45 protein-coding genes and 1 tRNA gene (1 of these 46 running past the window's edge) are annotated in these 57,671 nt (G+C 41.6%); 29 read left to right on the forward strand and 17 right to left on the reverse strand.

From position 1 onward, the window contains the following. The 3 genes from HKX40_RS08960 to HKX40_RS08970 form a co-directional block, all read left to right on the forward strand. Positions 1-487 (forward strand): YadA-like family protein (locus HKX40_RS08960; RefSeq protein WP_171589238.1); only part of this gene is annotated, 487 nt, incomplete at its 5' end. 376 nt (positions 488-863) lie between these two features. Then, positions 864-2,426 (forward strand): ATP-binding protein, encoded by a 1,563-nt coding sequence (locus HKX40_RS08965; RefSeq protein ID WP_171589239.1) that lies wholly within the window; start codon positions 864-866, stop codon positions 2,424-2,426. Positions 2,427-2,565: 139 nt separating this feature from the next. After that, the gene (locus tag HKX40_RS08970) at positions 2,566-3,843 is read left to right on the forward strand and encodes an NnrS family protein (RefSeq protein ID WP_171589240.1); all 1,278 of its coding nucleotides are present in this window, start codon (positions 2,566-2,568) and stop codon (positions 3,841-3,843) included. 6 nt (positions 3,844-3,849) lie between these two features. On the opposite strand, the gene HKX40_RS08975 is transcribed toward HKX40_RS08970, so the two are convergent. Continuing rightward, positions 3,850-4,716, reverse strand: coding sequence for a squalene/phytoene synthase family protein (locus HKX40_RS08975; RefSeq protein WP_171589241.1), 867 nt, complete (start codon positions 4,714-4,716; stop codon positions 3,850-3,852). 265 nt (positions 4,717-4,981) lie between these two features. On the opposite strand from HKX40_RS08975, the gene HKX40_RS08980 reads away from it, so the two are divergent. Beyond that, entirely contained in the window at positions 4,982-6,268 is a 1,287-nt protein-coding gene (locus HKX40_RS08980) for a dicarboxylate/amino acid:cation symporter (RefSeq protein WP_171589242.1), read from the forward strand. Positions 6,269-6,618: 350 nt separating this feature from the next. Here the strand turns inward: HKX40_RS08980 and folK are convergent, their stop codons facing one another. The 4 genes from folK to hda are packed head-to-tail and all read right to left on the reverse strand — an operon-like array spanning position 6,619 to position 10,112. Next, entirely contained in the window at positions 6,619-7,203 is a 585-nt protein-coding gene (gene folK, locus HKX40_RS08985) for a 2-amino-4-hydroxy-6-hydroxymethyldihydropteridine diphosphokinase (RefSeq protein WP_171589243.1), read from the reverse strand. A gap of 24 nt (positions 7,204-7,227) precedes the next feature. After that, complete coding sequence (pcnB, locus tag HKX40_RS08990; protein ID WP_171589244.1) at positions 7,228-8,751, reverse strand: polynucleotide adenylyltransferase PcnB; 1,524 nt, start codon at positions 8,749-8,751, stop codon at positions 7,228-7,230. Positions 8,752-8,754: 3 nt separating this feature from the next. Continuing rightward, a complete protein-coding gene (locus HKX40_RS08995) occupies positions 8,755-9,429 on the reverse strand; it encodes an HAD family hydrolase (protein ID WP_171589245.1) in 675 nt (224 codons plus the stop codon). Continuing rightward, a complete protein-coding gene (gene hda, locus HKX40_RS09000) occupies positions 9,426-10,112 on the reverse strand; it encodes a DnaA regulatory inactivator Hda (protein WP_171589246.1) in 687 nt (228 codons plus the stop codon). Before hda ends, HKX40_RS08995 begins: the two co-directional genes overlap by 4 nt. 213 nt (positions 10,113-10,325) lie before the next feature. Between hda and purM the strand changes: the two genes are divergently transcribed. Together purM and HKX40_RS09010 are read left to right on the forward strand one after the other, a co-directional pair. After that, on the forward strand, positions 10,326-11,372 hold the full coding sequence (gene purM, locus HKX40_RS09005) for a phosphoribosylformylglycinamidine cyclo-ligase (RefSeq protein WP_171589247.1): 1,047 nt from the start codon (positions 10,326-10,328) through the stop codon (positions 11,370-11,372). Positions 11,373-11,431: 59 nt separating this feature from the next. Then, positions 11,432-13,003, forward strand: a complete 1,572-nt coding sequence (locus tag HKX40_RS09010) for an ATP-binding protein (protein WP_171589248.1) — start codon at positions 11,432-11,434, stop codon at positions 13,001-13,003. 106 nt (positions 13,004-13,109) lie between these two features. Here the strand turns inward: HKX40_RS09010 and HKX40_RS09015 are convergent, their stop codons facing one another. After that, positions 13,110-13,544, reverse strand: coding sequence for a hypothetical protein (locus tag HKX40_RS09015; RefSeq protein ID WP_171589249.1), 435 nt, complete (start codon positions 13,542-13,544; stop codon positions 13,110-13,112). 398 nt (positions 13,545-13,942) lie between these two features. Between HKX40_RS09015 and HKX40_RS09020 the strand changes: the two genes are divergently transcribed. Further along, positions 13,943-15,157 (forward strand): porin, encoded by a 1,215-nt coding sequence (locus HKX40_RS09020; protein WP_171589250.1) that lies wholly within the window; start codon positions 13,943-13,945, stop codon positions 15,155-15,157. A 283-nt stretch (positions 15,158-15,440) separates the two neighbouring features. Here HKX40_RS09020 and HKX40_RS09025 read toward each other — a convergent pair whose 3' ends face one another. Further along, positions 15,441-17,015 (reverse strand): ATP-binding protein, encoded by a 1,575-nt coding sequence (locus tag HKX40_RS09025; protein WP_171589251.1) that lies wholly within the window; start codon positions 17,013-17,015, stop codon positions 15,441-15,443. Between the two features lie 441 nt (positions 17,016-17,456). Here HKX40_RS09025 and cysK point away from each other — a divergent pair, with 441 nt between their 5' ends. The 5 genes from cysK to greB all read left to right on the forward strand — a co-directional run bounded on the left by cysK (position 17,457) and on the right by greB (position 24,937). Continuing rightward, on the forward strand, positions 17,457-18,440 hold the full coding sequence (gene cysK, locus HKX40_RS09030) for a cysteine synthase A (RefSeq protein WP_171589252.1): 984 nt from the start codon (positions 17,457-17,459) through the stop codon (positions 18,438-18,440). A 460-nt stretch (positions 18,441-18,900) separates the two neighbouring features. After that, entirely contained in the window at positions 18,901-22,017 is a 3,117-nt protein-coding gene (locus HKX40_RS09035) for a DNA internalization-related competence protein ComEC/Rec2 (RefSeq protein WP_281360256.1), read from the forward strand. A gap of 269 nt (positions 22,018-22,286) precedes the next feature. Continuing rightward, positions 22,287-23,207 carry an alpha/beta fold hydrolase gene (locus HKX40_RS09040; RefSeq protein WP_171589254.1) on the forward strand — a complete coding sequence of 307 codons (921 nt, stop codon included), beginning with the start codon at positions 22,287-22,289 and terminating at the stop codon, positions 23,205-23,207. 224 nt (positions 23,208-23,431) lie between these two features. Beyond that, positions 23,432-24,280: a 3',5'-nucleoside bisphosphate phosphatase gene (locus HKX40_RS09045; RefSeq protein ID WP_171589255.1), complete on the forward strand. Its 849-nt coding sequence runs from the start codon at positions 23,432-23,434 to the stop codon at positions 24,278-24,280. Positions 24,281-24,385: 105 nt separating this feature from the next. Next, positions 24,386-24,937, forward strand: coding sequence for a transcription elongation factor GreB (greB, locus tag HKX40_RS09050; RefSeq protein ID WP_171589256.1), 552 nt, complete (start codon positions 24,386-24,388; stop codon positions 24,935-24,937). Positions 24,938-25,086: 149 nt separating this feature from the next. Here greB and HKX40_RS09055 read toward each other — a convergent pair whose 3' ends face one another. From HKX40_RS09055 to ugpQ, 4 genes are all read right to left on the reverse strand, one after another. Continuing rightward, a complete protein-coding gene (locus HKX40_RS09055) occupies positions 25,087-26,448 on the reverse strand; it encodes a PFL family protein (protein ID WP_171589257.1) in 1,362 nt (453 codons plus the stop codon). 11 nt (positions 26,449-26,459) lie between these two features. Continuing rightward, positions 26,460-26,732, reverse strand: coding sequence for an ACT domain-containing protein (locus HKX40_RS09060; RefSeq protein ID WP_171589258.1), 273 nt, complete (start codon positions 26,730-26,732; stop codon positions 26,460-26,462). A gap of 396 nt (positions 26,733-27,128) precedes the next feature. Next, on the reverse strand, positions 27,129-27,986 hold the full coding sequence (locus HKX40_RS09065; protein WP_171589259.1) for a 23S rRNA (adenine(2030)-N(6))-methyltransferase RlmJ: 858 nt from the start codon (positions 27,984-27,986) through the stop codon (positions 27,129-27,131). A gap of 94 nt (positions 27,987-28,080) precedes the next feature. Next, complete coding sequence (gene ugpQ, locus HKX40_RS09070; RefSeq protein ID WP_171589260.1) at positions 28,081-28,824, reverse strand: glycerophosphodiester phosphodiesterase; 744 nt, start codon at positions 28,822-28,824, stop codon at positions 28,081-28,083. Positions 28,825-29,191: 367 nt separating this feature from the next. Between ugpQ and HKX40_RS09075 the strand changes: the two genes are divergently transcribed. From HKX40_RS09075 to HKX40_RS09105, 7 genes are all read left to right on the forward strand, one after another. Next, positions 29,192-31,111 carry a SurA N-terminal domain-containing protein gene (locus HKX40_RS09075; RefSeq protein WP_171589261.1) on the forward strand — a complete coding sequence of 640 codons (1,920 nt, stop codon included), beginning with the start codon at positions 29,192-29,194 and terminating at the stop codon, positions 31,109-31,111. A 34-nt stretch (positions 31,112-31,145) separates the two neighbouring features. Further along, positions 31,146-32,084 carry a 2-hydroxyacid dehydrogenase gene (locus HKX40_RS09080; RefSeq protein ID WP_171589262.1) on the forward strand — a complete coding sequence of 313 codons (939 nt, stop codon included), beginning with the start codon at positions 31,146-31,148 and terminating at the stop codon, positions 32,082-32,084. A 363-nt stretch (positions 32,085-32,447) separates the two neighbouring features. Continuing rightward, positions 32,448-33,338: a 3-hydroxyisobutyrate dehydrogenase gene (gene mmsB, locus HKX40_RS09085; protein WP_171589263.1), complete on the forward strand. Its 891-nt coding sequence runs from the start codon at positions 32,448-32,450 to the stop codon at positions 33,336-33,338. Between the two features lie 58 nt (positions 33,339-33,396). Beyond that, positions 33,397-34,548 (forward strand): acyl-CoA dehydrogenase family protein, encoded by a 1,152-nt coding sequence (locus tag HKX40_RS09090; RefSeq protein WP_171589264.1) that lies wholly within the window; start codon positions 33,397-33,399, stop codon positions 34,546-34,548. A 395-nt stretch (positions 34,549-34,943) separates the two neighbouring features. Next, positions 34,944-36,251 carry a magnesium and cobalt transport protein CorA gene (locus tag HKX40_RS09095; RefSeq protein ID WP_343043065.1) on the forward strand — a complete coding sequence of 436 codons (1,308 nt, stop codon included), beginning with the start codon at positions 34,944-34,946 and terminating at the stop codon, positions 36,249-36,251. Positions 36,252-36,268: 17 nt separating this feature from the next. Then, entirely contained in the window at positions 36,269-36,754 is a 486-nt protein-coding gene (locus HKX40_RS09100) for a YajQ family cyclic di-GMP-binding protein (protein WP_171589265.1), read from the forward strand. Between the two features lie 114 nt (positions 36,755-36,868). Next, positions 36,869-36,962: transfer RNA gene (locus HKX40_RS09105), tRNA-Ser, on the forward strand. 102 nt (positions 36,963-37,064) lie between these two features. Here the strand turns inward: HKX40_RS09105 and HKX40_RS09110 are convergent. Together HKX40_RS09110 and HKX40_RS09115 are read right to left on the reverse strand one after the other, a co-directional pair. Next, positions 37,065-38,201 carry an iron-containing alcohol dehydrogenase gene (locus HKX40_RS09110; RefSeq protein ID WP_171589266.1) on the reverse strand — a complete coding sequence of 379 codons (1,137 nt, stop codon included), beginning with the start codon at positions 38,199-38,201 and terminating at the stop codon, positions 37,065-37,067. A 270-nt stretch (positions 38,202-38,471) separates the two neighbouring features. After that, positions 38,472-39,737, reverse strand: coding sequence for an aspartate kinase (locus HKX40_RS09115; RefSeq protein WP_171589267.1), 1,266 nt, complete (start codon positions 39,735-39,737; stop codon positions 38,472-38,474). 662 nt (positions 39,738-40,399) lie between these two features. On the opposite strand from HKX40_RS09115, the gene HKX40_RS09120 reads away from it, so the two are divergent. Together HKX40_RS09120 and HKX40_RS09125 are read left to right on the forward strand one after the other, a co-directional pair. Beyond that, positions 40,400-40,681: a UxaA family hydrolase gene (locus HKX40_RS09120; protein WP_171589268.1), complete on the forward strand. Its 282-nt coding sequence runs from the start codon at positions 40,400-40,402 to the stop codon at positions 40,679-40,681. A gap of 16 nt (positions 40,682-40,697) precedes the next feature. Next, positions 40,698-41,870 (forward strand): UxaA family hydrolase, encoded by a 1,173-nt coding sequence (locus tag HKX40_RS09125; RefSeq protein ID WP_171589269.1) that lies wholly within the window; start codon positions 40,698-40,700, stop codon positions 41,868-41,870. Positions 41,871-42,077: 207 nt separating this feature from the next. On the opposite strand, the gene dctA is transcribed toward HKX40_RS09125, so the two are convergent. Then, positions 42,078-43,337, reverse strand: a complete 1,260-nt coding sequence (dctA, locus tag HKX40_RS09130; RefSeq protein WP_171589270.1) for a C4-dicarboxylate transporter DctA — start codon at positions 43,335-43,337, stop codon at positions 42,078-42,080. A gap of 347 nt (positions 43,338-43,684) precedes the next feature. On the opposite strand from dctA, the gene HKX40_RS09135 reads away from it, so the two are divergent. The 6 genes from HKX40_RS09135 (at position 43,685) to HKX40_RS09160 (ending at position 52,174) form a co-directional block, all read left to right on the forward strand. After that, positions 43,685-44,413 (forward strand): GntR family transcriptional regulator, encoded by a 729-nt coding sequence (locus tag HKX40_RS09135; protein ID WP_171589271.1) that lies wholly within the window; start codon positions 43,685-43,687, stop codon positions 44,411-44,413. Between the two features lie 111 nt (positions 44,414-44,524). Next, positions 44,525-46,495, forward strand: a complete 1,971-nt coding sequence (gene parE, locus HKX40_RS09140; RefSeq protein WP_343043066.1) for a DNA topoisomerase IV subunit B — start codon at positions 44,525-44,527, stop codon at positions 46,493-46,495. Between the two features lie 14 nt (positions 46,496-46,509). Then, a complete protein-coding gene (gene parC / locus HKX40_RS09145) occupies positions 46,510-48,813 on the forward strand; it encodes a DNA topoisomerase IV subunit A (protein ID WP_171589272.1) in 2,304 nt (767 codons plus the stop codon). Between the two features lie 44 nt (positions 48,814-48,857). Further along, positions 48,858-49,892, forward strand: coding sequence for a CDP-6-deoxy-delta-3,4-glucoseen reductase (locus HKX40_RS09150; RefSeq protein WP_171589273.1), 1,035 nt, complete (start codon positions 48,858-48,860; stop codon positions 49,890-49,892). A gap of 93 nt (positions 49,893-49,985) precedes the next feature. Beyond that, positions 49,986-50,414, forward strand: coding sequence for a TrbG/VirB9 family P-type conjugative transfer protein (locus HKX40_RS09155; RefSeq protein ID WP_171589274.1), 429 nt, complete (start codon positions 49,986-49,988; stop codon positions 50,412-50,414). Between the two features lie 788 nt (positions 50,415-51,202). Then, positions 51,203-52,174: a helix-turn-helix domain-containing protein gene (locus HKX40_RS09160; RefSeq protein WP_171589275.1), complete on the forward strand. Its 972-nt coding sequence runs from the start codon at positions 51,203-51,205 to the stop codon at positions 52,172-52,174. A 17-nt stretch (positions 52,175-52,191) separates the two neighbouring features. On the opposite strand, the gene HKX40_RS09165 is transcribed toward HKX40_RS09160, so the two are convergent. The 3 genes from HKX40_RS09165 to HKX40_RS09175 are packed head-to-tail and all read right to left on the reverse strand — an operon-like array spanning position 52,192 to position 55,710. Beyond that, complete coding sequence (locus tag HKX40_RS09165; protein WP_171589276.1) at positions 52,192-54,333, reverse strand: TonB-dependent receptor; 2,142 nt, start codon at positions 54,331-54,333, stop codon at positions 52,192-52,194. A 43-nt stretch (positions 54,334-54,376) separates the two neighbouring features. Then, positions 54,377-54,685 (reverse strand): cupin domain-containing protein, encoded by a 309-nt coding sequence (locus tag HKX40_RS09170; RefSeq protein WP_171589277.1) that lies wholly within the window; start codon positions 54,683-54,685, stop codon positions 54,377-54,379. A gap of 38 nt (positions 54,686-54,723) precedes the next feature. Further along, a complete protein-coding gene (locus tag HKX40_RS09175; RefSeq protein WP_171589278.1) occupies positions 54,724-55,710 on the reverse strand; it encodes a siderophore ABC transporter substrate-binding protein in 987 nt (328 codons plus the stop codon). Between the two features lie 66 nt (positions 55,711-55,776). On the opposite strand from HKX40_RS09175, the gene HKX40_RS09180 reads away from it, so the two are divergent. Together HKX40_RS09180 and alaS are read left to right on the forward strand one after the other, a co-directional pair. Further along, complete coding sequence (locus HKX40_RS09180; RefSeq protein WP_171589279.1) at positions 55,777-56,085, forward strand: hypothetical protein; 309 nt, start codon at positions 55,777-55,779, stop codon at positions 56,083-56,085. Between the two features lie 154 nt (positions 56,086-56,239). Further along, a protein-coding gene (alaS, locus tag HKX40_RS09185; RefSeq protein WP_171589280.1) for an alanine--tRNA ligase crosses the window boundary here: on the forward strand, positions 56,240-57,671 show its 5' portion. Its footprint extends 1,184 nt past the window's final position; only the first 1,432 of its 2,616 coding nucleotides appear in the window; it begins with the start codon at positions 56,240-56,242; its stop codon lies beyond the right edge, outside the window.

Below are 57,671 nucleotides of genomic sequence, written 5' to 3' on the forward strand. Positions count from 1 at the left end.
TCTTGAAGTAGAGACTGTTAAAGCCACTAAGAATATTCAAGTGGGTAATGTGAATATCACCAATGAGGGTGATCCACAATACCACGGGGATATGAATAACGTGATGAACGTCAGTGGTATAGATGGTCAACCTACCGTGATTACTGGTGTAGCAGATGGTATTGGACCAAACGATGCGGTAAATATGAACCAACTTTCTAGACTTGCAGGACAAGTAGGAGAGGTAGACCGCAAAGTTGAGAAATACAAACGTAACGCAAATGCAGGCACCGCGACAGCGATTGCGATTGCTAGCTTGCCACAAGCGGCAGATGCAGGAGCGAATATGTTGTCACTTGCTGGTGGTTCTTATGACGGAGAGACAGCAACAGCGATTGGTTTCTCTCGCCGCTCAGACAACGGCAAATTCATTATCAAGGCAAATGGTTCATTCAATAGCCGAGGTAAAGTAGGCGTTGGTGTCGGTGTTGGTTTCCAATGGCGATAAATGGGGAAATATGGACACGAAACCGTCAACTACTGACGGTTTTGTGCCTTATTTTCCGGAGGAGCTCTGCGACGACGTGGGCAAACGTAACAAAGAGACTTGCAGAAGGTTCGACAGTCGCTCGAACAGTGCTTCAGTAGGGTTGCTTAGCAACCCTACTGAAGCAAACTCGCTTGGTGTCCGAACTTCTTACAGTCTCTTTGTTTGGTATTCATCGTCACAAAGAGCCTCTACGACGACGTAAATAAACATGGCACAGTCTTCTTAGGCTGTGTTTTTTTATACTTGCAAGGCATTTGTACGTAGTTTTTCGTATAGTTTTTGCTAAAGGGGGTATGGTAAAATGAAAACATGACTGGCGAGGAATGGTGAACGCATGACCAAGAAACTTTTACCCATCGGATTGACGAGCTTAGCTCAGATTCGTCGAGAGGATAGATATTATTATGTCGATAAAACACCTCTGATTATAGAGTTGTTGAATACGTCTAGTTACGTGTTTCTCTCACGTCCACGCCGTTTTGGTAAGAGTTTGACCATTGATACCATTGCCGAGTTGTTTTCAGGAAATAAGGCGTTATTTGAGGGGCTATATGCCGAGCAGCATTGGGACTGGGAGGATACCTATCCGGTGATTCGTCTGTCGTTTGCAGGGGAGTCGAAAAAATACGATACAGAACGCCTTGAGCAGTACATTGCAAACATTATTCATGAAAATGCCGAACGTTTAGATATTGTTTTTGATGAACGCATAGAGGGGACTGATGTTGCGTATTTATTCCGAGACTTAGTTCGCAAGTCTCAACAAAAATACGACAAACAAGTGGTCGTCTTAATTGATGAATACGACAAACCCATCATTGATAATCTCAACGATGCGGAGATTGCGTTAGAGATTAGGAATATTTTGCGTTCTTTGTATTCGCAGCTAAAGGACTTAGCACCGAGTATTCGTTTTGCGATGCTCACTGGGGTGTCTAAGTTTGGGCAGATGAGTTTGTTTTCAGGGTTGAATCATCTGAAAGATATTACCATTGATGCTCGATATTCGGCCTTGTGTGGGTATACACAAGCAGAATTAGAAGAGGTCTTTGCCCCTGAGCTGGTGGATGTGGATTTAGAGGAGTTGAAGCAATGGTATAACGGTTATAACTGGGCAGGTGAGTCTGTTTATAACCCGTTTGATATTCTGCTGTTTTTTGATAAAGGCAAGAAATATCAGTCCTACTGGATTAGTACAGGGGGTAATACTTCTTTCTTATACAACATTATTCAGCAGCAGCATTTTTCTCTATTGAGTATGAGGCGTGAGGTGAATAGCATTGGTTTGCTCTCATCCATGGATGTAGGAACTTTGTCGCCTATTCCTGTTATGTTCCAGACTGGCTATTTGACCATTGATCAAGAGATTCAGGAGACGATGGGTGTTCAGTATACGTTGAAGTTTCCGAATAAAGAGGTACGATTAGCGTTTAACCAAGGGTTATGGCAGTGGTATGCTTCTTTGGATATGATGGGGCTTTCTGAGCAGCAGTCGGATTTAATACGTGCTTTACGCCAAGGGGATGTAGAGGCCCTGCGGCAAGTGGTGAGTAGTGCGTTTGCAGGTTTACCACACGACTGGTACCGTAAGAATGAGATTGCTCGTTATGAAGGACATTGGGCCAGTAGCTTTTATATGTTCTTTGCCAGTTGCTGTGAGGAGGTCATCGCCGAAGAGGCGTCTAGCAAAGGACGTGCTGATCTGGTGGTGATAGAACGAGGCAATGTGTATATCTTTGAGTTCAAGATGGCACACACTGGTGATGCGGCTTCAGCCCTAGCACAGATTCAGGAGAAGCGTTATGCGGATAAATATCGAGCGAGTGCTAAGCGGATTATTGAGATAGGCGTGAGTTTTGATGCTCAGACCAAGGCACTGGAATTTGCGGTGGCTTAGTGCTGTGTCTGCGGTAGTATTGAGACCGTTTAGGGGAGTAACTCCTTTTTCTCAAAGGGTTATTATTCGTGGCTGCTCTATACTTGAGTAAAATACAAGGGTTTTATATTGTTGTTTTTTGCATGTTGAATGGTGCATTATGGCTCTTGTACAGATAGATATTCCTAAACCATCTGATCGTAATCCTTCTCGTTTCGATACGATTTTTGCCTTGGGTTTTCGTCCACTTTATCTCTTGAGTGCTATTTGGGCGGCGGTGGCCGTTGTGTTGTGGATTTTTACACCACAACTACTGACTGGAACATTGAATGGAGTGTGGTGGCATGCCCATGAAATGTTGTGGGGGTTTATTGCAACCGTAGCGGTAGGCTTTTTATTAACGGCTAGTGCGACATGGACGGGTAGAAATCCACTGAAGTCATGGGGTTTAGCCTGTCTTTGTGCGATTTGGCTCATCGCTCGCATTGCTTATTTATTACCCGCAGCAACGGCTTTTGTTGTCGGAGCTATTGCAGATGTGGTTTTCTTTGTTTATGGGGCTATTGCATTAGCTCGTGTGTTGTATAAGGTCAAAAGTAAGCAAAATTATCCTTTGGTTGTCGCTCTATTAGGTCTAGCTGCGTCTAATGCTGTTTATTTGTATATGGTAGCTATGGGGCAGGTAGTATATTTGCGTACAGGTTTTCATATCGGTATGCTAGTGATGACGTTTATTGCGCTATTAATTGGTCGTCGTGTTATTCCATTTTTTGCTCAACGTGGAGCTAATTTGGATATTCCTCGTAGCGAGAAATCAGGTAAATATCAGTTATGGTTGAGTGCATTAGCAGTAGTAAGTCTAGTAGCTGGCGTTCATGTGCTTACTTCGGTGTTATTGTTTGTACTAGCTGGGATTACCCTTTATCAGTTGTATAGTTGGCAGCCGTTAGGCGTGCGCAAGGTGCCATTATTATGGGTGCTTTATATTTCTTACGGTCTGTTAGGATTGGGGTTGTTGGCAGCGGCAGTGTATTTCTTGCCTCTTTCTCATGGTGTTTTACCACCAGCAACATTTGTCCATCTTATTGGAATGGGCGGTTTTTCCGTCATGATTATTGGTATGATGACGCGTACAGCGTTGGGACATACAGGGCGACCTCTGCGTGCAAGTAAATTAATGGTGATGGCGTATGTATTTGTAGTACTTGCTACAGTACTGCGGCTATTGGCAATTTTTGTACCTATGATATTGAGTGCTATAAATTCAAGTGATTTAGCTATTGGCAATAATGTGGTTTCCAGTAGCATAAATGCAGCTGGTGTTATTACTGGCTTGTGGCATGCCTCGGCTTGTTTTTGGGTGATAGCTTTCTTGGCCTATGTATACCAATATGCACCGTATTTAACCTCTCCTCGGGCTGATGGTCGACCTGGGTAGTAATCTCTACCGTCCCCATCCAAAAAATCGTCCCTGGCTAATCCAGACTTTGGTGGCTGTGAATAATTTACGCAAAGGGGGTAAGCTAATGCTATGGTCAAATACTTGCCAATCTTTTTGCGATAATGAGTGAAGCAGTTTGAGGCTAAGGTTGGCTTTGATAAGGCAGGGACGTAACGCTTTACGCTGTGAGGCATCAAGGTGCATAAAGGCTTCTTGAAAAAGTTGATGTGCAAAAGTCATCTGTGCCTGCATGCATTGTTTAAATTCAGGCGTGTGTTTGCCATTAAGAATATCTGCCGCCTTAAGGTTATGCTCTCGTAAAAAATCCATAGGCAGATAAATACGACCTTGTGCGGCATCTTGTCCTACTTGCCGTAGTAGGTGGGTGTATTGGATAGCCACGCCAAGATGTTGTGCAAAGCGTAAGGTAGACTCATGCGTTCCTGCTAATACTTGTGCAATTAAACAGGCAAATGCACCTGATTGCATGGTGCAGAATTTTTTCAAACTACTCCAATCCACATAACGGTTATGGTTTAAATCCATCTCCACGGACTCAATAATGTATTGAAAATACTGTTTGGCAAGCCCGTATTGCTGAATAGGTTCCACCAATGCTTGGCTGATAGGATGTTCTGGTTGGTGTGCAAAAAGACGATCAATTTCAGCTTTCCACCAAGCCAGTTTGATACGTGCAATAGAGCTATCGCTAGCGACATAAAGAATATCCGTTACTTCACGCAAAAAAGCATAAAGTGTTTGAATGACCTGCTTCTTATCTTCTGGGACAAATAAGTAAGCATAATGGGCAGAGGAGCCTTCTTTGTAGGTTTTCTCTTGGCGATATTGTTGTGAAGAAGCGTCTGTCATACGTATGTCACAGTGGTTGAACATTACACAAAGTTATGTAGCAAAGGTGCTTATTATACCTGTGAAGTGTTCTTATTGTGTGTATCTCCTTGTTTTGAGGTGGGGATAATGAGAGGGAAATATAGTAAATGGAATGAAAATAAATCTGTGATTTTGTGAGCAAGTTAAATAAAAAATAGAAGTGTTAAATATTTCAGACGATTTCGTATATAATCCCATTACTCTGGGAAAGGGTGTGTATTTTTAACTTTTGTAGGAATGGAATATGTCTGCCATTAAAAGTCTTTTTGCTGGCTACTTCAAAATCAATCTATTAGTCAAAATCCTAGTGGGTTTGATTTTGGGTGCGATTGCTGGCTTGCTCATGCAAAATAATAGCGATATGATCGCTTTCTTAACACCATTTGGTGATTTATTTATTCGTCTATTAAAAATGATTATGGTGCCAGTGATTGCTTGCACATTAATCGTTGGCGCAAGTACGATTTCTCCAGGACATCTAGGACGTATTGGCGGTAAGTTAATATTGTTCTATATGGTGACTTCTGTCTTTGCGATTATTATTGGTCTTGCAGTGGGTATGGTGTTCCAACCAGGTACGGGTTTGGATTTGGCTGCGGTAGAAGGTAAAGCACGTGCAGCTCAAGCACCTAGTGTGATTTCCATCTTATTGAATATCATTCCTACTAACCCAATGAACTCACTTTCTGAGGGTCAAGTATTGCCAATTATTTTCTTCTGCTTGATTTTCGGTATTGCCCTGGCATTTGGTCGTGATAGTGCGGACGAAGCGGTACGTAAATCATCTGATACGGTATATAACTTTATTGATGGTGTAAGTCATGCTATGTTTAAGGTTGTACATGGTGTGATGCAATATGCACCATTTGGTGTGTTTGCCTTGATTTTTATCGTATTCTCTAAAAATGGGGCAACGGCTTTCGGCCCATTGGCTAATGTGACAGTCAGTGTGTATGTGGGTTTGGTATTGCAAGTGGTGATTGTGTACTTTGGTGTATGCTTAATCATGCGTTTAAGTCCACTAAAATTCTTAGCCAAAGTGCGTAACCCAATGGTAACAGCTTTTGTTACGCGTTCATCAGGTGCTACATTGCCAGTATCGATTGATGCAGCAGAGAGAATGGGCGTACCTAAGTCTATTTATGGCTTTGGGTTACCTGTAGGTGCTACTATCAATATGGACGGTACAACGATTTACCTCGGTGTGTGCGCTATCTTTATTGCGAATGCCGTGGGTGTACCATTAGATTTTTCACAACAGCTTACTATCGTATTGACGGCGGTATTAGCGTCTATTGGTACAGCAGGTGTACCAGGTGCGGGTGCGATTATGTTGTTGATGGTTCTTGAATCCGTCGGTCTCAAAGTTGAAGCAGGAAGTGCCGTGGCTGCTGCATACGGTATGATTCTGGGTATTGATGCATTGCTTGATATGGGTCGTACTTCTATGAATGTCGTTGGCGATATGTCAGGTGTTGTTGCTATTGCCAAGAGCGAAGGCGAGCTTGATATGGAGCGCTGGAACTCATAACGCATTTGGTGCTTAATGCATTCGGTGCTTAATGCATTTGGTGCTTAACGCATTTGGTGATTAATGCATTCAGTGCTTAATGCATTTGATGCTTAACGCATTCGGTGCTTAATACGGCGTTTTGCATATAATGCATTTGTTTTTAACTTCATTAAATATTGCTTGTGATGCAATCAAGAGAGACTTCTATAGCAAAACAAAAGGTTTGCAGGAAGTCTCTCTTTTCTTTAGGGACACACACTTAAAACCTGTTCTTCTTAACCGTAAGCTATTTCCCCTATAGTAATTTCCAAAATTTCTAACCTTGAAGACTTCCTGCCCAGTTGCCTTGGCGGCTTGGATTAATTGGTTTAACTCTGTTTAACCTTGAAGACTTCCTGCCCGGTTGCCTTGGCAGCTTGGATTAATTGGTTTAACTCTGTTGGGGTGTAATAAGGTTTGCTTTGTGGTGTTGGGATTGAGGATACATTGTACCCTTTTGCGTGGAGGGGTTTTTCTGAGGGATTAGCCCTATCTGTGTGTGTCTGTTCTGCTAATAGGGCATATAACTCTTTTAGCGGCTCCAGTACAAAAGCGCGTTCGTGCATACGAGGGTGGGGCAGGGTGAGTACTGGGTCATCACTGGTATTATCATTAAATAACAATATATCTAAATCTAGTGTGCGAGGGGCATTGCGATAGGGGCGTTGACGACCATGTTTAAGCTCAATGGCTTGTAAAAGATGCAGTAATTCCATAGCCTCTAGCGAGGTTTCTAGGTAGGCAACCGCATTGATATAATCAGGTCCAGTACTATCAACTGGGGAGCTACGGTAGAAACTTGAACTCACTAACAGTCCGATAGCAGGGTGTTGCCGTAACTCCTCTATTGCAAGAGAGAGAAAATTTTGTGACTCTCCAAGATTGGAGCCTAGACCGATATACGCAATGTTCATTGTAAAAACAATCCTAATAGAGGCTTATTCTTGAGCAGCAGCCCATTGTTTTTTACTGGCACGACGGCGTGTGCGGTAGCGACGACGGGCAGGGCGTTTGTTTTCATCTTTGGTGATATTTGGACTATCTCCCTGAATTGGTATCGTAGCTGATACTTCTTCCAGCGACCCAGTACGCGTCTTGTCCGCATTCATAAGATTTTCTGCGACTCCCTCTGTCTTGCTGGTTTTGCGTTTAGCCGCTGTTCGCTGTGATTTAGATGCTTTGGACTGAGTTTTAGGAATCTCATTAATCATGGTGGCACGCTCGGCATCAGGAGCATTGGCCAAGTCCATCCACCATTGTGCTAATACACTATCAAATTCATGACAAGCCGCTCGAATCTGCAAGAAATCACAGGCTGCACGGAAATAGGGTTGCTGTATCATTCGCCAGATAAACTTGGGCTGGCGTTTATTAAAGCGGGGTTGCATCAGCCAAATTTCTCGCATTTCAGAACTGTGACGTTTCTGAAGCGCTAATTGTTGGACTTGTTCTTCTAGTACACGCCCTGTAGCCTCAACAAGGGCAGGTACTGGTAAAACACCCTGTGCCATAGCTTCTTTTTGATAGGCTTGTACCAAGGGCCACAACAAAGCCGCGTAGAGAAAACTGGCACTGATATGTTTGTTGGAGCGAATCCGATGATCGGTGCGTTCTAGAGTTAGTTCAATCAGTTGATGACTACCTTCTTGCTGTAAAACCAAGTCCAATAGCGGCAAAATACCTTGGTGCAATCCTTCGGCACGCAGTTGTCGCAGGCAGTTAAGAGCATGCCCACAAGTTAATAATTTAAACGTCTCATCAAAAAGACGCGAGGCAGGGACATTAGAAATCAGGTGTGCCAAAGATTTAATAGGCTTGAGGGTATGCGGTTCAATGCGTGCGTCTAATTTTGCTGCAAAGCGTATAGCCCGTAGCATCCGCACAGGATCCTCACGGTACCTTGTCTCAGGATCGCCGATAATGCGAACCAAGCGTTTGTGCAAGTCATCCACACCTTGGTGATAATCAATCACTTCTTGTTTAATAGGGTCGTAGTACAAGGCATTTAGAGTAAAGTCACGACGTGCAGCATCACTACAAATATCTCCAAACACATTATCATTGAGAATACGACCTTGGTCATCTGTGATTTGCTTGCCTGCAGCACGGAAAGTCGATGTCTCAATAATCTCAGAACCAAATACCACATGCACTAGACGAAAACGGCGGCCAATGATACGAGCACGACGAAAACAAGCACGAACCTGCTCGGGAGTGGCGTTGGTGGCGACATCAAAGTCTTTGGGTTCGTGACCCAGAATCAGGTCACGTACCGCACCTCCTACAATATAGGCTTGATAACCCTTTCCTTGGAGTACTTCACATACCTTGATGGCATTGCGTGAGACTAATCGAATATCAATTTGATGTTCTGCTGCTGTATAGACAGTCGGCGTGTTATCCGTGTGTTTTTTCCCAGAAAAAAGTCGAGCCATATATTGGCTAAAGGTTTTTACTAACATATTTTAGAATAAATCAATAATTTTCCAGTTGCGTTCTTGGGCAATTTGACGTAGAGCGTCTTGGGGATTGGTTGCTACAGGATGAGACACGATTTCTAACAAGGGTAAATCGTTAATCGAATCGCTATAGAAATGAACTTCAGCAAAATCTTCAAGGCGTTGCCCACGAGATGCTAACCACTCTTGAACGCGAGTGATTTTACCTTCTTTATAGCTTGGTACACCAGTTACACGACCTGTAAAGCGTCCGTTGATAAACTCTGGTGTCGTACCAATGACGTTTTCAAAGGCAAATGCACGTGCGATAGGAGCGATTACCCATGAGTTGGTTGCACTTACTAGGCAGCATAAATCTCCACGTGAAAGATGCTGATTTACCAACTCAATGGCTTGTGGTTGAATGCAAGGACGAATAACCTCTTGCATATATTGCTCATGGTACTTAGCTAAATCAAAAGGAGAATGCATAGTCAAAAAACTGAGCATAAAAGCTGCTGATTCTTCAATAGTCAATGTGCCAGCCGCATATTTGGCATATATCTCACTATTGCGACGTTGTACTTCTGCAGGGTCTCCAGCGAGTTGATGACGAGAAAGAAATTCAACCCATTCATGATCACTATCAAGAGGTAAAAGCGTGTGATCAAGGTCAAAGAGAGCGAGATTTTGTTTCGTCATTGGAAAAACTCCTGTGATTGAATAAGGTTTTTAAGCAAAGGAATCGTAATAGGACGCTGTTGTTTGAGCGAATAAGCATCAAGTGCTTCTAGCAAGGCAAACAAAGTACGTGCATCACGAGGGCAGTGAGAAAAAATCCATTGGATGACGTCTCGATTAAGACGTAGGCCTTTGGCCGCAGCGCGCTGCTCTAGAGCGTTTTTACAATCGTCATCGTTGAGCATATGTACCTCGTAGACTAATCCCCAACCAAGACGGTTACGTAAATCTTCACGCATTGTCAACTGCATAGGAGGTTTGTCAGCGGCACTAATGATAGAAAACGCGGTATCGGTGACTTTTCGTGCTTGCCACTCATTATAAAGGTTAAATAAAACATCTTGTTGACTTGCAGAAAAGTGTTGTACATCGTCCACACAAACGATACTGTTAGCGGTAAATTGGGGTAATTCGCTACTATCGGATGGAAATGATGTGGGTGTATAAAAATGCTCAGGAGAGTCAGCCATTGCTTGCAACAAATGAGTTTTCCCTGTACCAGCACCTCCCCAAAGAAAAATAGCTTCGCCTGCTTTGAGGTGAGAGAGGATAAATATCAACTCAGCATTCTCACCAACGACAAAATTCTCAATACTAGAGGCTGGTTTTAAAATTAAATCCGCTAAAAATAATTGTTCTTGCATACAGAAAACGACAATGAATTGGCTATTCAGCGTAAAATTATACTTTTCTCTCTTTATTTATTTCAGCGTAATGCTTTTTTAAGGAAAAAATAGTTCGTTGCTTTCCAAAGACTCATTTAAAACGACAGTAGAGTGGTTTGAAGTGGTCAGAGGGCAAGCTATACCACCATTAAAAAGCAGGACTCGCTATTTAGCTACTTTAGGCAGATATTCATGACGACTGACAAAAATTCTCTCACTTACCGTGATGCTGGTGTTGATATTGATGCAGGAGATGCCCTCGTTGAGCGTATTAAACCATTAGCCGCCAAGACAATGCGTGATGGTGTGATGGCGGGTATTGGTGGTTTTGGTGCTTTATTTGAAGTGCCCAAGAAATACCAAGAACCAGTGCTTGTTTCAGGTACTGATGGTGTAGGTACCAAGTTGCGCCTTGCTTTTGAGTGGAATCGGCATGATACTGTGGGTATTGACCTAGTTGCCATGAGTGTTAATGACATCCTTGTACAAGGGGCTGAACCATTATTTTTCCTTGACTATTTTGCCTGCGGTAAATTAAGTGTAGATACTGCCGCGGCAGTGGTAGGGGGTATTGCCAAGGGGTGTGAATTGTCTGGTTGTGCCTTGATTGGTGGTGAAACAGCGGAAATGCCTGGTATGTACCCAGAGGGTGAGTATGATTTAGCAGGATTTGCCGTGGGAGCTGTTGAAAAGTCCAAGATTATTAATGGTCAGTCTATCAAGGTGGGTGACAAAATTATCGGTTTGGCATCCAACGGAGCTCATTCCAATGGGTTTTCATTAATTCGTAAGATTATTGAACGTGCTGGCGCGAAGCCAACTGATGATTTTCATGGGCAGCCTCTTGGTGATGTGGTGATGGCACCAACTCGTCTTTATGTGAAACCAGTACTAGCGGCATTAGCCAAGCATGGGGAAGCGATTAAAGGTCTAGCACATATTACAGGAGGGGGGCTATTGGACAATGTACCTCGTATCCTACAAAAAGGTCTTACAGCACAAATTAAACAGTCTGCTTGGACCATGCCTTCATTATTCCAATGGTTACAAGAGCAGGGCAATGTAGAGCAAGCTGAGATGTACCGAGTGTTTAATTGTGGTATTGGCATGGTAATCGTGGTGGATGCAGCACAAGAAGCAGCAATTACAGCGACTTTACGTGAGCAAGGTGAGACTGTCTATGCCCTAGGTGAAATTGTTGCTCAGCAAGAGGGACAAGCACAGACTGTAGTGATTTAATACGTGGACACCGAAGACAAAAGTCATTCGAGCAAAACCTTAGCACGTGCAGAGAGCTTATGATGAGTAGCCCTAAAAAACTGCTTCCGATTGGTATTGAGACGTTTGAGAAAATCAGCTCAGGCAGGTATTACTACGTGGACAAAACACCTCTGCTAATAAAGCTACTCAACACCTCTGAATTCGTGTTTTTATCACGTCCTCGTCGCTTTGGTAAAAGCCTTACGATGGATACTATTGCACAGTTATTTGCGGGTCGCAAGGAATTATTTACCGGACTGTATGCAGAAGAAAACTGGAATTGGGAGGAGACCTATCCAGTGATTCATTTATCATTTGCTGGGCAGCCTGAAAAAGGCAATGTGCCCCAGCTTCGAGAAATGATAGGAGGATTTTTGGAGGAGAATGCGCGACGTTTCAATATTCCTATTGATGAGAAGGTTTGGGAAAAAGGGATAGGATATGCTTTTCGGGATCTTATCCAAAAAACTAATGAACAACACCAGAAACCGGTTGTCATCCTTATTGATGAATACGATAAACCCATTATTGACAATCTCTCCGATACACAGATTGCTGAAGAGATTCGTTCTATTCTCACATCGCTGTATTCTCAGCTTAAAGCCTGCTCAGGTTTGATTCGCTTTGCTATGCTCACGGGAGTGTCTAAGTTTGCGCAGATGAGTTTGTTTTCAGGGCTTAATAATCTGCGAGATATTTCTTTAGAGGCGGAATATTCTGCATTGTGTGGTTATACTCAGAAGGAATTGGAGCGTTTTTTTGCTCCTGAGTTGGTAGGAGTGGATTTGGAAGAAGTTAAACGGTGGTACAACGGTTATAACTGGCGAGGGGAGAGTGTTTACAATCCGTTTGACGTTTTGCTCTTTCTTGCTAGTTCAGAAAAAGAATTCCTTCCTCATTGGTTTAGTACAGGTGGCAATACGCACTTTCTTTTTGACTTAATGAAAGCGCAATCCTTTAATATGTTGGATATACAGCAGCCTATTGATCCCATCAGTCTCATGAACTCTAATGATATTGGGAATTTACCTGTGCAATCGGTATTGTTTCAATCAGGGTATTTGACTATTGATCAAGTCATTCGTGATGAGGATGGGGTGCAGTACCTTTTAAAATTCCCCAATGTTGAGGTGCGCCAGTCTTTTACGAAAGGGTTGTTGGACTATATGGTCAATACCGCCACTCAGCCTTATTTGACTGACCTTAAAACGGCACTCAATCAAGGGGATATTGAGAAAATGCAAATGGCGATTCGTAGTGCCTTTGCAGCCTTGCCATATCAATGGACGATGAATACACCCATACCCAATTACGAGGGGTATTGGGCAAGCTGTTTTTACATGTTCTTTGCCAGTCGTTGCGTGATGATGAAAGCCGAAGACACTAGTGCTCGGGGTCGTGCTGATTTAGTGGTGGTACAAAAAGGGAATGTTTATATCTTTGAGTTTAAAACATCCAACAACGGTGATGCACAAAGTGCCCTGGCTCAAATTCGAGAGAAACGCTATGCAGATGCTTATCGTGCCAATGCCCAGCGTATTTTTGAAATAGGGGTCAGTTTTAATACCGAGGCCAAAGAGGTTAAATTCGCTGTACAGAAAGTGTCATAGTTGGTACTTGCTTAGCCACTTAACAGCGTGACAGATGCGTATAGAATAGATAAGGGGAAAGCCAGCCACTCTGCAGAGTGGCTAGCGGTGGTATGAAATAGGTGATTTATCTGCGCTTAAAAAGTAGTGTATCTAGCACATAAGCACCTGCTATAGCTAATACCGAAATTGCTGCCCAATGTGTTTGCTCAAAATCACGTATTGCTAACAGAGTTGTCGCTGTTCCTAATACCGCACCAGCAACTGCACGCATGGCAATATAAGCCCAGTTTTCATCAGTAAAGGAGCGACTATGGCGAGGCTTAAAGCGTAGGTTGTCATGATCAAGGCAGCAAGAAGCAATAGACAATAATGCCCCGACAGCCCCAAAGAATAGCCCTGCAAAACTGACTGACCAAGTAATGAGTGCAACAAATAGACCAATAACGATAAGTGCAAGCACGAAAGTACCACTACTAAAGAGGGAGTCACCAGAAGCGTTTAATTCACTGGATGTGTTGGTTTCCACTGAGGGTTCATGAGTATTTTGATTGTCTTGCATCGCAATTCTCCAAAAATTAAACATGTTTGAAAGATACCATCTCATTATAAGGGGAAAAATCAGAAACCGCTCTAAAAAAACAGGCTAACCCATGAAAAATATTTGAGAATTTCTGTTCTTTCGCAGGAGACGAGGGCGGGTAAAAATCCCTTAAAATTGGTGGAGGGAATAGGGGGGGTAGGATTTTTTATGTTGTGAAAAAACATCAAAAAAGTTGCAGGAAAACCACAAAAAAGGCATAAAAACCACAAAAAAGGCAGATAAATCGTAATAAACCTAGCCATAAAGCCAAAAATTTGGTGCAATAACCATAACTTCCCTTTGTGGAAAATTTTCGAGAGCAGTGTTTATTCCTTAGGCATTGTTCAGATTAATCAAATCTTACGGAGATTTAACAAATGAAAAAGACATTATTAGTTGCTGCTTTAGCTGCTGGTTTTGCTGGTGTAGCTCACGCTGAGTCTTCTGTGACTCTATACGGTGTAGTTGACGCTGGTTATGGTTACAAAGCTGAAAAAATCACTAATGGCGACGTTACTATCAAGACTCGTACTCTTGGTGCTCAATCAGGTGTTCAAAACGGTTCACGTTGGGGCTTAAAAGGTTCTGAAGACTTAGGTAACGGCACTTCTGCTATCTTCCAATTAGAGTCTGGTTTTTCTGTAGGTGATGGTACTTCAAAACAAGGTGGCCGTTTATTCGGTCGTACAGCATTAGTTGGTTTAACTGGTGACTCTTGGGGTACTTTCACTATCGGTCGTCAAGCCAACGCTGGTGATGCATTCGTATCAGGTTTCGATCCATTCCAAACAGGTTGGAATCAAGCATCTTCTAACAACACTTTCGGTGATGTAGTGTTCCGTCGTTATGACAGTGTTATTAAGTACGTTTCTCCTGACTTCTCTGGTTTCCAATTTGGTGTAGGTCTTGTTCATAGCGATAAAAAGATAACTAAAAACGGTAATTATATTTACAAAGTAGATGAAAAGACTGGCAAGACACTATACGACCAACCATTAAGTGGAGGCAAGACTACTGGCGTAACTTTTGGTTTTGGTTATAACAATGGTCCTCTATCTTTTGGTGCTTCAGCTGATATCGCTAAAGTTAAGACTTATGGCTTGTTAGTACCTCAAAGCAAAACTATGACTTCTTGGGCTTTAGGTGCATCTTATGACTTTGACGTAGTGAAGGTATATGCTATGTATGGTCAACAGCACAATGGTCAATTTGGTGAAGATAGCGGTAGCTACTTTGATTCAGTATCTGATATGAAAGTTATCTTTGATAATGGCAAAGAAGCATACCTAGGTAATGTTATTCAAGGTGATGGTTTGCGTAACCAAGCTTGGTTAGTAGGTCTTTCTGCTCCTGTAGGCGAAGCTGGTAAAGTGTTATTCTCTTACCAAGGTGGCGTTCTTAAGAACAAAGATGTTGACAATTTAAAATTCAAAACTCACGCTTTCAGCTTGGGTTACCGTCATGCTTTATCTAAACGCACTTCTGTTTACGCTTTAGCTTCTTATGCTAAAGGTAAAGTTAAAGGCTTTACTAATGGTTCTGTCAAATACAAATCAACAGAAGTTGTTCTTGGTTTAACTCACAAGTTCTAATTGTTTCGCATGGCTTGACCATGCTTAGCAAAGTTTAGAATCATACCCCTCGGTTCGCCGAGGGGTATTTTTTTTTTTTTTTTTTTTTTTTTTTTTTTTTTTCACGGTGAACTGGTATACTAGGCATGACTCATTCCAACGGGCGAAAATCCCGCGTGTGGGGGGGCAGAGCTACACAGAATCGGAGGTGCAAGTATGGCAGAAGGATGGGAAGAGCATGTCCTTAACCCGAGAGGCCATACTGAGATTGCTTAAACGGGAAATATCTGTCGATGATAGATTGCTATACCGCACTAATCGCAAAATCAGCTTCTCTCGTTTCTTCATCGAAACTTACGCCGATTTCAAAAATCTGTTTTGCCCCAGCACGGTATTTCTCTGCATAATTACGCGCTTTAATTTGCGCTAAGGCTTGTTGTGCGTTGGCGACTTGCTTGACCTTAAACTCAAAGATATACACATTACCTTGCTCAATTGCCACTAAATCGGCACGTCCAGTGGAGGAAGCATCTTCCATGATAAAGTCAGTGCAGGCACCTGCAAAGAACATCCCGATAGCACTTTGCCAGTGACCTTCTGAATGAGCAATCGTATTGCGTCGATAGGCATCGCTAGGGATTCTGGCAAGCGCACTTTTAATAAGCTGCTGTAATTGCTCTATATCACCTTCACGTAAGTACTTACGTAAATCACTGAGTGCTTTTTTACTATCTAGCTTGAGGACTTCTTGTAGCCACTTGCTACTGAGGGACTGTCGTACTTCGTAGTTGGGAAATTTAAGGGCGTATTGGCGCGGTGCACTGGGGTCTTCAAAGACTTTATCAATCGTCAGGTAGCCTGTTTGAAAGAGGACGGGAATAGGGCGTATACCCCCCACATCCACAGAACCGAGTAAATCATTGGTTTCTGCGATACGAGCGATGTCTGTTAAAGAGAACTCATCACTGGTGAGTAGCTTCATTAAGAAAGAGGCATTGCCACCTGTGCCCATCCAGTAGTTATCAAAGACACAGCCGCCTTTGAAAAACAGCAAAATATCAAAAGGATTGTAAACGCTTTCACCGGTCCAGTTATAGCCGTTGTACCAGAACTTGACTTGCTCTAAGTCCACCCCTGGCAACTCGGGAGCAAAGACAGACTCTAATTCTTCTTGGGTATAGCCACATAGGGCAGAGTACTCGGCTCGCAAGGTAATGTCTTCTAAGTTATTTAATCCTGAGAATAAACTCATCTGCCCAAATTTAGAGACACCTGTCAGCATAGCAAAGCGAATGCTACCTGATAGATCCTTAATCTGAGAATAAAGCGATTTTAAAATGCCTCGAACTTCAGTGGCGATTTCTGAATTGTCTAAATTATCGATGATGGGTTTGTCGTATTCGTCAATGAGAACGACAACCTTTTGCTGGTATTTTTCGCATGTGATTTGTATTAGTTTTCGGAAAGCGTAGCCTACGCCTCTCTCCAATGCGCTTTCGTCAAGACATACTTCCAAGTATCTTCCGTTTTCTTCTAGTATTCCTTCTATATAAGAACGAAGTTGTTGCGGATTGCTGCTGCCAACCTCCCCCGCAAACGACAGGCGAATTACAGGATAGGTGGTTTCCCAATCCCAGTGATGCTCGGCATATAGGCCAGTGAATAGCTTCTTGTTCCCGGAAAACAACTCTGCCATGGTATCTAGGGTGAGACTTTTACCAAAGCGACGAGGGCGAGAGAGAAAGACAAAATCCGCATCATTGATGAGCTTAGTAATACAAGGTGTTTTGTCCACATAATAGTGATTACGATTGCGTATTTCAGCAAAGGTGGCTATACCTATGGGTAAGCGTTTTTTTTCGGTGTTCTGTGCGGCCATTATCGCTCCTTGGTGGTGTCGGATTTGTGAAATCCGACCTACATTGAGGGAAACAGTCTATTTTGGAGGATTGTCCATCATCAAAGTCGGCGGATTATGTCTCTGCCCACGAGGAAATCTCGCTGTGTATTTTTGCATGGTGAGAGGTCTTGCCTATTTTAACATGCACATTTCTTAGTTGCTTAGTGGGTGAATTTTTTATATCTAAAAGAAATATAGAAAAAATCAATTATTATTTTTATTTTTAAAGGAGTGCCGTTATACTATCAACCATGAAGAAATTACTATTGCTGATAGTAAGTTGTCACTGAGCAGTGATAGTGTTTTTATAAGTATATATGTCATTCTTGATTGGATATGGGGTGGCGTATAGTAGTGGATTTAGTGGTCACAGGAATAAGAAAAATCGCTGTGACACCAATATCAGTTAAAGGAAATATTATGTCTACATGGTTTGAAAACAATACGCAATCAATTGGTCGTACCCCCTTGGTGAAATTAAATCGCATTACGGCTGGTTTAGGGGCAACAGTGCTTGTTAAAGTAGAAGGTCGCAATCCTGCCTATTCTGTGAAAGACCGTATTGGTGTGGCAATGGTTGAAGATGCCGAGAAAAAGGGGCTTCTTGGTCCTGGCAAGGAGATTGTTGAGCCTACCAGTGGTAATACAGGTATTGCTCTTGCGTATGTAGCAGCTTCTAAAGGTATTCCTATCACTTTGACGATGCCAGAAACAATGAGCTTAGAGCGTCGTAAATTGCTTGTAGCATTTGGTGCTAAGTTGGTATTGACTGAGGGTGCCAAAGGTATGCCTGGTGCGATTGCCAAGGCAGAAGAGATTGCAGCTTCTGATCCTAATAAATATGTTTTGCTACAACAATTTAAAAACCCAGCGAACCCTGCTGTTCACGAGCGTACAACAGGTCCAGAAATTTGGGAAGCAACAGACGGCAAGGTGGATGTTGTTGTTGCTGGCGTAGGTACAGGTGGTACGATCACAGGAACTACACGTTATATCAAGAAAACTCAAGGCAAAGCTATTGAAGCAGTTGCTGTGGAGCCTAGCACTAGTCCTATTTTGACTCAAAAACTCAAAGGAGAAGAGCTAAAACCAGGACCTCACAAAATTCAAGGTATTGGTGCAGGTTTTGTTCCTGATGTACTTGACTTATCGTTAATTGATAAGGTAGAGCCTGTATCTAGCGAAGAAGCACTAGAATATGCTTTACGTCTATCTCGTGAAGAAGGTATTTTGTCCGGTATTTCAAGTGGTGCAGCTGTGGCGGCGGCTGTACGTCTAGCCAAACAACCAGAGTATGCCGGTAAAGTTATTGTAGCAATCCTTCCTGACTCTGGTGAGCGTTATTTAAGTTCTGTATTGTTTGAAGGATTGTTTGACGATAAGGGGCTACCTATCGCTAGATAATCTAACTTTAGCAGTAATATCGTACGAATTACACCATTCCCACGATGTTGTTGCTAGTACTTAGTTTGCCATGAATCACCTCCCAATTGCATAAGTATCTGATGTATTGGGAGGTGTTTTTAGTTTTAAGCAGAAATCAAATGGTTAGATATGTTAGAAAAATCCTTTAACTTTCTGGTGTTGCATATCTTTAAACACTCCAAATAGGAGTTTTTTGTCCACCCACCCTATAGCATCTGCCTTTTATTTTTTATAAGATTTTTGTTGAAGTGCTGAACGCAGATAATCTTTAGGAATGTAAAAGCACTCTTAAAGCCATTAGAAATTTGTCCCCAACAGCAGGGGAAAATGAACCAAAAATGGAGGTGCTTATATGTGGGGGATTTTTTGTATTGGGGGTTTACTGGGTTGTGCATGGGTACACCTACTGCATAAATTGCCTGCACCTGCTTGGGGATGGATGTTAGTAGTAGTGGGGAGTTTACTACTTATCATTTGGGGTGTATCTACAAAAGTTTCTTTACTATCATCTATAGATGCACAGGGAAAACCAAACCTATATAAACCACAATTTGGTCATAATAAAAACATACAACCAACATATAGTGACTATAAAAAATACAATAATAACAGTAGTTATTCTGGCAGTATCAACTTTCTGAGGAGTAATAATTATCCAGGCAGTATCAACTTTCTGGGGAGTAATAATTATCTAGGCAGTAGCAATTTTCTGAGGAGTAATAATTATCCAGACAGTAGCAACTTTCTGAGGAATAATAATTATCCAGGCAGTAGCAACTTTCTGGGGAGTAATAATTATCCAAGCAGTATCAACTTTCTGGGGAATAACAATAGATTTAATCAGATAATTCAGCATAACTATCTGAAATTCATCTTACTATTCCTCTCGGGACTTTGTTTAATGGCTGGGTATACTCTATATCAAGCCCACCAACGTCTGGCAGATACTTTAAGTCCTCAGCATGAGAATAAAGTGAGTCGATTAACCTTGCGGGTCAATGATATTGCTCGTTTTAGTCCAGGTTCAATAACTTTTGATGCAGAAGTTCTTTCTGCTCATGGTATTGCTTCCGGTATTCCTCGTTTTATTCGAGTGTACTGGTCGCAGACAAAGCAATTTCAGCTTTATCAAGAGATACAAGTCGCTTCAATGCCCAATGTCCGGCCTGGGCAGGTATGGGATATGTGGTTATTACTCAAACGCCCCAATACTCTGATGAACCCTGGCGGTTTTGATAATGAATCTTACCTGTTCCGTGAAAATATTCGTGCATTGGGGACGGTGAAAGGGCAACCCCAACTCCTGCAACAGGCACAGCATACCTTTCATACGCAGATACAAGCATGGCGGCATGATTTGCGTAAGGCAATGCAAGCTTATGTGGAGGGAAAGCGTTATGGTGCTGTACTGATTGCGCTCGTCATGGGGGATCAAGAGGGTATTTCTCAAGAGGATTGGCAACTTTTTAACCGCACGGGGATGTCACATCTAGTCTCTATTAGTGGCTCTCATATCACGGTGTTGTCTGCCCTAGCAACGGTCTTGTGCTTATGGGGGCTGCGGAGGATACGATACCGAGGTAATTTATTGGCTCATTATTGTGATATTACCTGGATAGCCGCTGGGGTTGGAGTGATAGTGGCGTTGTTATATTGTCTGTTAGCTGGTTGGGGAATCCCTGCTCAACGGACGTTCTTTATGTTGTTACTGACTTATTTGTTGCATGGCTCTAGTGTGCGATTATCCTTACCAACTATTTTTCTTATCATTGCGATTGTAGTGAGTATTTTTGATCCTTGGGCGTTGCTTAGTGCTGGATTTTATCTGTCCTTTGCTGCAGTTGCCGTGTTGCAACAATTAAGTGTGAGGTTTAGGGCGTTTTCTACAAAATCCTCTTTGCCTTTGCAAGGAAAAGTGCGGTTATCCCATAAGGGTGTCCGTTTTCTAAAAGAGTGGTTGCTCTTGCAAGGAATGGTTACGGTAGCAGCAGTGCCATTCTTGATGTATTTTTTTCACCAAGTTTCGCTGATTTCACCAGTTGTGAATGCTTATGCCATTTTTCTAATTGGGATGGTGGTTACGCCGCTTAGCTTGTGTATGGGTGGGTTAAGTGTATTGGTTGAAATTTTCCCCTCTTTAGTCGTGGTGGTGCAGTGGTTGGCTGATATAGCCCATAATGTGTTGCAATGGGTAATGCAAGTGAGTGCATGGTTATCTACATGGCGGTGGGCAAGTGTAGATACTAGTGATGTGCCAATTTGGGCGTTAGGGTTGTGTGGTATTGGGATTGTTTTATTGATAATGCCAAAAGGATTGCCTCTGCAGCGTTATGGGTTATTGTTTGTTGCACCTGCATTTTTATTGGTCGACAGGCCATTACAAGCCGGAGAGTGGCAGCTTTATGCCTTTGATATTGGGCAGGGGGGTTCGGTATTGGTAAAAACAGCAAATCATGCTTTATTATTTGATACCGGGGTGAGAGTATCACCAACCAATGAGTCAGGAAGTCGGGTGCTGCTGCCTGCTTTTCGTGCTTTAGGGGTAAAAACACTAGATACCTTGGTAGTGTCCCATGCTGATATTGACCATAGTGGTGGCTTGAAAACAGTGCTAGAAAATATACCTGTAGCTCGTATATACGCATCTTTTCAGGTGGATAAGTTTTTACAGCAACAATCAGCAGCTCCGCATCCACTCACTATTTTAGAGAGGGATGCACAACAAATAGGAATAGGGGGACAGCAACAGTCTAAGATAAGTCTATCTCAAGCATCTGAACTTCCACCTTTGTTAGTCAAATGGTTAGCAGAGGGAACTGAAGATGTATGTCAACAAGGGGTTTCCTTTGTTTTTGATGAGGTTCGCTTTCGTTTTTTAAATAGACATCCAGCCTTGTCAGCACCACAAATAAATTCGCTTAATTCATTACCCACGCCACAAGGCAAGGTATTAGCATTATCTACACCACAGGGCAAGGTATTAGCATTACCCACGCCACAGGGCAAAGTATTATCATTATCTACACCACAAGGCAAGGTATTATCTTTAGCGGGAGAAACATCAAGTTTTTCTACTATGTATCTGCAACGGCCCATGTCTCAAAGTAAAGCCACGTTACCTTTTGCGTTATCTTCCACAACAAGGCTACCTGTTCCTTTAAAATCTAGCAATCAACAAAGCTGTGTCTTGTCTATTGAGGGAAAATACCACCGAGCTTTATTGACGGGTGATATTACTAGAATGCAGGAACAGAGTTTAGTTGAAGATGGGGAGTTAACAATCCCCTATGAGGTAGTACAAGTACCGCATCATGGATCAAGCAGTTCTTCTAGTTTACTACTGGTTCAGTATACTCAGCCCCTGTTAGCTATTGCGCAAACAGGTTATCTGAATCGTTTTAAGCATCCTGTTCCGGAGATTCGACAGCGTTGGGAGGATAATGGGGCTGTTTTTCTCAATACAGCGGATACAGGGGCTGTACATGTGGTATCTCAAGCGATGGGAATCGCCTACTATCGTTGGCGTGAGCAACACAGACGGTATTGGCATAGGTAACAGGACGGTTATGGGGAGGTGACAAAGGTGTTTGCAATGCCAATATAGGGGAAATAGCAAGGGATTTTTAGTTCAAAATAAGGTACGAATATAGGGAAAATGGCAAGGGATTTCTGGTTCAAAATAAGGTACGAATATAGGGGAAATCACAAGAGATTCCTAGTTCAAAATAAGGTATGAATATAGGGGAAATCACAAGAGATTCCTAGTTCAAAATAAGGTATATTGGTCGGATTAAAAGTTACAAAATAGATAAAGGAGACACAGTCATGGCAGAGCCACGTTTGCGTTATGTGATTTGTACGAATCCTCAGGGTTTTCACCGTATGGCTTACTGGGAGTGGGGGGACCCTGAGAATGATAAAGTCTTATTATGTGTACATGGATTGACACGTAATGGACGAGATTTTGATGAAGTTGCTCGTGTGATGAGTATGACTCATCGGGTAATTTGCCCTGATGTGGTGGGGCGTGGAGCATCGGATAGGCATGATAATGCTAAATTTTATGCTGTTCCTTATTATGTTGCTGATATGATGACCCTCTTAGCACAGACCAATGCTCGTAGTATTGATTTTTTGGGGACTTCTATGGGGGGGATGATTGGTATTGTAATGGTAGGATTTAATGCTTTATTACGAGCTAAAGCAGCACAAAACCCTCATTTACCAGAGGATGCCTACCTACCTTTCCAAAAATTGATTCTCAATGATGTAGGTCCTCGCTTGGAGCGAGCGGATTTGAATAAAATTGCTGAAAATACGGCGAATCCAGTAAGTTTTGCTTCACTAGAAGAGGCATTGCCTGTTATGAAAGAGCGAGCTGCTTCTTTTGGCCCTATGTCAGAAGATAATTGGCAGGCATTTGTTCGGACGACATTACATTTGGTGGATGGCAAATGGGTGTCTAATTATGATGTGAAAATCGCTGAAGGGTTTGCAGAACTGGCTCAACCAGGCGCAGTGGAGAAATCTGAGGCAATCATGTGGGGTCTTTATCGTACCATTGATATTCCTACCTTGGTGATTCATGGAGCGGCATCAGAATTGTTATCCTCTAACGGTGTGGAGATGATGGTGCAGGCTAATCCGCTTACCGAGGTGGTAGATATACCTCTTGTAGGGCATGCTCCCTCTTTATTAGAGCCAGAACAGGTTAAAATAGTTAAAGACTTTCTGTTAAAAGTGTAAAGTAAACTGTGCAGCAAGGCAGCCAGCAGCATAAATTCACTGAAGTGAGCTAGCAGGTAGTATGGTTAGATGCTGTAGGAAGCCTCTTGTTTTTAGCAGAGGGGCAGAGGTCAATAGCAGCATAAACTCACTGAAGTGGCTAGCAGGCAGTATGGTTAGATGCTGTAGGAAGCCTCTTGTTTTTAGCAGAGGGGCAGAGGTCAATAGCAGCTAAGAGGTACAAGATGATTTATTCTACCGTGGATTTACATTGCCACTCTACCGCATCTGATGGGGTGTTTACACCGTCTGAGTTGGCACATCGTGCTTATGCACATGGCGTGAAATTATGGAGTTTGACCGACCATGATGAGGTGGCTGGTCAGGCAGAGGCTATGACTACAGCTCAATCACTGGGAGTTCAATATGTGACGGGCATTGAGATTTCTGTCACTTGGGCTGGGCGTACTCTGCATATGGTGGGGTTGAATTATGATTTGCACAATAAGTCTATGCTAGAGGGCTTACAGCGTATACGTGATGATCGTACAGAGCGAGCCCGTATTATGGCGGATAAACTTGAGAAGTTAGGAGTGAAAAATGCCTACGAGGGGGCTTTGGCATTTGTGGATAATCCAGAGTTAATCAGCCGTACTCATTTTGCACGCTATATGGTGGAGCAAGGGATTTGTAAAGAGGTTCAAGAAGTTTTTGATAAATATCTCGCAGATGGTAAACCTGGCTATGTCGCTGGTAAATGGGCAACCCTTGAAGAGGCTGTTGAGTGGGTAATCGGTGCTGGTGGTGTAGCAGTGATTGCCCATCCTGGACGTTATAAATATTCAGATATAGAATTTACTCAGCTTTTTAATCGTTTTAAGGCTCTCGGTGGTCAAGCGATTGAGGTTGTGACAGGCTCTCATCGCCCTGAACAATATGCTCAATATGCAGAAGTGGCTAAACACTATGGTTTTTTAGCTTCTTGTGGGTCTGATTTTCATGGTTTTGAAAAGGTACGGTTGGAGTTGGGACGTTTACCCCTGTTGCCTGCGGGATTAACTCCTGTATGGAAAGCATGGTACAGCGGGGACTAATGTGTCAAGTGCATATCAGTAGTTGTAATTGCTGGTATATAGGCATGGATAGAAAACGTTGTACAATAGATACTTTTCGTCATTTGATTATTAGCGAGAAAATTAATGAGTAAAGCGTTTACCAAAGAAACTGATCACGAAGAGGAAGACGAAGTACAGGAAGCCTCGTTGCCTAAAGGGCTTAAGAACTATATGACCTTGCAAGGGTATCAGACTCTACGTCAGGAGCTTGAGCATTTGGTCAAAGTGGAGCGTCCTGAAGTAGTTTCTGTGGTATCTTGGGCAGCTTCTAATGGCGATCGTTCTGAAAATGGAGACTATATCTATGGTAAGAAACGTTTGCGTGAAATTGACCGCCGTATGCGCTTTTTGACTAAACGGCTTGAGATGGCAGAGGTGATTGACCCCTCCAAACAGCCTAATAGAGACCAGATTTTCTTTGGGGCGACAGTATTATATGAAAACCAAGAGGGTGTAGAGACTGAGGTCACCATTGTAGGGATTGATGAGGCAGACCCACTTAACGGTAAAATTAGCTGGATTTCTCCTGTGGCTAAAGCGTTACTTAAAGCTCATGAGGGAGATAGTGTGAATCTTATAACCCCCTCTGGTCCCCAAGAACTTCTTATTCTTGAGGTGCGTTATCCAGAGAGGTAATGCCTTAACAATTTAAAGACGTTGTTTGCACCTAGTCAAGGGTTTTAAACAAGTAATTATTAAAGACGCTGTTTGCACCTAGCCAAGGTCTTTAAACAAGTACTTATTAAGGACGCTGTTTGCACCTAGCCAGGTTTTATAAACAAGTACTAATTTTTCAGTGCTTGTACTGGTGATGGGATTCGTCCTCCGCGGCTAATAAACACTTCGCACGAACCCTCTTTAACTGGCATAATCGGTGCATAGCCTAGCAAACCACCAAACTCTACAGATTCCCCAACATCCTTGCCTGGTACTGGAATAATACGTACCGCAGTGGTTTTGCTGTTAATCATACCAATAGCAGCCTCATCGGCAATAATGCCAGAAATTGTACTGGCTGAGGTATAACCTGGTACTGCAATCATATCTAGACCGACAGAGCAAACTGCTGTCATGGCTTCGAGCTTATCAAGTGTTAGAACTCCTTGTGAGGCGGCAGCAATCATCCCTTCATCTTCAGATACTGGGATAAACGCACCACTTAAACCTCCGACTGCACTACTTGCCATCATGCCACCTTTTTTCACTGCATCATTAAGCAATGCTAGCGCTGCCGTGGTACCATGTGTACCGCAGACACTCAATCCCATTTGCTCTAAAATACGTGCCACACTATCACCAACCGCAGGGGTAGGGGCAAGTGATAAGTCTAAAATACCAAAAGGAATGCCTAATTTTTTGCTGGCTTCTTGACCGATAAGCTCACCTACTCGTGTAATTTTAAAAGCGGTTTTCTTTACAATTTCAGCCACTTCAGTCAGAGAGCCTGCGGTATTTTTTTCAAGGGCTGCTTTAACAACGCCAGGACCTGAAACCCCCACATTAATCACCGCATCGCCCTCACCAGCTCCGTGAAACGCACCTGCCATAAAAGGATTATCCTCAACGGCATTACAGAAGACCACAATTTTGGCACAACCAAATCCCTCGGGGGTGATAAGTGAGGTTTGCTTAATTATTTCCCCTGCGAGTTTAACCGCATCCATATTGATGCCAGCCTTGGTCGTACCAATATTGATAGAGCTACATACAATATCCGTTTCTCTCATGGCTTCGGGGATAGAACGAATCAATACCTCATCCGCAGGACTCATACCCTTATGCACCAAGGCAGAAAAACCACCAATAAAAGAAATGCCAATATCCTTGGCTGCACGATCAAGTGTTTTGGCGATGGAGACGTAGGAAGAGGCTCCTGTAGCGGCAGCAATCTGTGCAATAGGAGTAACGGAGACACGTTGGTTAACAATAGGAATGCCGTACTTTACAGATAATTCATGGGCTGTCTTTACTAAGTCCTTACCAATACGGGTAATTTTTTGGTAAATCTTTTGATTAAGTACTTCAATATTGTCACTAATACAATCATGTAAGTCGATACCGATGGTGATTGTACGAACATCAAAATGTTGATCAGAAACCATGCGTAAGGTTTCTAAAATCTCATAAGACTGAAAACTATTGGTCATGTCACGTCCCTTTAAATGCGGTACATGGCATTAAAAATTTCAGTATGCTGGATGCGCAAGTCTACCCCGATTTTCTTGCCTTCTTCGGTAAAAAGGTTTGCTAATGTTTGATAATCAAGAGGGCACAATGAGGTATCCACCAAGAGAATCATTGTAAAATAGCCATCCATGATTTGCTGGCTAATATTGATGATATTAATTTGCTGTTCTTTTAAAAGCTTAGCTACATCATACACAATACCAATACGGTCTTTACCGATAACGGTTAATACGGACTGATCCATTAAAATTCCTTTAGTACAACAAAAGTTTTATTTTACAGCTGTCCACCACTTGTATCTTATACCTCAGGCATTTTACAATCAAATTATTGTTGAAATTGTGGGAGTGGAGTATGGAGATATTCTTGATTTTCTTAATTCCGATTTTATTCGTAATATGGTGTGTTTTAGCGTTGATACTTATGAAGATCCTTGATTTTTTGTTGCCAGAGTCATTGGGGTTTGTAAAATTCATCATTTTTTGGCCAATAGTATTGATGATACCACTCCCATTATTCGTATACACTGAGGATTTTTTAGAGTGGATACTAGCTGGATTTCCTCTTCCTTCATGGGCGTATTCCCTACTCTAGGCGTAATGTTTTAGCGTTGGCAGGCAGAACGAATGCTAATGGGATGTCAACGCTCTTGATGTGCTAATAAAAAACTAGCATGGTTATCTTCTGCTAAATGCTCTTGTAAATAAGGCATAATTTGTTGTAGAGCAGGGTATAGTGTATAAGGAGGGTTGATTACAAACATACCACTGCCATGTAAACCGTAACCGTCTTTGCTCGGTTTTTTGACCGTTAATGCGGCATGGACCCAGTCAATATTGGGTAGCTTCTCTAGCTGATGAATCATTTCGGCAACTTCCTTGCGTTGCACAAGTGGATACCAAATGAGATAACACCCAGTGTGAAAACGTTCTAGTGCCTCTTTCATTGCTTTGACTAGATGTCGATAATCAGTCTTATCCTCATAAGACGGGTCAATAAGTGTGATGGCTCTACGAGTAGGGGGAGGTAATTGCGATTTTAAATAATCAAAACCATTTTGTTTAAAAAGACTCACTTGGCGACGAATATCACGGTCTTGTTGCTCAATGTTTTCTTGCAAAATCTCAAACTCACTAGGGTGAAGTTCAAAAAGACGTAGTTTGTCTTTTTCTCGCATATACTCTAGGGCTATCCAAGGAGAACCAGGATAAAATTGTAATTCCTCACCGCCATTTAAGTCACGGATATAGTCGACATAATCTTGCAAATCTTTAGGGAGGTCTGCACAATCCCATAGTCGAGTAATCCCTGTTTCAAATTCTGCATTTTGACTCGCCCAGTCGTCCGCAAGGTCATAGATGCCTGCTCCCGCATGAGTATCAATCACCCAGTAGGGGTTAGGCTTGTGATTAAAATAATTCAGCACATGCAGTAAAACAGTGTGCTTAAGCACATCAGCATGGTTGCCTGCGTGAAAAGCGTGTCGATAACTAAACAAAATAACCTCAACAAGAAAATACGCCCATATTTTTGGGATATATGGACGTATATTATTTAACGCCTCTAGTAAATCTTACTAGTTAAGCTCATCATTATGCCATAGAGGCAGGTAGGCGTTCTAATTCATCTGTAAAGATGGCATCACAACCCCAAGCAAAGAGTTCCTTAGCTCTGCGATAATCATTGACTGTCCATGCACAAATGCGATAACCGTCTTTGTGAATAGCTTTAATAACTTTTTCCGTAAGAGTCTTTTGGTCTGGGTTTACCGCTACGCAGGCGAGTTTTTTGGCCACTTTTTTAGCGGTAGCATCATATTCATCGCATAAAAACGCACGAGGAAGTTCTGGTGCTGCTTTATAAGCTGCCTCTAGTGCCTCTGCGGAGAAAGAAGACAGTAATGGAGGAATTTCAGCCCCTTTAAACCAACGGGCTACCGCTTCTGCTACTAGTTTACCCGTGATTTTTTCACGGCCAGGGCAGGGCTTAATTTCGACATTGCAAATGATATTGTTTTCAATGGCAAAACGTACAATGCTTTCAAGTTTTGGTAAGGGTTCACCTGCATAGTAAGCTGAATGCCATTGTCCCATGTCTAGCTCAAGCAGTTCTGCATAAGTCATCTCTGCTGCAAGACCTTGACCATTAGATGTACGCTTAACATCATCATCATGCAATAAAATCAATACGTTATCTTTGGAGAGCTTGGCATCAAACTCTACCATATCAAACCCATAATCCAAGCCGCAACGCATTGCTGCAAGGGTGTTCTCAGGGGCAAAACGTCCACCACCACGGTGAGCAATCAAACGAGGATAAGGCCATTTCTTAGACATATTTCATCCTTTAAAAACATCTTATAAGCTAGGAGTCATAGCTATAATCTTAGCTATGAGCTACCCAGCTAGTTATCGCCATTGACATAGTAGAGTATGGCACATTCATCATTTGTGTAGAGCAAATGATAAGAAAACAGTTCAATAGGCAGTATTTTAAAATCAAGCAAGGCACTTGTGAAGAGGAAAGGCAAAATATTGTTGTGAATCTGTTAGAATAGATGCTTTATATTTACAGACTTTACAGACACAAAGCAGCGCTTAGGGATGTGAGTGTAGGGGTTTATTTTCACAGTGTGGTTACTTTGTGGCGATAAAACCTAGATAAAATCCTTCGCTGTGTTGGCAGGCTTTATAGAGAATCCATATGTTAGATTTTTTTCGTACCCATTCACGTTTAGTGATGATTTTATTGATAGTGTTGGTACTACCATCTTTTGTGTTCTTTGGTGTATATGATTACCAAAGTTTCACTAGTAATGATATTAAGTTAGTCACTATCAACGAACAGAAAATAACCCAGTCAGATTTCAATCGCTCATGGACTGAAAGGCTTAATGAGCTGCGTACCAATGAGGGCGTTAATTTTGACCTGACAAAAGCAGATACGCCAGCCACACGTGAAGCATGGTTGAATTCTTTAATTAATTCTGCAGTAACTCAAGAAATTGCTACTAAAGAGCGCTTTTCTGCATCTAATGCCATGGTGCGTTATGCATTGGCTCAGGATCCTCAGTTACAAGAAAATGGTCAGTTCTCTATGGAGGCTTATAATCGTTTCTTAACAGGGATTGGTGCGACTAGTCAGCAATACGAAGAGCATGTACGCGGTTATGAGGCCTTGCGACTAGTAGTATCCCCTGTTGCAGAGTCAGCCATTATGCCTAGTCCTACACTTAAGGCTCTCGGTGATGCGATGACTGAAGAGCGTAAAGTACGCATTCGTCCTTTCAAAAATGCTGACTATGCTAAAGATATTCATGTGTCTGATGAAGAACTTGGCAAGTGGTACGAGACTAATAGCGCCTCTTTTAAAGTTCCAGAATATGTTAACCTAGACTACGTTGTGCTTAACCAAGATGCGGCTATGGCACAAGTGAAAACACCTTCAGATGCAGATTTAGAGGCGTATTACAAAAATAATATTGCTCGCTTTAGCAAAGAAGAGCGTCGTCATGTTAAGCATATCCAAGTTGCTGATTTGGCGACTGCACAAGAAGTAGAAGCAAAAGCTAAACAAAATCCTTCTCAGTTTGATGCCTTGGCCAAAGAATATTCGCAGGATGCAGGTACCAAGAATACGGGTGGTGATTTGGGTATGCTGAAAAAAGGCGATATTCCTGACTTAGATGATGGTGTATTTGCACTAGCCCAGCCTGGAATCACAGACCCGGTGAAAATTGGGAATAACTACCATGTTTTCCAGATTGTGAGTATTGAAGCAGGGGGTAGCAAGTCTTTTGATGAAGTAAAAACACAGATTAGTGATGAAGTACGTATGCAACTTGCCTCTGAACGTTTTGCAGATATGGCAACTGAGTTGACTCATTTGGTGCAAGACCAACGTGATTCATTACAGCCTGTAGCAGATAAATTAGGTCTTAAGATTCAAACTGCAGACGGCATTACTCGTAGTGGTTTACTTACTAAAGCACAATTAAATGCTACTGTGGCAGGCACATCTGCTGAGCATTTGTTTACGTTACCTCGTGTTCGTGAGACAGCATTCTCTGCCGAGGTATTTGCACAAGGACTGAACTCTGGTGTGATTGAATTATCGCCCTCTGAGTTATTGGTTATCCGTGTTAAAGATAAAGTGGCTGAGCATGTTCCTAGTTTAGCGGATGTACATGCCCAAGCATTGGCTCGTTTGACAGAGATTAAAGCAGAAGAACTTGCTAAGAAAGCAGGTGAAGAGGCTTTATTACATGCCAAAGTAAGTGGTTCTACTGAAGGGTTTGACGAGGAAGAGCTTGTGATTGATCGCTTAAATAATGCAGTTTCTGAAGTGTTGGTCAACGCGGTGATGAATGCCCCTGCAGCATCTTTACCTCAATATGTAGGAGTTGAATTGGGGTCAGCTTATGTCATTGCTCGTATTGAGTCTGTGACCAAGAATGCATCCAACTTAAAGAATATCTTTGATCAATACCAAGCCCCTGCATTGAACTCTATTTTAGCTAATGAGGTAGCACGTGCGTTTACAATTAACCTGCGTCAAAAAGCCAAGGTGGAAATTTTCCCAGACGCACAAAAAGTGATTAATGGGGATGATAAACAAGAGTAATGGCGTTGGTGTTAAATAGTGCCAAGGATAGAAAATGACTAAGAAAAAAGTGCTTATTTTAGGAAATCCTCATGAACGAGTAAAAGCGTATTTTTCTGCTCATGCGGATATGACCATTGCTTCTACAGCAGAGATGGTAGAAGAGGTGTTGGCTAAAGAGGGTGCATCATTTCAAGTGGTAATTTCGAGTGCTTATATGGGCTTGAGTAGTGCATGGATAACTCGATTATCTGCGTTGGAAATTGTGTGTAATTTCGGCGTGGGGTATGACAGCACCGATGTAGCCGCCCTAAAAGCACGCAATATTCCTTTTAGCAATACTCCAGATGTGTTAAATGATGCGGTAGCCGATACTACTATGGCATTGTTGCTTGCTACTGTGCGTCAAGTGTGCTTGGCAGACCAATTTGTGCGAGCAGGGCGTTGGGAGAAAGAGACGTTTCCTCTTACGCCTAATGTCACAGGGAAAAAGGTCGGTATTGTGGGGTTGGGTAGTATTGGTAAAGTGATTGCCAAACGTTTTACTGGCTTTGATTGCGAGATTGCTTATCATAATCGCCATGCACGTACTGATGTGCCTTATCGCTATGAAGCGTCTTTGCCTGAGCTAGCTCGCTGGGCTGATTTTTTGATTGTTGCAACGGTCGGCGGGGCAAATACACGGCACCTGATTAGTGCTGAAGTGCTACAAGCATTAGGCACAAAAGGGTATCTTATCAATATTGCACGTGGCTCTGTCGTGGATCAGGGGGCCTTGATTCAAGCATTGTCAAGTCGTCAGATTGCCGGAGCAGGACTGGATGTATTTGAAAATGAGCCTTTTGTGCCAGAGACTTTACGGGCATTGTCTAATGTAGTGTTAATGCCTCATGTGGGAAGTGGTTCTATTGAGGCACGGGATAGTATGGCACAACTAGTGATTGATAATTTCGAGAGTTTTTATCGCACTGGTGAGCTAATAACTGCCGTGTAACCAGACTTACCCACTGGGCCGTACAAACCTCTTTTCATTGATGAGAGAGAATTTGAGAGTGTAACTAGACTTACCCACTGGGCCATACTGGCTGCTTAAACAACCGAAATTTTGAAATCCTCCTTTATAACGTTATCCCTAATACCTCTTAAATTGACGTAATGGTAAACTTTTTGTTAGATAGTATACAAATCGTCTATTAGATGACATTTCTTGCCAAAGAAGTCTTTTACCATTACTAAAGAGAGGACTTTGGTCTTTAAAGATGGAGGGGTAGTCTTCCTACTTTTCTTATATAAAGCGTTGTCTAATGATAGGCGGCAAGATTCACCTACAAAAATTATGGTGTTAAGGAGACAGACAATGAAAATCGGTTTTATTGGCCTAGGTAATATGGGCGGCCCAATGGCATTAAACCTCATCAAGGCTGGACATGAATTAGCAGTTTTTGACCTTATGCCTGCCTCAGTGCAGAAACTGACCGAGGCGGGTGCCCAAGCATTTGCAAGTCCAGCAGAAGTTGCAGCACAAGATATTGAAATATTAGTCACCATGTTGCCAGCCTCTGCACATGTGCGTACCGTTTACCTTGGGGATAATGGTGTACTTTCTACGGTTAGACCTCAAGTCCTTCTTATTGACTCTTCAACCATTGACCCACAGACAGCACGCGATGTCGCCACTGTCGCAGCCAAACAGGGCAACGCTATGTTAGATGCTCCAGTGTCGGGTGGTACGGGTGGTGCTCAAGCTGGCACGCTGACCTTTATGGTAGGAGGGGCCGAGGCTGATTTCGCCAAGGCCAAACCTATTCTTGAAAACATGGGCAAAAATATTGTTTACTGCGGAGGCACAGGCAACGGTCAAGTTGCTAAGATTGCCAATAATATGCTCCTTGGTATTAGTATGATTGGTGCAGCAGAGGCAATGAATTTGGGAGTTTCACTAGGTATGGATCCCAAGGTGTTGGCTGGCATTATTAATACTTCTTCAGGACGATGCTGGAGTTCAGAGGTATATAACCCATATCCTGGTGTTGTTGAGACGGCCCCTGCATCACGTGGGTATACCGGTGGTTTTGGTGCCGATTTAATGCTTAAAGACCTTGGGTTGGCGACAGAAGCAGCCAAATCTGTCAAAGCTCCAGTCACATTAGGGGCTACAGCACAGCAACTTTATCAGACATTTAGCAACCTTGGTCATGGTGGTTTAGACTTTTCTGCCATTATCAAGATGATTGAGAAACAAGGCTAATTCTCGAAATAACACACCACAGACAGGGGATAGAACCCTCAACACCAAAGGAATGAATATGTTTAGTACACAATTAAGCGAAGAGCAACAAATGATTCGTGATATGGCACGTGATTTTGCTCGTAATGAAATTGCCCCTCATGCTGAACAATGGGAAAAAGAGGGGTGGCTTGGTGATGCAGCGATTGCACAGATGGGTGAGCTTGGACTGCTAGGCATGACCGTTCCTGATACAGAAGGTGGGTCATTTATTGACTATGTTTCTTATGCCTTAGCCGTAGAAGAAATCGCTGCGGCTGATGCTGCCATGTCAACCATGATGAGTGTACATAGCTCGGTCTGTTGTGGTACTTTACTTAAGGCAGGTAATGAGTCTCAGAAACAAAAATGGCTTGCTGATATGTGTTCAGGAAAAATTATTGGCAGCTTCTGCCTCACTGAGCCTCAGGCTGGATCCGATGCCAGTGCCTTGAAGTGTCGTGCAACATTGGAAAATGGTGAATGGGTGTTAAACGGTGCCAAGCAATTCGTAACCAACGGCAAGCGAGCAGGACTGGCGATTGTTTTTGCTGTGACAGATCCTGAACTTGGCAAGAAAGGGATTTCTGCCTTTCTTGTACCAACCGATAATCCTGGTTATATTGTGAGCCGAGTAGAGCATAAATTGGGCATTAAAGCCTCTGATACATGTGCTATTACCTTAGAAAATTGTCGCATTCCCGAAGAGAATCTACTTGGAGAGCGTGGCAAGGGCTTGGCGATTGCCTTGGCAAACTTGGAAAATGGTCGTGTGGGGATTGCAGCACAAGCAGTTGGTATTGCACGAGCAGCCTTTGAGACTGCTTTGCAATATGCTAATGAGCGTACTCAGTTTGGTAAACCGTTATCCCAACACCAGAGTATTGCTAATATGTTGGCAGAAATGCATACGCAAATTGAGGCAGCACGTCTATTGGTGTTACATGCAGCCTCACTAAAAGACCGCGGTATTCCTAGCTTATCGCAGGCATCTCAGGCTAAATTATTTGCTTCTGAGATGTGTGAGCGAGTATGTAGTATGGCTATCCAAATTCATGGTGGTTATGGTTTCCTAGAGGATTATGCAGTTCAGCGTTATTACCGTGACGCACGTATTACACAGATTTATGAAGGCACTAGCGAAGTGCAGAAGATTGTGATTGCACGTGCATTGCAGGATTATCAGGCGTAATTTCATATAGAGGCTGCTCAGCGCTAGGGAAGCGATACTGTTTAAGGCTTTTTTAGTATCAAGTGCAATTTCATATAGAGGCTGCTCAGCACTAGGGAAGCGATACTGTTTAAGGCTTTTTTAGTATCAAGTGCAATTTCATATAGAGGCTGCTCAGCGCTAGGGAAGCGATACTGTTTAAGGCCTTTTTAGTATCAAGCGCAATTTCATATAGAGGCTGCTTTTGGCTGATAACTAGCTGTATTGAATAGACAACTAGGACGCTGAGTTTCTTACTACTACTAAACACTCTCAAGTGGCTGCTTGTTTCGTTGGGTAGCCATTTTTGCATTAATAACTGCCGCTAAACGTTTTATAATAGAACGCCAATGAATTTTTTCTCAAAGGAGGGCTTGATGAGCAATGAAGATAAAGATTTAGAAAAAGAGCTCGAGAAACAAGAACGCATCAAAGAGATGCATGAGGCCCGTGAGCGTATTGAGGAAGCTGAATATGAGCTTGAGCAAGCTCATGAGCAGCTTCAGCATGTGGTAGAGCAATTTACTGAGGAGCATGGAGCAGAAGAGCTTGATCATATTATTGAGGAAGAGAGTGCTCAGTTAGATGGCGATAGTTCTGATGATTCCGACGAAGGGGATGGCTCATCTGCTGCTGCTCAAGAAGAAGCCATGGAAGCAGCTCTTGAGGGAGATGCGGTTGCCAAAGATGAAAAAAACAAGAAAAAAGAAAAGAAAACAGGTCTTATTGCATCAGTTGAGTATGTTCACGGTAAAAAGCGTGAAGCGGTTCCTTTGGATAAACTGTCTGGTTATAAAAAAGACCCTGCACGTCTATTATGGGTAGGGTTAAAAGATCCTAGCCCTGAAGAGTTGACCAAAGTTTGTAAAGATTTATCCATTATTGATGAGGCAGCTCAGGAAATTTTAGAAATTCACCGTAAGCCCAAGGTGATTGATTATGGCAACTATATTCAGCTAGTGGCAGTAACTATCACCAAAGAAAACAAAAAACTGGTTTTTGGTGAGATGCAGATGATTTTCGGGGTAGGGTTTGTCTTGACTGTACGCCGTGGCGGAGCTATGACAAATAGCTCGTTACGTGAACGCATGGAGTCCTGTCCTGAGTTAATTGCTCGTGGTTCAGACTTTGTGGTTGCAGAAATTTTGGATGTGTTTGTTGATAGCTGTGCTGCATTAGCTTCACGGTTGGAGACAGAAGTCAATCAGGTTGAGCAAAAAATGATGTTGCGAGGTTTTAAAGAGACGGATATTCGTAAGCTCTATAAGCAACGTCGGGACTTATTGCGTATTCGCACCTCAATCACACCGATGGTGGAAATTTGCCGTAAAATCGCAGTGATGAATAGCCCAATTATTGAACCAGATTCACGCTCATATTTCACTATTGTGGCTGACCGTATTGCTCGTATTGATGAGCAAATTCACGCCTTGCATGAGGCGTTGGCATTTGCTTTTGAGGCGAGTTTAATGATTGGACAATCGCATCAGACCGATGTGACCAAAAAACTTGCTGCATGGGCAGCGATTCTTGCTGTGCCGACAGCCGTAGCAGGAATTTATGGAATGAACTTCAAATATATGCCCGAGCTGAATTGGACATTGGGCTACCCGATGGCGTTGGGTTTGATGGGCGGTATTTGTGGATTCTTGTACTATCGATTTAAAAAATCAGGCTGGTTGTAATAATATAGGAGAAAACAATGCCTTCATTTGATGTGGTAAGTGAAGCAAATATGATTGAAGTGCGAAATGCAGTGGAACAAGCGAACAAGGAAATTTCTACTCGCTTTGATTTCAAAGGCTCTGATGCACGTATTGAACAAAAAGATTTAGAACTAACTCTCTTTGCTGACGATGATTTTAAAGTTAATCAGGTGAAGGATGTATTGATTAATAAACTAGCTAAACGCGGCGTGGATTTACGCTTCCTAGAGTATGGTAAACAAGAAAAAATCTCTGGTGATAAACTTAAACAATATGCGACTATTCGCAAAGGTGTGACAGGTGACTTGGCCAAACGTATTGTTAAACAAATTAAAGATAGCAAACTTAAGGTGCAAGCTAGTATTCAAGGAGATACTGTACGTGTTAGCGGAGCCAAACGCGATACCCTGCAAGAAGTGATTGCATTACTGAAAAAAGAGGTTAGCGATGCTCCTTTGAACTTTAATAATTTTCGAGATTAAGGGAATTTTCGAGGTTAAGGGAATGAAAAACAACAAAATCTGGGAAAAATTGTATTTATCTTAAGATTAGACTTGCCAAAACATAGATTGTGCTGGTAGAATTATCATTTCTGTGGGAACGTGGCCGAGAGGCTGAAGGCACTTCCCTGCTAAGGAAGCATACGGGCTTAAACCTGTATCGAGGGTTCGAATCCCTCCGTTTCCGCCACAGTTTATATAAAACCCCTTGATTTTCAAGGGGTTTTTTATTTTCAATGATTTGTACTGGGTATTTATCCAATTAAATACCCAGCAAACGCATCACTAAAATTTAGTAAGCCGCTTTGAAGATACCAATCACTTCTTCAAGGGTTGGTTGAACTGGGTTGGTTAAACCACAAACATCTTTCATGGCATTTTCTGCCAATGTCTTGAAGTCTTCCTCTTTAACACCCAATTCGCGTAAAGATTTAGGAATACCTACAATACCAGCTAATTTCTTAATGGCTTCAATTACTGGAAGACCTTTAAGGTCAGCGTTATTGGCTGATAAAATTTCACCGACTTCATCTAAACGTGTTTTGGCAGCACGCAAGTTAAACGATTCCACATGCGGTAATAGCAAGGCATTGCACACCCCGTGAGGTAAGTTGTAGAAACCACCTAATTGGTGAGCCATGGCGTGTACATAACCTAAAGAAGCATTGTTAAATGCCATACCGGCGAGGAATTGAGCATAAGCCATTTGTTCACGAGCTACTGCATCTTTTGGAGACACCACTGCTACAGGTAAGTATTTTGCAATTAATTCAATGGCTTTAACGGCACATGCATCAGTAATAGGAGTTGCTGCTGTTGATACATAGGCTTCAATGGCATGTGTCAATGCGTCCATACCGGTGGCTGCTGTTAATGAAGCAGGCATACCCTCCATCAGTTTAGGATCATTCACAGAGAATGTTGGGGTAACGTGTTTGTCCACAATAGCCATTTTTACATGACGCTCTTCATCAGTGATGATGGTAAAGCGAGTCATTTCAGATGCTGTACCTGCTGTGGTATTTACAGCCACAAGAGGAAGTTGAGGTTTGCTTGATTTATCAAGACCTTCGTAGTCTTCAATCTTGCCACCATTGGTTGCAAGTAAAGCAATGCCTTTAGCACAGTCATGAGAAGAACCACCACCTAATGAGAAAATACAGTCTGCCCCTAGAGCTTGTAAACGAGCAAGACCATTGTTGACATTTTTCACAGTAGGATTGGGTTGCACCTCATCAAATACGTCGCTGCTAATGCCTTTAGCTTGTAGGCGTTGAGCTAAATCAGCAGCATAACCTAAGTTAGCGAGTGGTTTATCAGTAACAATAAGAGCTTTTTTAAGTCCTAGTGTGGCGATTTGCTCGATAGCTACATCTAATGCACCCTCACCGAGCACGTTTTGACTTGGCATAAAAAATTGTGAGGCCATAATTCTCTCCTTTCTTATTAAAGTGACTATAAAGTTTTAAGGAATTAACTAGAAACCACCCATAACAAAGCATGAATGTAATTTCTTAAAAATATTAAAATCCGTCTTAATAATATCGCTAAAACCAATGATAGCATACATGATTGCAGCGATAACTCATTAAACAAATAACAGATGATTATCTGTCTAGTGCAAATATTTAATGTCAAAATGATTAAAGCAAGTAAATAGGCGATAAAAAACCAGTGTGTTATCACTGGTTTTTATTCATTAAGCCTTTGCTTCTGGTTCTTTGTCAAGACCGAACGCTTTGTGCAAGGCACGTACCGCAAGTTCCATGTACTTATCTTCGATAGCAACAGAAGTTTTAATTTCACTGGTGCTAATCATTTGGATATTAATACCTTCTTCAGAAAGCGTACGGAACATCTTACTCGCTACGCCAGCATGAGAGTGCATGCCAATACCTACGATTGACACTTTAGCAATTTTCTCGTCAGCAAATACTTCACGGGCTCCCACTGCTGGAACTACAGTGCTGTTAATGACTTCAATAGCACGTTTGAAGTCATTGCGGTTTACTGTGAAAGAGAAGTCTGTAGTGCCATCTACTGATTGATTTTGGATAATCATATCGACATCAATATTAGCTTGGGCGATAGGGTCTAGGATATTAAATGCAACGCCTGGACGGTCAGGCACACCTAAAAGAGTAATCTTAGCTTCATCGCGACTAAATGCAATACCTGAAACAACAGCTGCTTCCATGTTTGTATGTTCCTCAAGAGTAATTAATGTACCTGAATTTTTTTCAACATCTAAATCTATATTAGGATCAGTGAGCGACGATAGCACACGTAAAGGTACATGATACTTGCCAGCAAACTCAACTGAGCGAATTTGTAGAACCTTGGAGCCTAAAGATGCCATCTCTAGCATTTCTTCAAAAGAAATTACAGATAAACGGCGAGCATCAGGCTCTACACGAGGATCTGTGGTGTAAACACCATCTACATCAGTGTAAATAAGGCACTCATCTGCTTTGATTGCAGCAGCAATTGCTACAGCAGAAGTGTCGGAACCACCACGACCAAGGGTAGTGATATTACCCTCATCGTCTACACCTTGGAAGCCAGTTACTACGACAACTTTGCCTAAATCTAAATCCCGCTTGATACGTTCAGACTCGATAGATGTGATGCGAGCCTTGGTATAGGCTTTGTCCGTGCGGACAGGGACTTGCCAGCCAGTATAACTACGAGCTGACACACCGAGTGTCTGTAAAGCAATTGCTAATAAAGCACTACTGGCTTGTTCACCTGTAGATGCCAACATATCCAACTCACGACGATCCGCGAGTTCGTTAATCTCTTTGGCAAGACCAAGTAGGCGGTTGGTTTCGCCGGACATGGCAGACGGTACCACAACTACTTGATGACCTGCTGCATGCCACTTAGCTACGCGCTTAGCGACGTTTTTTATACGTTCGATAGAACCCATAGAGGTTCCACCATATTTATGGACGATTAAAGACATGTTAGTAAAACAAAAATAATTGAAAGGGATTAGGTTTAACCCTATATTCTAGCGGTTTTTCTGGCAAATAAGTAAAAAAATGATAGATAAGAAGCGGAAAATTTTGAGGTAGTAGAGGCAACTAATTGTCTCTATCTTTGTACGAGAACTTCAAATTCTTATATATCCATTCGTTATGAAGTATGAAAGGTGCTTTGGGTGTTTTTTTCCAGGTTAACATTTCAGGTACACCTGGTGAACTAAGAAGTATGAAAGGTGCTTTGGGTGTTTTTTTCCAGGGGCGATAGGTAGATTACCTAATAAGTAGTTAATTATGAATTGGCAAAGCCTAGGCCTAGGTACGCTTGTACCATTTCTTTGAAATAAGCTTGTAATTTTGATATATGCCACGCTAGTTTTATGTGGCTAATAAAAGGATAACATAGGTGATGGGGAATCGCTGATTGAGTTTGGATATTTAGGCGTTTCTTTGTCATATCACAATTTTTAACCATATTAGCTGCTTAATTTTTATAGAAATATCTCTAATTTTGTTATAAATCATATATATGATTTGATTGACTTTGATGATTTAAATATATAAAATTAATAATGATTCAGAGGTTCATGGTATGGACTGGAATCAATAGCCGTTTTTTATTAATCATCAAAAGGAGAATGTGATGATACATGCTATCTTGCATGACACCAAGGATACTGTTGCTGTAGTGGTGTTGGAAGGTCTGGAAGCTGGTCAGAAACTCAATTGCTGGAATATGGAGACTGATGAGATTATTGAAGTAGAAGCCAAGCAAGCTATCCCTATTGGCCATAAAGTGGCTTTGACTAAAATGAGTCTTGGAGACACTGTATTTAAGTATGGTACTGATATTGGCAAGGTTGTTCAAGCCATAGAACCTGGTGAACATGCTCATGTTCATAATATTAAGACAAAACGCTGGTAATTAGGAGGGACAAAATATGTCAGTAATTAGTAATCAAACTACTTTTTGGGGGTATCGCCGTGCTAATGGCAGGGTTGGTGTGAGAAATCATGTCATTATTTTACCTGTGGACGATATTTCTAATGCCGCAGTAGAAGCTGTTGCTAACAATGTCAAAGGAACATTAGCACTTCCTCACCCATATGGCAGGTTGCAGTTTGGGGAAGATTTGGAGTTGCATTTTAGGACTCTGATTGGGACTGGATGTAATCCTAATGTGGCTGCAGTTATTGTCATAGGTATTGAGGAAGGGTGGACTAAAAAAATTGTTGATGCAATAGCAATGACAGGAAAACCTGTAGCAGGTTTTAGTATTGAATTGAACGGTGACCACCAGACTATTTTAAATGCATCTCGTAAAGCCAAAGAATTTGTGCACTATGCTACTTCATTACACCGAGAAGAATGTCCATTACATGAGCTGTGGGTATCGACGAAGTGCGGTGAGTCAGATACAACTTCTGGTTGTGGGGCTAATCCGACAGTGGGAAATGCGTTTGATAAGTTGCATGCTAATGGTAATACACTAGTTTTTGGTGAAACATCAGAACTCACCGGAGGAGAACATATCGTTGCTGCTCGATGTGTTGATGAATCCGTCCGAGAACGGTTTATGTTTATGTTTAACCGCTACCAAGAGATGATTGATCGATGGAAAACATCGGATTTATCAGAGTCTCAACCTACTAAAGGAAATATTGCTGGCGGATTAACAACAATTGAGGAAAAGGCTCTAGGGAATATTCAAAAGATTGGTAAATGTCAAGTTGATGGAGTTTTAGATAAAGCAGAAATGCCATCAAGTAGAGGGTTGTGGTTTATGGACTCATCTTCTGCTGCCGCAGAAATGGTGACATTGTGTGCCGCTTCGGGATTTGTTGTTCATTTCTTTCCAACAGGGCAAGGTAATGTTATTGGAAATCCTATCTTACCAGTCATCAAAATTTGTGCTAATCCTAGAACTGTTCGTACTATGTCAGAGCATATTGATGTCGATGTGACACAGTTACTACAACGAGAAATGAATCTAGACCAAGCGGGTGATAAATTGCTAGAGGCGATGTTAGCTACTGCTAATGGACGATGGACTTCAGCAGAAGTGCTTGGGCATAGAGAGTTTGTATTAACTCGATTATTTGAGAGTGCATAAAGTATTTTGCTAATTCTTTCAATAATAGGAAGCCCTCATGAGTTTGTTGTAGAACCCATGAGGGCATTTACTATGGAAAAGTAAAATTGTATCGTGATGGGTAATGATTAGGATGCAAGATGATGATATATAAAAGTCCTGTAGGTACTAGAAAGGCTAATATCTCTAAAGATATTAGCCATAAATCATACCTGACATTGATAAATCCTAACTTGAACTAGTTAACTCCTTTTTCGCCATAGTTAAATCAAGTTGTTTTTCCCACTTTGCTATGACAAGTGTTGCGATAACATTTCCAACTAGGTTTGTAAGTGCTCGTACCTCATTAAGAATACGGTCAATGCCCATCACCAAAGTTACACCAGCAACAGGAATTAGTGGATGAGCTGAAAGGGTAGCTGTAAGTACTACCAGAGCTGCTCCAGCAACGCCAGCACCGCCTTTGGAGGTAAAGAGCATAACGATAATAAGACCTATGAGAGCCTCGGTAGATACATGAACGTTCATGGCTTGTGCTAAGAACATAACAGTCATAGATAAATAAATAGCTGCACCATCCAAATTAAAGGAGTAGCCTGTTGGTAATACCAAACCTACAATAGATTTAGAGCAACCTAATTTTTCCATTTTGACCATGATTCTTGGAAGAACGGATTCTGTCGTGGATGTTCCTAGTACAATCAGTAGTTCATCTTTAATGTATCTTAATAGTGGTAGTAGTCCGACTCCTGCATATCTACAGAGAGTCCCAAGGATGACAAAAATAAACAATATGGATGTGGTATACAAGCATAAAATTAACCATAAAAAATTAGTGAGAGAAGTTGCTCCATATTTTCCTACTGTAAAGGCCATAGCACCAAATGCTGCAAATGGAGCTACTTCCATAATGTAGTCAATAATCTTCATTAGAGCAGAACTAACGAGCTCAATACCTTCAACAACTTGTTTGGTTTTCGTGCCTAAATGAGATAAAGCGATTCCAAATAAAACGGAAAATAATAGAACTTGAATTAGATTGCCATCGGCAAAGGCGCCTATTACTGATTTAGGAATAAATGAAAGGATTAAAGTTAAAATGTCAGGTGCTGCATGTGATGACATTTCTGTATACCTCTGTGTAGCAGCACTGCTGAGGGTTGCTGGATCAATATTCATTCCGACACCAGGTTCAAAAATTAATGCGACAGCAACACCAATTAAAAGAGCAATAGTACTGACCACCTCGAAATAAAACAAAGTTTTAACACCAACCCTACCCACTTCTTTCATGCTTTCCATTTTGGCTATACCAAGACTAACAGTACAGAAGATGATAGGAGTAATGAGCATTTTAATTAAGTGGATAAAAAGATCGGCAAAAAATTTGGCTTTTATGCCGAATTGGGGAAACATAAATCCACAAATAATTCCTAAGACTAATCCTAGGAGAACTCTGGCATATAAGTGCTTGAATATTCTAAACATAGTTGTCTCCAATAGTGGAAATTACACTCTCTTTGGAATGTTTGGTTGGCAGTTGTTAGACAATTTATATCTTTATAGTTTTGGATATATAGATTGTTTACTATAGTGGTTTCAAGATGGTGTATTTCATCGTTGTCTCCTATTAGAAAAGGTTAAAAATTATTTTAAATATAATGATTTTTTATAACTATTTATTCTATATATATAAATCATTAAAGTCAAATAAATCATATATATGATTTATTTTATTTTATTTTATTTGTTTTTAATTGAGTATGTTATTTATACAAATGCATATTTCTTTATTAAATATTTTTTTCTTGAGAAATTAGTGTAGAATTGCAGACATGAATACATTATCGTCATTAAGAAGAAATTTGCCTCTATATTTGTCCATTAAACAAGCTATGCTAAAAAGGCTTGCTGATGGTGTTTGGGTGCGTGGTTCAAAACTGCCGCCTGAACCCGAGTTGGCTAAGATGTTTGGTGTATCAATTGGAACCATTAGAAAAGCAGTGGATGAGCTTGTTATTGAGGATATCCTGATAAGATATCAGGGAAGGGGTACTTATATTTCTAATCATGAAAGCCAATCCCATTTTTTTAAATTTTTCCGTATTGCTAGAAAAGATGGTCTGCAAAGTTTTCCTGTGAGTAAGGTCAGATTTTTTGAGAAAATTAAACCATCAGAAGAGGTGAGGGAAGCCTTGCAACTTGGCAGAAATGATGTGGTGTTCCATTTTTACAATAGTCTCAGCATCAATAATGATTCAGTGATGATAGATGAGATTTTTGTTCCTTCCTCTCATTTCAAGGGGCTTACTAGGGAAGTTTTAGAGGCTCGCAAAGATACCTTATACAATTTCTATCAAAATAAATTCGCGATTAATATCGTAGAAACCAAGGAAAAAATTAGTTCTGGTCAATTAGAGTCTAAATATACACAATGGCTTTCTGCAGAAGAAGGTAAAAGCATTCTGATTATAAAAAGAGTAGCATATACCTATAATCAAATACCAATTGAGTTCAGAATAAGTAGAGTAGCCAATGATGATTATGAGTATCTTGTTCCCTAAACCAGAAATTAATCAGTGTAGTATTGGCTGATGTCAGACTCAGTAGTGAGTCTTTCATATAGCAATCTGCTAAAATAGCCCAGTTTACATAACTAACAGAAAGAATTCACTGTGGCTATCAAAGAAAATTACGACGAAAGTTCGATTCGAGTTCTTAAAGGTTTAGAACCAGTACGTGAGCGTCCCGGTATGTATACGCGTACCGACAATCCCCTCCATATTATCCAAGAAGTGATTGATAATGCTGCCGATGAAGCATTGGCGGGTTTTGCTAAGAAAATTGCTGTTACGCTCAATATAGATAATAGTGTTACCGTTGAAGATGATGGGCGAGGTATTCCTGTCGGATTGCACCCTGAAGAACAAGTTCCTGTAGTAGAAATTGTTTTTACGCGTCTACATGCGGGGGGTAAATTTGATAAAAAGGCAGGAGGGGCCTATGCCTTTTCTGGTGGCTTGCACGGAGTGGGGGTTTCCGTCACTAATGCTTTATCCACACGATTAGAAGTGGCGGTGACACGTGATGGTCAGGTGCATGAGTTAGTGTTTGCTAATGGTGGTGATGTACAGACACCATTACATGTAATTGATACTGCCCCTAAGCGTAAGACAGGTACGCGTGTACGTGTGTGGCCAGATGCGAAGTATTTTGATTCAGCCAATATTCCTCTTAATGAGTTGGTGCATCTGTTACGCAGCAAAGCCGTACTCATGCCTGGTGTGGAAGTGGTGTTGACCATAGCCAAAACCGGTGAAGTACGTAAGTGGCGCTATGAAGATGGCTTAAAAGGCTATTTACGCGAAGAATTAGCGGATACCGAGTTATTAATTCCTCTTTTTGCTGGTGAAGACTATGCAGATGAGCACCACGATACGTTTGCGGAAGGTGAGGGGGCTGCTTGGGTTGTCGCTTGGACAGTGGAGGGAGCTGTTGTTCGTGAGTCGTATGTCAATCTCATTCCCACCACCAGTGGGGGCACGCATGAGTCTGGTTTGAGAGAAGGACTTTTTACAGCACTCAAAAGTTTTGCTGAAATGCACAATCTTTTACCTAAAGGCATTAAGTTATTACCTGAAGATGTGTTTGCTCGTGCAAGTTTCGTATTATCAGCCAAGGTACTCGACCCACAATTCCAAGGTCAGGTCAAAGAGCGACTCAATAGCCGTGACGCAGTGCGTTTGGTGTCTGGCTTTGTGCGTTCAGCATTGGAATTATGGCTTAATTCTAATGTGGAGCATGGCAAGAAATTAGCTGAGTTTGCAATCAAACAAGCACAAGCACGGACCAAATCTGCTCAGAAAGTTGAAAAACGTAAGAGTTCTGGTGTGGCGGTATTACCTGGTAAGTTGACGGATTGTGAGTCTGAAGATGTGAGTCGTACCGAGGTGTTTTTAGTAGAGGGTGACTCGGCTGGTGGCTCGGCGAAGAAAGGGCGCGATAAAGAATACCAAGCCATTTTACCTTTGCGCGGTAAGGTGTTAAACGCATGGGAAGTAGAAAAAGACCGACTTTTTGCCAATAATGAAATTCATGATATTTCGGTAGCGATTGGGGTGGATCCACACGGCCCAGAGGATAATCCAGACTTGTCGGGACTACGCTATCGTCGCATTTGCATTCTTTCTGATGCGGATGTGGATGGCTCACATATTCAAGTCTTGTTGTTGACCTTATTCTATCGTCATTTCCCTCGCTTGGTGGAAAATGGTTTTGTGTATATTGCCAAACCACCTTTATTCCGTGTGGATGTGGCTGCTTCGGGTAAACGTCCTGCTCGCAAGATTTATTGTTTAGATGAAGAAGAGCTAGAAAGCGTCAAAGAAAAACTCCTTAACAAAGAAAACGTACGTGAATCGGCGATTACGATTAGTCGTTTCAAAGGCTTGGGTGAAATGAATCCTGAGCAGCTTTGGGAAACGACCTTAAATCCTGATACACGTCGTTTATTGAGGGTGAGTTTCGGGCAATGGGACAATGCTGCCACCCAGCAAATGTTTGATATGTTAATGGGTAAAAGCGAGTCTTCGCAACGTCGTTCGTGGATTGAAGAAAAAGGTAATCTAGCTGAATTGGATGTTTAAATAGTAGCAGAATCATGACAGAACAAACAGATTTACTCAATACAGAAGAAAATGGTGAGCCTAGTATTACGCTAGGACTGTATGCAGAAAAAGCCTATTTAGACTATGCGGTTTCTGTGGTTAAGGGGCGTGCATTGCCTGATGTGGGTGATGGTCAGAAGCCCGTACAACGCCGTATTCTCTATGCGATGGATCGTATGGGTTTGCGTGCTGGGGCTAAACCTGTGAAATCTGCACGTGTAGTGGGGGATGTACTAGGTAAGTATCACCCTCATGGTGACCAAGCGGCGTATGATGCCATGGTGCGTATGGCACAGGATTTCTCATTGCGCTATCCCTTGATTGATGGTCAAGGTAATTTTGGCTCGCGTGATGGCGATGGTGCAGCGGCAATGCGTTATACCGAGGCACGCTTAACACCAATAGCAGAGCTTTTGCTGGATGAATTAGGCGAAGGCACGGTGAATTTTATTCCTAATTATGATGGTCAGGAATTAGAGCCAGAGATTTTGCCTGCGCGTTTGCCGATGATGTTGCTAAATGGGGCCTCTGGTATTGCGGTGGGGATGGCAACAGAAATTCCTTCGCACAATCTCAAAGAAGTGGCCGCAGCTTGCGTGGCGTTATTAAAAAATCCACGACTACCTGATGAAGAGTTGTTCAGTTTAATTCCTGGCCCTGATTTTAATGGGGGGGCACAAATTATTTCTCCTGCAGAAGTGATTCAGCAGACCTATTTGACAGGCAAGGGTTCTTTAAAAGTCCGCGCACGTTGGGAATTTGAAGAAATGGCGCGTGGGCAGTGGCAGTTGGTAGTGACTGAATTGCCTCCTAACACTTCTAGCCAAAAAGTGTTAGAAGAAATCGAAGAAATCACCAATCCTAAGGTTAAAGCAGGCAAAAAAACACTCTCGCAAGAGCAACAACAGGCTAAAGCCGCGATGTTGGCTTTGCTTGAGAATGTGCGTGATGAGTCGGGTAAAGAGGCGGATGTACGCTTAGTCTTTGAACCCAAATCTTCGCGTATCGATCGTGATGAGTTTGTAAATGCTTTATTAGCTAGCACCAGTATGGAGGGTAATGCCTCTGTGAATCTGGTGTGTATTGGTATTGATGGTCGTCCTAAACAACGTAGTTTGCGTGACATTATTTTGGAATGGTTGACGTTCCGCACTCAAACTGTTACCCGTCGTTGTGAGTATCGCTTGAACAAGGTCAATGACCGTATTCATATTTTAGAAGGTCGTCAGCTCGTTTATCTCAATGTGGATGAGGTGATTCAAACCATTCGTGAATCTGATGATCCTAAAGAAGCCTTGATGTCTCGCTTTTCACTCACAGAACGCCAAGCCGAAGATATTTTGGAAATGCGTTTACGTCAATTAGCACGCTTAGAGGGCTTTAAAATCGAACAAGAATTGGCGGAAAAACGTGAGGAAAAAGCCAAGTTGGAAGACTTGCTCGCCAATCCTTCTGCCTTAAAACGCTTGATAGTAAAAGAGATTGAAGCCGATGCCAAGAAATACGGTGATGAGCGTCGCACAGTGATTGAAGAAGCCGAGCGCGCGGTAGTTGAGAATAAAGTAGTCGATGAACCTGTCACTGTGATTATTTCAGAAAAAGGCTGGTTGCGCTCACGCCAAGGTCATGGACATGATTTAAGCGGCGTACATTTCAAAACAGGAGATAAATTCTATGCCAGTTTTGAATGCCGTAGCGTGGATACCTTGATTGCTATTGGCTCTAATGGACGCGTGTATTCCGTACCTGTTGCCAATCTTCCCTCTGCACGAGGAGATGGACAGCCTATTACGGCGATGATTGATTTAGAAGCTGGCACACATATTGTGCATATGATAGCTGGGGCAGACAATACCCGCTGGTTATTGGCACAGGACAATGGTTTAGGCTTTAGCGCACGCATTGCCGATATGACAACACGCCAAAAAGCGGGTAAAGCTTTCATTAATTTGGAAGATAAAGCCAAAATCATGCGTCCAGTGGCCTTGCCTGATAATACGCGCTATGTAGGTATGCTGACCAAAACCAATCGCTTCTTGATGATTGATGTGAATGAAGTGAAAGCCCTTAGCGGTGGCGGTCGCGGTACGATTTTAATGACCTTTGATGCCAAAGATACTTTTGCACAGATATTGGCTGTAAATGATCAAGGCATTATGGCGACAGGCATTTATCGCAATAAAGATGTGGAAGATTTAATTGCCTTGGGTGACTTACAAGAGTTTATCGGTAAACGCGCCCGCAAAGGCAAGACCTTGAGCTTACGGATGAAACAAGCGACCTTGTTGCCGTTGTAGGGTATAATGTCGCATCAACACTTTTTTGGAGTATCAACACTATCATGGCTTACCAAGTAACTATTGAATCCAGTAACCATACTTTCACCGTGAAGGAGGGGCAAACTATCTTAGATGCCGCACTGGAGCAGGATATTGTTCTGCCTTATAGCTGTCGTACAGGCTCTTGTACTAGCTGTAAGGGTAAGGTAGTTTCTGGTGAGTATGAGGCTGGTCCAGGTACAGCCACCTTGGTGTCTGATGAAGAAAAAGCGCAAGGTGCTTGTTTATTCTGTGAAACTAAGCCTTTGTCGGATTTGGTTATTCAGGCCAGAGAGGTGCGTTTAGCATCGGATATTCAGGTGAAGAAAATGCCTGTGCGTGTCAGTGAAATGACTCAGCTGGCTGATGATGTGATGAAGGTGGTCTTGCAAACGCCGGGCTCAGAGAAATTTATTTATGAACCGGGGCAGTATGTAGAGTTTATCCTGAAAGATGGTTCTCGTCGTGCTTATTCACTGGCTACGCGTACAGCAGAGAATAATATGATTGAGTTACATATTCGTCATATGCCGGGTGGTTTGTTTACCGATTATGTGTTTGGAGCGGGTAATACAGCGATGAAAGTGCGTGAAATTTTGCGTTTGGAGGGGCCTTTGGGTTCTTTCTTCTTGCGCAAAGATTCGGACAAGCCGACTGTGTTATTAGCTAGTGGTACGGGTTTTGCGCCTTTGAAAGCTATTATGGAAGAGGTGATTGCGGTGGGTATGCCACAGTCGATTACGCTTTATTGGGGTGGTCGCCGTCCTGCGGATATTTATATGATGGATTTGTGTCGTGAGTGGGAAGCGACCTTACCTAATTTTAAATTTGTGCCTGTGGTATCTAATGCTTTGCCAGAGGATAATTGGACAGGGCGCACAGGGTTTGTACACGCCGCGGTATTAGAGGATATTCCTGACTTGAGTGATTATCAGGTGTATGCTTGTGGTGCGCCGATTGTGGTGTCCAGTGCGCGAGAGGCTTACACTAAAGCAGGACTGCCAGCGGATGAGTTCTATGCGGATTCGTTTACATCGGCGGCTGATGCGGTGAAGTAGGAATAGGGAGTGGATAAAAATGTCCACCCCCATAGTCAAAAGCATAAAAATTTGCCAAGATAATAGCCAAAAATTTTCACCAAGGAGGCTATTATGCGTTTTTTTTCATCATATACCGCTTTAGTACCAGTATTTTCTTTCCTTTCTCGTGCGGCTTTAATAGCAGTTGTTGTATCTTTGACAGCTTGCACCACGCAACCCGAGTGGCTACAGAAAAAGCGGCATTATCCTGATTGGCAGTTGAGTCCTACCGAAGTGAATCAATATTCTTTTGAATGGGAAATGAGTGGTGATCAAGAAGTTCTTCCTGAGCTTGTATTTAGTACACAAAGTGAAATTTGGATGCGTTTTTTACCTCATCAAAATATCCCTGTGATTATGGGGGTTGATGCCAAGACACAGCAAGAAAGAGTACTCAAAATTCATCACAATCCGCCTTATGTGGTATTACGAGCTCCTTATGCCACCTTACGTTTACGAGGAGCTGGAGGAGAGAAGGGCGTGATTTGGCATGCTAGGTAGGAGAAAAATAATTGATTTATTATAAAAATCCCAAAATATAATTATTTTTTTAGAAAATCAGCGGATAATAATTGATTTTTAGAAAAAAGAATAAAAAATAATTGATTTCATTCCAATAAAATTGGTTTTTGATGAAATCAACTTAGAATAATCAGTTTTACTATGCATCAGAAATGGAATGGGATATGGAGAAGGCGATTAATCAACCTATCGGTGCACTGTGGTTAATAGACTATTTTAAGTTGAAAATATTTTTGCCACTGGCTGTCTGTAGTGGTATTGCTTCTCGTTGTTTTACTGAAATAGAGAAGAGTACGGGGTATTGTGTTAATTTGTGCCAGAGTCGCAATACCTCACAATAGTCCCACAAAATGTTATAGAAATGATGCCATTATATAGGATAAATAAATTGACCTATTGCTTGTTTCTTCAATGCATCCCTGATTTGCTATCAGCGAGGGAACCTTAGCAAAGTCTCCCTGAGAGCTTGGTTCTATATTCAATAAATTTATTATTTCAAAATTAAAATTTCATGGTAATAAGAATGATTTTTATTTAAAATAGGTATTATTTGTTGAACTATGAGCATTGTAGCAATCATATTTATATAAGGGAATTGTTTGTCTTATGATGTTCAATATACAGTATATGTCTGGACATTGACTCTGAAGATACGAGAGCTATGTTTATTCCTTACATGAGCATTTAAATAATGCTTTAGTTACACGCCCATGCAAGTGAAGGTGTAAAGGATGGTATATTTTGACCCTGTTTAGTCCATTATAATCATGAGTCTCTCCACGATTTATCAACAATATCAATCATTTTTGGCAGCTCCCATTAAAATCAAGAAAGAAACTGCTTCTACCTACCAGTGTTCAGTGATGTACACAAAGCAATCAGACTTACAAACAAAAATGCAAATTGATTGTTTTGATTCAGGTATCCTGCTTTCCCGTTTTATAGGGCAAGGAGCCGGAGCTTTTTATTCTCCTGGTGAGCATTTTAGTCATAATCTTGCTTTCTTTATAATGTCTAATGGAAGTAACCACTCTATTTTAGATAACCAAACCGTAGTGAATATAAAAGCAGGTCAACTTTGGCTTGTACAAGGAGATATCCAAAGCAAAGGAGAACAAAAGCGAACTGTAAATGGGCTTGTTTCAGGAATTCATTGCGATTTTTCCAAAGATAAGTTAGAACGGTGGTTGGATGAAGGTCTAATCAGCAAAGATATTATAAAACCATCTCGACATATTCAATTACTTAATAATAATGCTTCTGCTTTGATGCCACTGGTGCAAAAAATAACGACTCTTCCTTATTCACTGAGTTGTACTTTGGAAAAAATAGAACTTGAATCATATACACTTGCTTTGGTCGCTAAACTCTTACGTTTTTCTCTTTTAAAGCCATTGTCTCGATTAGACAATAACAAAATAAATGATGCTATTGACATCATAAGAGCAGAGTGTACACAACCCCTAACTATTGAGGCATTAGCTAGAAAGGTAGGGATGAATGAGTGCTACCTTAAAAAATATTTCAAACAACAAACGGGACAAACAATAGCTGATTATATTCGCCAAGAACGCCTAAATCTTGCCTTTGATATGTTAAGTAACCAAGGCAAAACTATTCAAGAAACGATGTACTTCACAGGATATAAACATAGGGGAAATTTTTGTGCCATTTTTAAACAGAAATTTGGATATTCTCCCTCTGAAATCATTAATCCTCATTATTCTCTTCCAGAATAATGAGGACATATTAGTCTCTAAAAGTTAATTGTACTTGAAACTAAGAAAGTTCTTCCCTGACCTACGGTCAAGAATCCACTTCCTCCCCCTAAGACCTGGCCTTGTCCCCAATAGGCTTTGTTTGTCACATTATTGACTAGAGCTCTAAAAGTAACTTCCTTACCTGCAATTTTGGTTTGATAGCGTGCTCCAATATCAAAAATGGTTCTACTAGGAAGAGTAATTTTATTAGTTGCATCAAAGTATTGTTTAGAGCTCCAAGTTGCGTTAGCCATTAAAGTTAGACCAGGTGCAAATGGGGTATCCCATTCAACCCCCAGTTTTGCTTGTCTAGTAGGTATACCAGGAGCTGTATTTCCTTGATTAATTCCACCTGCTGTTTTGGTTAATTTGGGCTGAATAAACGCCAATCCTCCCATCAAACGCAAATGTTCTATTGGTTCTCCAACAAAAGTCCATTCTAGCCCTCGGTTGCGTTGCTCTCCACCGAAAGAGAATATATTGGTATTTGGGTCTGTATAACTACTTGGTTTTTTAATCTCGAATATACTGATGGTATTTGAGAAATTAGCAATATCAAACTTTACTCCAGCCTCCATTTGTTTTGTTTTATAGGGAGCAAAAACTTCTCCTGCATTAGCTGCCGTCAGAGGAGCAGAGGCTCCTTGGCTTAAACCTTCCATATAGTTTGCGTATACAGAAACCTGAGGTGTTACCTTATAAAGAATAGCGAATGCAGGAATAGTTGCACTCTCATCATAAACTGTTTTAATATTCGTAAGAGGGTTGGTTGATTTATCAATCACTTGTTGATGGCGAAGACCTAGAGTAAACTGTAACTTATCATCAAACAATGAGATGTTATCAACAAATCCAATGCTTTTCAGCGTGAGTCCTCTTTTTAGAATGTGCATAGAAGGATCGACATAAATTTCATCTCCCCAAACTGGATTATAGAGATTAGTTTTAATCATCTGACGAGACCTTCCACCATATTCATTTTGATCATGGTGATAATAGGTGGTGTTTAGGGCGACTTCGTGTCGTACATTTCCTGTCATGAAATTACCACGAACCCCTACATCAGCAGACGTTTTTTCTACATCAAATCCCAGACCTGCTAATGTGGTCGTAAAAGTTCCTTGTGCATCATTGATAGTTGCTCCAGCTGCGCCATTATAGTGATAATCTGACTTACTATGTCCAATTTTTCCATAGATTGATAGTCTGTCATTAAAATTATATTGTGAACTTAATATCACGGCTTTATCCTGCATCCTTACAAAAGACCAATCAGGAGTTAATAACGTATCAGGATTAGGAGGAGATGGTATACGCTCCAATGTTCCTAGACTAGATATACCTCGATTAACCCCATCCACATGATTTTTGCTGTAATAACCAGTTAGTAACACGCTGCCTTTTTCTCCTGTCCAATCTAAAGACAAAGAGGCTAGTTGATTTTTTTGCTTTTGATCCTTAATAGAACCTTCTCCACCTCTGGTCAACCCATTGAATCTAATGCCAAATTGCTTGGTATCTCCAAACCTTCTCCCAATATCAGTATGAACCCCAACGTTTGCATTAGACATATAACTTGTAGTTAATTGTGTTAAAGGTTCACTTCCTGCTCGTTTAGGCATTACATTGATGACCCCACCTACAGATCCTTTCGGTGTCATACCATTTAATATTGCAGAAGGCCCTTTTAAGACTTGTATGTTTTCAAATAGCTCTGGCGATGTACGATAAAAAGGAGCCATACCTATAAGCCCATCAACTGTAACATCATTAGGATCCACGTTAAATCCTCGTATTGAATAGTTTTCACTCCATGACCCACTGGCTTTATTACTAAAAAAACTAGGATCAGTTTTATCAATAACTTCTGTGATGTCTCTAGCCTGGATATCACTTACATATTTTTCCGTAAAATTTATGACGCTGAAAGGGGTACTTTTATTGTCTTTAACACCTAAAAAACCTAACTCATTGAGTTTAGAAACCTGACCTCCTGCATATACAGAATGGTTTTCAGCAATAACCGTACTTAATTGATGAACTGTTTCTTTGCCCTCTATTGTATTTTCCAGGTCTTTGGCATAGCCATAAGTTGTCAACAAACTCATCGCTAAGGGTAATAAATAAAATTTCTTCATTATATTCCTCTAACTCTAATTTTTAATTTCATTAAAAATTCTTTTATACAGAAACACTCTGCTCTATCAAAACAATGGCACATTCTTTTAATGCCCCTGGTTTATGCTCACAATGCTTCTCTACGACACAGCAATCCCCTGCATTAAGCCATACCCGATTAGCATTGGGATAGTCGATAAACATTTGACCCGAAACCACGTAGACAATCTTGTCGCTGTGGTTATGACAATGCCACTCAAATTCTCCGATAAACTTCACAAACCTTAGCTGAAAATCCCCCATTGAGACTAGTTTGGGATGCCAATGTTCTTTTAAATTAGATAAGCATTTATGGATATTAATCACTTGCATAGGTTGAATTTCTCCTGTATACACACTACTTAACACATCTATAAACTAGTATTGACCTCTACGGACGAGAATTTTTCAAGAATTTGTTGGATAGCTCTTTCCAATTGTTCGGATCCTCCTGCTGCAATATAATTCGCTGTTGGCATAATAATGATTTGCTTTTTTCTCCATGCAGTTGTCTGATGAATGAGCGCATTATCTAGAACAGTCATTGCCGCAGGTCCTCTATCTCCCAATGCGGCTGTTCTGTCCAAGACAAAAAGCCAATCTGGATTTTTGTCTCGAATGTATTCGAATGAAATGGGCTGCCCATGCCCTGTTGTCTTGAGTGTGGTATCGACAGGGGGAATACCAACATCTTTATGAATCCAGCTTCCTAATCTTGAGTTGGGAGAGAATGCTGTGATTTTGTTTCCTGTGATGGAGATGACCAGCCCGTTACCTTTTCCTTTAACTAATTGTTGAGCTTTCTCAAACTGTTGATTAATTTTCTGTATCAAAGACTGAGCCTCTTTTTGTTTATCAAAAATATTGGCTAATAAAGCAATTTGTTGTATCCCTGAACCACGGATGTCGTAGTTATCAATTGTTAAATCAATTGTTGGTGCGATTTTTTCAAGCTCAGGATATGCGACTGCACCAGGCCCTCCAGTGATAATTAAATCAGGCTGATAGGCATGTAGAGCCTCATAATTAGGCTGAAATAATGTTCCTACTTTTAACTTGTCCTTGAAAGCGTCTTCTAAGTAATCCACATGAACTTTTTCTGTTGTTGCACCTATTGGGATATGTAATTTATGTAAGGTATCAAGAGCCGCCCAATCATATACAGCTACTCGTTTAGGATGTCGAGGTATGACAACGTTACCTCGAGGAGTATGAATAGTTATCTCATTTTGGTTATTATGTTTTTCTATGAAAAATGTCTCAGAGTTAGAATCATGTAATTGTCCAAAAGTTTGAGATACACAACCCACTGTTACTATGATAAAAAATATAGACTTTAAGAGGGCAGAATAATGCATAGACGACCTTTATGAAAATAAAAATGATTTTTATTTAATATAAAAAGTATTCCTTCTGTCGTCTATATGACTTCCTTAATAATTCCTGGTTTCGCTATTCTTTTTCCTGATTCTGCAATCCGGCAAAAGGAAAAAAATGTCCACCTCCATAGTCAAATGAAACAAGAGGTTGCTTATTTGCAGCAGCATGATAGGGCTAGAATGGCACTTAAAGCCATTGTAGATATGCCTGATCACTACGCGGATAGAATTATCCGAAGTATGTTAGATAATAAGGGACAGCTCAGTCAGAAATTAAAAAAAGAGTATGAGTTTTTAGCCTCAGAGGGCGTATGGGAGGAAATGGTGGCGGCTGTTCAAGCAGTTTTTGGGTGAGATAGCGATAGAAAATGAAATCTTGCTAACAATGGGTATGTTTACAGTACCTTGAGCTTTGCCCACTATGTTATAGATTAAAAAACTGATACACCTCATGTAACTCTAATAATGCTATAATCAGGAGTTAATTTTAATTTTTCGATTAATTCCTATGAAAACCGCAGAAATACGCTCAAAGTTTTTAAAGTTTTTTGAATCGCGTGGGCATACGATTGTGAAATCGTCGTCTTTGGTGCCTGCTAATGACCCTACCTTGTTATTTACTAACTCTGGTATGGTGCAGTTTAAAGATGTGTTTACAGGCAAGGATACTCGCCCTTACCGTCGTGCGACGACAGCTCAACGCTCTTTGCGTGCTGGTGGTAAGCACAATGACCTAGAGAATGTAGGCTATACCGCGCGTCACCACACTTTCTTTGAAATGTTGGGTAACTTTAGCTTTGGTGATTATTTCAAAGAAGATGCCATCAAGTTTGCATGGGAATTATTGACGACTGTTTATATGCTACCTAAAGAAAAGCTTTGGGTAACTGTTTATTTTGAAGATGATGAGGCTTACGGTATTTGGAAAGACCAAGTAGGTGTACCTCCAGAGCGTATTATCCGTATTGGTGATAACAAAGGGGCACGTTATGCCTCTGATAACTTCTGGCAAATGGCGGATACAGGTCCTTGTGGTCCTTGTTCTGAAATCTTCTATGATCATGGTCCTGATGTGTGGGGTGGTCCTCCAGGATCACCAGAGGAAGATGGTGATCGTTATATTGAGATTTGGAATCTCGTATTCATGCAGTTCGATCGTGATAAAGACGGTGTTCTACATCCTTTACCTCATCCTTGTGTAGATACTGGCATGGGTTTAGAGCGTATCTCAGCGGTATTGCAACACGTGCATTCTAACTACGAGATTGATTTGTTCCAAAATCTTATCAAAGCCTCTGCACGTGAGACAGGTACGACTGATTTAAGCAATAACTCTCTTAAAGTCATTGCAGACCATATTCGTGCGTGTAGCTTTATGATTGTAGATGGTGTTATTCCCGGTAATGAGGGACGTGGTTATGTATTGCGTCGTATCATTCGCCGCGCATTGCGTCATGGTTATAAACTCGGTCAGACTAAGCCATTCTTCCATAAGTTAGTGGCGGATTTGGTTAAGGAAATGGGTGAGGCTTATCCTGAGTTGGTAGAGCAGCAAGAACGCGTAGCAGCGGTGCTTAAGCTCGAAGAGGAGCGTTTCCAAACCACACTTGAAAAAGGTATGAAAATTCTTGAGGCAGATTTAGAAGGTCTCAAGAAAGGAGATGTGTTAGATGGTCAAACTGTCTTTACGCTTTATGATACCTATGGTTTCCCATTTGACCTAACCGCTGATATTTGCCGTGAACGTGGTGTTGAAGTGGATGAAAAAGGCTTTGAAGCAGCGATGGATCGTCAGCGTGAAATGGCACGTGCGAGCGGTAAATTTAAAATGAATCAAAATCTGACTTATAACGGTCAGAATACGGATTTCCAAGGCTATGTAACTTTGGAAACAGAGGCTACTGTGTTGGCAATTTACCATGAGGGTACAGAGGTTCAAG

It is taken from the genome of Pelistega europaea, from assembly GCF_013133775.1.
Classification (GTDB): domain Bacteria; phylum Pseudomonadota; class Gammaproteobacteria; order Burkholderiales; family Burkholderiaceae_B; genus Taylorella; species Taylorella europaea.

Excerpts from the sequence above, each read along its gene's own strand:
- HKX40_RS09010 (WP_171589248.1), top strand. The coding sequence starts at position 11,432 with ATGATGAGTAGCCCTAAAAAACTGCTTCCGATTGGTATTGAGACGTTT.
- HKX40_RS09055 (WP_171589257.1), bottom strand. The coding sequence starts at position 26,448 with ATGACCAATAGTTTTCAGTCTTATGAGATTTTAGAAACCTTACGCATG.
- HKX40_RS08995 (WP_171589245.1), bottom strand. The coding sequence starts at position 9,429 with ATGACGAAACAAAATCTCGCTCTCTTTGACCTTGATCACACGCTTTTA.
- HKX40_RS09080 (WP_171589262.1), top strand. The coding sequence starts at position 31,146 with ATGACTAAGAAAAAAGTGCTTATTTTAGGAAATCCTCATGAACGAGTA.
- HKX40_RS09025 (WP_171589251.1), bottom strand. The coding sequence starts at position 17,015 with ATGGCCGCACAGAACACCGAAAAAAAACGCTTACCCATAGGTATAGCC.
- HKX40_RS09180 (WP_171589279.1), top strand. The coding sequence starts at position 55,777 with ATGACTTCCTTAATAATTCCTGGTTTCGCTATTCTTTTTCCTGATTCT.
- HKX40_RS09160 (WP_171589275.1), top strand. The coding sequence starts at position 51,203 with ATGAGTCTCTCCACGATTTATCAACAATATCAATCATTTTTGGCAGCT.
- HKX40_RS09155 (WP_171589274.1), top strand. The coding sequence starts at position 49,986 with ATGCGTTTTTTTTCATCATATACCGCTTTAGTACCAGTATTTTCTTTC.
- purM (WP_171589247.1), top strand. The coding sequence starts at position 10,326 with ATGACGACTGACAAAAATTCTCTCACTTACCGTGATGCTGGTGTTGAT.
- HKX40_RS09100 (WP_171589265.1), top strand. The coding sequence starts at position 36,269 with ATGCCTTCATTTGATGTGGTAAGTGAAGCAAATATGATTGAAGTGCGA.
- parC (WP_171589272.1), top strand. The coding sequence starts at position 46,510 with ATGACAGAACAAACAGATTTACTCAATACAGAAGAAAATGGTGAGCCT.
- HKX40_RS09135 (WP_171589271.1), top strand. The coding sequence starts at position 43,685 with ATGAATACATTATCGTCATTAAGAAGAAATTTGCCTCTATATTTGTCC.
- HKX40_RS09110 (WP_171589266.1), bottom strand. The coding sequence starts at position 38,201 with ATGGCCTCACAATTTTTTATGCCAAGTCAAAACGTGCTCGGTGAGGGT.
- cysK (WP_171589252.1), top strand. The coding sequence starts at position 17,457 with ATGTCTACATGGTTTGAAAACAATACGCAATCAATTGGTCGTACCCCC.
- HKX40_RS08965 (WP_171589239.1), top strand. The coding sequence starts at position 864 with ATGACCAAGAAACTTTTACCCATCGGATTGACGAGCTTAGCTCAGATT.
- ugpQ (WP_171589260.1), bottom strand. The coding sequence starts at position 28,824 with ATGTCTAAGAAATGGCCTTATCCTCGTTTGATTGCTCACCGTGGTGGT.
- HKX40_RS08970 (WP_171589240.1), top strand. The coding sequence starts at position 2,566 with ATGGCTCTTGTACAGATAGATATTCCTAAACCATCTGATCGTAATCCT.
- mmsB (WP_171589263.1), top strand. The coding sequence starts at position 32,448 with ATGAAAATCGGTTTTATTGGCCTAGGTAATATGGGCGGCCCAATGGCA.
- HKX40_RS09150 (WP_171589273.1), top strand. The coding sequence starts at position 48,858 with ATGGCTTACCAAGTAACTATTGAATCCAGTAACCATACTTTCACCGTG.
- greB (WP_171589256.1), top strand. The coding sequence starts at position 24,386 with ATGAGTAAAGCGTTTACCAAAGAAACTGATCACGAAGAGGAAGACGAA.
- HKX40_RS09115 (WP_171589267.1), bottom strand. The coding sequence starts at position 39,737 with ATGTCTTTAATCGTCCATAAATATGGTGGAACCTCTATGGGTTCTATC.
- HKX40_RS09020 (WP_171589250.1), top strand. The coding sequence starts at position 13,943 with ATGAAAAAGACATTATTAGTTGCTGCTTTAGCTGCTGGTTTTGCTGGT.
- HKX40_RS09095 (WP_343043065.1), top strand. The coding sequence starts at position 34,944 with ATGAGCAATGAAGATAAAGATTTAGAAAAAGAGCTCGAGAAACAAGAA.
- HKX40_RS09035 (WP_281360256.1), top strand. The coding sequence starts at position 18,901 with ATGTTAGTAGTAGTGGGGAGTTTACTACTTATCATTTGGGGTGTATCT.
- HKX40_RS09120 (WP_171589268.1), top strand. The coding sequence starts at position 40,400 with ATGATACATGCTATCTTGCATGACACCAAGGATACTGTTGCTGTAGTG.
- HKX40_RS09170 (WP_171589277.1), bottom strand. The coding sequence starts at position 54,685 with ATGCAAGTGATTAATATCCATAAATGCTTATCTAATTTAAAAGAACAT.
- dctA (WP_171589270.1), bottom strand. The coding sequence starts at position 43,337 with ATGTTTAGAATATTCAAGCACTTATATGCCAGAGTTCTCCTAGGATTA.
- HKX40_RS09075 (WP_171589261.1), top strand. The coding sequence starts at position 29,192 with ATGTTAGATTTTTTTCGTACCCATTCACGTTTAGTGATGATTTTATTG.
- pcnB (WP_171589244.1), bottom strand. The coding sequence starts at position 8,751 with ATGTTAGTAAAAACCTTTAGCCAATATATGGCTCGACTTTTTTCTGGG.
- HKX40_RS09045 (WP_171589255.1), top strand. The coding sequence starts at position 23,432 with ATGATTTATTCTACCGTGGATTTACATTGCCACTCTACCGCATCTGAT.
- HKX40_RS09015 (WP_171589249.1), bottom strand. The coding sequence starts at position 13,544 with ATGCAAGACAATCAAAATACTCATGAACCCTCAGTGGAAACCAACACA.
- folK (WP_171589243.1), bottom strand. The coding sequence starts at position 7,203 with ATGAACATTGCGTATATCGGTCTAGGCTCCAATCTTGGAGAGTCACAA.
- HKX40_RS08975 (WP_171589241.1), bottom strand. The coding sequence starts at position 4,716 with ATGACAGACGCTTCTTCACAACAATATCGCCAAGAGAAAACCTACAAA.
- HKX40_RS09060 (WP_171589258.1), bottom strand. The coding sequence starts at position 26,732 with ATGGATCAGTCCGTATTAACCGTTATCGGTAAAGACCGTATTGGTATT.
- hda (WP_171589246.1), bottom strand. The coding sequence starts at position 10,112 with ATGCAAGAACAATTATTTTTAGCGGATTTAATTTTAAAACCAGCCTCT.
- HKX40_RS09040 (WP_171589254.1), top strand. The coding sequence starts at position 22,287 with ATGGCAGAGCCACGTTTGCGTTATGTGATTTGTACGAATCCTCAGGGT.
- HKX40_RS09175 (WP_171589278.1), bottom strand. The coding sequence starts at position 55,710 with ATGCATTATTCTGCCCTCTTAAAGTCTATATTTTTTATCATAGTAACA.
- HKX40_RS09090 (WP_171589264.1), top strand. The coding sequence starts at position 33,397 with ATGTTTAGTACACAATTAAGCGAAGAGCAACAAATGATTCGTGATATG.
- HKX40_RS09165 (WP_171589276.1), bottom strand. The coding sequence starts at position 54,333 with ATGAAGAAATTTTATTTATTACCCTTAGCGATGAGTTTGTTGACAACT.
- HKX40_RS08980 (WP_171589242.1), top strand. The coding sequence starts at position 4,982 with ATGTCTGCCATTAAAAGTCTTTTTGCTGGCTACTTCAAAATCAATCTA.
- HKX40_RS09125 (WP_171589269.1), top strand. The coding sequence starts at position 40,698 with ATGTCAGTAATTAGTAATCAAACTACTTTTTGGGGGTATCGCCGTGCT.